A 47,789-nucleotide genomic window follows, 5' to 3' on the forward strand; every position below is an offset into this window, starting at 1 on the left:
GCCCACGACGCCCGCGTCTGGCTGGCCGCGTGGCGGCGCAGCCACCCCGATGACGCTGACAACCCCGGCTGTTCGCCCTCAGCGGTGGACCCTTGACGCACCCACGGGGCATGGTCGGTAGGTTGGGGCGCATGTGGCAGATCATGGATCTCATCAACGCGCACAAGAAGGTCATGGTGTCCGCCGAGGACGCCCTGCCCGGTCGCGACTCCTACCCGTACGAGCTCGCGCGCGAGCACGTCGTGCTGTCCACCGACATGCTCGGCGCCGACGCCCCGGGCGATGCCGAGGAGATCATCCTCGCCGGCGGATGCTTCTGGGGAATCGAACGCGTCGCCTGGCAGATCGACGGCGTGCACTCCACCGCCGCCGGGTACGCCGGCGGGCACACCCCGCACCCCACCTACGAGGAGGTGTGCAGCGCCCGCACCGGTCACACCGAAGCGGTGATCGTCCGCTACACCGGCGGCGACGCCACGCTGAAGCGCATCCTCGAACAGTTCTGGCAGCAGCACGATCCCACCACTGAGAATCGGCAGGGCAACGACGTCGGCACCGAATACCGGTCCGCGATCTACTGGACGAGCCCTGCCCAGGAGCAGACCGTGCGCGCCTCCCTCACCATCTACCAGCAGGCGCTCACCGCTGCGGGCGCGGGGAGGATCACCACGGAGCTGTCAGCGCTCACGGACACCGGCGCCGGCGAGTTCTTCTACGCTGAACCGGTCCACCAGCAGTACCTGGCGAAGAACCCGCTCGGCTACTGCAACCACGGGTTCAACGGGGTCGCCTGCGCGCTCGCCTGAGCGCGCCTCAGCGCACCCGCTTGTGCCCCGTGACGCGGAACAGCCACTCGAACGGCGCCGGCACCGCTGCCGCGACGGGCGCGAACAGCGACCAGCGCCACGGCGCGAACGAGTCGCGGCCGGGCCGAGTGCGGACGGCCCGCAGCGTCGTCTCCGCCACCTCCTCCGGCGTCATGGTGCCGACCAGCGCCTCCACCTTCGGCACCCGGTCCACGGAGTCGGGGTTGGCGTCGAAGTAGTCGGAGTGGACGCGCGTGGGCGTCAGCGACCCCACCCGCACACCCGTGCCGTGCAGGTCCTGCCGCAGCGCCGCGGTGAAGCCGCGGATCGCCCCGCGGGCGGCGGCGTAGCCGACGGCGCCCGGCCACGCCGTGATCGCGACCGGTGAGTTGATCTGGAACACCACGCCGCGGCCGCGCGCGATCATCGGTTCGATGAGTCCGCGGGTCATGTGGAACGCCGCGAAGTACGGCAGGTCCATCTGGGCGTGCGCCTCCTCCACGCTGGTCTCCTCAATGGAGAGGAAGCGGCCGGCGCCGGCGTTGTTGATGAGGACATCGGGGGTGCCGTGGTCGTGGAGGATGGCGCGGCACACGTCGGCGGTGGCGCCGGCGTCGGCGAGGTCCACCGCGTAGGAGTCGACGTCGCCGGAGCGGCCGGTGTCGCGGCCGATCTCGGCGACGAGGGTGTCGAGGCGGTCGGCGCGGCGGGCCAGGAGGACCACGCGAGCGCCCTCGGCGGCGAAGCGTCGGGCGATCGCCTCCCCGATGCCGGCGGAGGCACCGGTGACGACGACGAGGGGGCGGTACGGCAGAGTGCGCGAGGAATGGCGCGGGGCAGTGGTGGTCATGCCTCCAGCGTAGGGGCCGACGGGTGCCGAACCGTGGGATGGGTGGTCCACATCATGAACGAGGTGGAGATCACACCAGGGTCTCCCTAGCGTAGACGCGCACGCCGCCGGGAGAGTCCCGCCGCGGCGGGCCGCGGAAGGACCAGCTATGTCAGCCGTTCCCAGCAGAGACCACCGACCCGGGATGAAGCGACGCCGATACTCCCGCCTCGCCCCCGACCATCACACGGACCCCGCCGCAGTCAGGAGGGCCACCGCCGCCTCCGCACTCGGCAACGCCACCGAATGGTACGACTACGGCGTCTACGCCGTGGCCACCAGCTACATCGCCGCCCACTTCTTCGAACCGTTCGAGAACGCCCGCCTGCTCACCCTCGCCACATTCGCGATCTCCTTCCTCGCCCGCCCCATCGGCGGCCTGGTCTGGGGACCGCTCGGCGACCGGCTCGGCCGCAAGAAGGTGCTGGCGCTGACGATCATCATGATGTCGCTGGCGACCGTCGCGATCGGCCTGATGCCCGCGTACGACACCATCGGCATCTGGGCCCCGATCGGGCTGGTGCTGCTGCGGCTCATCCAGGGATTCTCCACCGGCGGTGAGTACGGCGGCGCCGCCACCTTCATGTCGGAGTACGCGCCGGACAACCGCCGCGGCTTCTTCGGCTCGTTCCTCGAGTTCGGCACACTCGGCGGCTTCGCCCTCGGCACCGCCATCATGCTCGGACTCGAAACGTTCACCACCCCGGAGTTCATGTCCTCCTGGGGCTGGCGCCTGCCGTTCCTGGTAGCGGCGCCGCTGGGCTTCATCGGCCTGTATCTGCGGACCAAGCTGGACGAATCGCCCGTGTTCGAGGAGGCGCAGGAGGCCCCTGCCGCGGACGGCCCCGCGCAGGACGCCCCCGGCCTCTTCGCCCTCATCGGCCGCCACTGGCGCGCCATGCTCGTGATGACGGGCCTGGTCACCGCGCTGAACATCGTCAACTACACCCTGCTGGCGTACATGCCGACCTACCTGGAGCAGCAGATCAACCTGCCGGCGCAGGAGGGCCTGCTGATCGTGCTGGTCGGTGAGGTGATAATGATGGCGTGCATTCCGTTCGCGGGCGCCGCCTCGGACCGGTTCGGCCGCAAACGCTCCTGGTACTTCTCCATGGGCGGGCTCGCGCTGCTGGCGGTGCCGATGTTCTACCTGATGGGGCAGAGCTTCATCCTCGCCATGGTGGGCTTCGCCGTGCTGGGCCTGCTGTACATCCCGCAGCTCGCGACCATCACCGCGACCTTCCCCGCCATGTTCCCCACGAAGGCGCGGTTCGCCGGGTTCGCCATCACCTACAACGTCGCCACGTCCCTGTTCGGCGGCACCGCGGCGTACGTCAACGACTTCGCCATCGCGGAGACCGGCAACCTGCTGGTGCCGGCGTTCTACATGGTGCTCGCCTGCGTGGTGGGCCTGGTGGCGGTGTTCTTCATGCCGGAGACGGCGGGCGCGTCGCTGCGCGGTGACGATGTCCCGGGCTCCGTCGGCTCCGCTGTGGCGGCCGGCTCCCCCGCCGAGCGCGCCCTGGAGCTGGAGAACCAGCCGGACCAGCGCACCATGACCGCCGAGCAGAAGGCCGTGGTGGTGGACGATGTGACCGCAGCGATCGTGGAGGACGGCTCGGACCCGTACTGGCGCGACCACTAGGGCCATTAGGATCGGGCCGTGGCCACGGACATCCTCACCTGCACCGATCGCATCAGCCGCGCTGTCGCAGCCGACGACCTCGCTGAAGTCTCCGCCCTCACCGATCCGCTGTCGCCGGCGGAGGTGACGCGGGTCCTCGAGCGCCTCCCGCCGAAGACGCGGGCGGTGACGTTCCGGCTGCTGCGAAAGGACCGCGCGTCGATCGTGTTCGATTCGCTGGACCCGGCGCTGCGCGCGGAGATCGTGACCGGGATGCGCAGCACCGATGTCACGCAGCTGTTCGAGGAACTCGACCCGGACGACCGCGTGTGGCTGCTGGAGGAGATGCCGGCCTCGGTCGCGACCAAGCTGCTGCACGGCCTCTCCCCCGAAGAGCGCCGCGTCACCGACGCGATCCTCGGGTATGCGCCGGGCACCGCGGGGCGCCGCATGAGCCCGGAGTTCGTGTCCACGCACCCGGAGCTGACGGTTGCGCAGACCATGCTGCGGATCACCGCGCGGCTCCAGGACGCGGAGACGGTGTATCTGCTGCCCGTGCTCGATGACGGCCGACGGGTGCAGGGCGTCGTCTCGATGCGGGCCCTGCTGGGTGCGCCGTCGGACACCCTGATCGGTGAGCTGATGCGGGAGGCGATCACGGTGCCGGCGGGCCTCGATGAGGAGTCGGCAGCGCGGCGCATCGCCACGCAGGGCATCCTCGCGGCGCCCGTGGTGGACCTGGAGAACCGCGTGGTCGGCATCATGACGCTCGATGATGCGGCCCGCATTGTGGAGCGCGCGGAGGATGAGGACACGGCCCGTCAGGGCGGCACGGAGCCGCTGGACCGACCGTACCTGTCCACCCCGATCCGGGCCCTGGTGCGCACCCGCATCGTGTGGCTGCTGGTGCTGGCGGTCGGCGCGACGCTGACGGTGCAGGTGCTGGAGGTGTTCGAGTCCACGATCGAGCAGGTGACGGTGCTGGCGCTGTTCGTACCGCTGCTGATCGGCATCGGCGGCAACATGGGCAATCAGGCCGCCACCACGGTGACGCGCGCCCTCGCCCTGGACGATGTGGAGCCGCGTGACGTTCTGCGGGTGTTCTCCCGTGAGCTGCGCACCGGCCTGCTGTTGGGCGTGCTGCTCGGCGCCCTCGGGTTCGTCATCGCGGGCCTGTTCTACAGCACGATGATCGGCCTGGTGATCGGCCTGACCCTAGTGGCGCTGTGCTCGGTGGCGGCGTCCGTCGGCGGTGTCATGCCGATCATTGCGCGGGCGCTGAAGGTGGACCCGGCGGTGTTCTCCAACCCGTTCATCTCCACCTTCGTGGACGCCTCCGGCCTCGTCATCTACTTCGTGATCGCGAAGGTCGTGCTGGGGCTGTAGGTCAGAGGGGCAGCCGACGGGTGAGGAACTCCAGCATCTGCCACCACGCGTCCCGGGACGCCTGCTCGTGGTGGAACATCGGGTGCGGGTTGTCGAAGGCATGCCCGGCGCCCTCATGCAGGTGGAATTCGACCTGGTCGCGGATCCCGTCGGCGGTGACGGCCTCCCGGATGCGCTCCACCTGGTCCATCGGGATGAAGGTGTCGGCGGTGCCGAACACGTGCAGGCTGGGGATGTCGACCTCGGCGGCGAGGTCCAGCAGGTCCGGCAGCGCGGAGCCGTAGAACGCGATCAGGGCGGCGGGGGCGGCGCCGTCGCGCGCGGACTGGGCGGCGACGGTGAACGCGAGTCCGCCCCCGTAGCAGAAGCCCATCACGGCGACCTCGTCATGGCGGACTCCGTCGGTGCCGCGCAGCGCGTGGAAGGTGTGGACGCCGTCGGCGACGGCGCGTCCCCAGTCGAGCTCACCGGTGCGCTCCATCGCCTCCGGCAGAGCGGCCTCCATCCCGATGCTCTCGTCGATCGCGGTGATCGGCGGGTCGAGCCGGGCGAACAGCTGCGGCACGAGCACGGCGTACCCGGCGGCGGCGAGGTCCGAGGCGCGGTCGAGGACGTACTCGGACAGGCCGAAGATCTCCTGCAGCAGCACGATGCCGGGGGCGTCACCGGTCCCGTCGGGGCGGAAGAGGCGACCGGGCAGGGCCTCGATATCGGTGGGGATCTCGACGGCTTCGACGGTGACGGAGCGGCGCTGGGACATGCGGTTATGGTACCGATGCGCGCCTGAGCGGGCGGACGTCTACGATGTCAGCAATCCCCGACGTCCCTGACCGCCCCACTGCACCCTCTGCGAGATCGATCGATGCCCGAAGCCCCAGCTGTCCGCACCACCGAGTTGTCCAAGGCGTTCGTGTCCGGACCGACCACCACGTGGGCGGTGGAGGACGTCTCCATCGACCTGGAGCCCGGGTCGTTCACCTGCATCGTCGGTCCCTCCGGTGGCGGAAAGTCGACGCTGCTGCGCCTCGTCGGCGGCCTGGAGGAGGCGACCACCGGGACGGTGGAGACGATACCGTCGGCCTTCGTGTTCCAGGAGCACGGAGTGTTCCCGTGGATGACGGTGCGGGACAACGTCGCGTTCGGCCTGAAGATGGCCGGGATGCCGAAGGCGGAGCGGCGCCGCATCGCCGACGACTGGATCCAGCGGGTGCGGCTCGAGCAGTTCGCCACCGCCTACCCGCACCAGCTGTCCGGCGGGATGCGGCAGCGCGTCGCCATCGCGCGCGCGTTCGCGACCGGGTCCCCGCTGCTGCTGATGGATGAGCCGCTCGGCGCGCTCGACGCCCAGACCCGCATGCTGATGCAGGAGGAGCTGCTGGCCCTGTGGGAGGCGGAGCGCACCACCGTCCTGATGGTCACGCACGACATCGACGAAGCGATCCTGCTCAGCGACCGGATCCTCGTGATGTCGGCCCGCCCGGGGCGGGTGAAGGAGGACCTCGCGGTGCCGTTCGAGCGGCCCCGCCGCCATGACATCGAACGCTCCCCGGAGTACACCGAGATGCGTTCGCACATCTGGGAGTCGCTGCGTGACGACGCCCTCGCCGCGGAAGGAGCCGACCGATGAGCACCACACGCCGTGACCGCACCGAGGCGGCCGTCCGGGCCCAGCGGACGAAGGAGGCGCGCCTGCGCCGACGGGACCTGGCCCTCGCGATCGCGAGCCCCGTCCTCCTGCTCGTCCTGTGGGAGGTGTGCGCCCGCGCCCTCATCATCGACCCGCGGTTCTTCCCCGCCCCGACCCGGATCCTGCAGACCGGCATCGAGATGGCCGCCAGCGGCGAGCTGTGGTCGCACGCCGGGCCGACGCTCGCGCGTCTGCTGGTCGGCGGCGGTCTCGGCGCGGTCGCCGGTGTGGTGGTCGGCCTGCTGATGGGCTCCTCACGCGCACTGAACGCCGCCCTCGGTCCCCTGTTCGCTGCGCTGTACCCGCTGCCGAAGATTGCGATCTTTCCGATCCTGCTGATGATCTTCGGCCCCACGGAGGTGCCGAAGCTGCTGGCCGTGTTCATCACGACGTTCTTCATCCTTCAGATCAACACGGTCTCTGGTGTGTGGGCGATCGACCCGAAGCTGCACGAAGCGGGGCGCGCCTACGGCGCCCGCGGGTTCAACCGATTCCGCCACGTGATCCTGCCGGGCGCGCTGCCGTTCGTGTTCTCCGGTCTGCGCACCGCGACCGGCACCGCCGTGGTGGTGATCACCGCGGTGGAGTTCACCGGTGCGTCCACCACCGGTCTCGGCTATCTGATCTGGAACTCCTGGCAGCTGTTCATCCCGGAGAAGCTGTACGTGGGGCTGGTGGTGATCGGCGTGATCGGCGCCGCCCTCACCTTCGTCATCACCCGCTCCGAAACACTGCTGCTGCCCTGGCGCCGCCGCTGACCCGCCCCGCATCCACCTGCTGACCCGCTCTGAAAGGCCCCACCTGCCATGACTGCTCTGTCCCGCCGCTCTCTGCTCACCGCCACCGCCGCCGGCACCGCTGCCGCCGCCCTCGCCGCCTGCGGCCCCGCCGTCACCGGCAAGGGGAAGGGGGCCGACGGGTCCTCCACGATCCGCGTGGGGCACCTGCCGTCGTCCCTGTTCGCGCCCCTGTACGTGGCGGATGCGACGAAGAAGTTCGCCGACGCCGGCCTCACCCTCGAGCTGGTGCCGCTGAAGTCCGGCCAGGACGGTGTGCCGATGCTCGCGAACAACCAGCTGGACGTCATGTGCGCCGGGTTCTCCGCCGGCATGTTCAACGCCCTGCACTCAGGCGTGAAGTTCACCGTGGCCGGATCCATGGGCATCTCCCCCGGCGACATCGAGAACTCCCCCACCGCCCTGGAGGTGTCGCAGAAGCTGCTGGACTCCGGTGAGGTGAAGGACGTCAAGGACCTCAAGGGCCGCAAGATCGGTGTGGCCGGCGGGCCCGGCGCCACCGGCGGCTACCTGCTCGCGGCGATGCTGAAGGAGGCGGGCCTGACCCTGAACGACGTCGAGGCCGTCAACCTCGCCACCCCGGACCAGCAGCCGGCGCTGGAGAACGGCTCGATCGATGCGGCGACCCCGTCGGCCCCCTTCTCCTCGGCGATGGAGGAGGCCGGCATCGCCTCCCCCATCGCTGTTCCGGCGAAGGGCGTCACCGGCACCGGCGTGATGTTCTCCGAGGACTTCGCGGCCGGCGACACGGCGCAGAAGTTCTTCACCGCACTGACCGAGGGGGCGCAGCAGCTCTCGGCCGACGGCCCCCAGACCGACGAGGTGTACCAGATCCTCGCGGACGCCACCGGCCAGAAGATCGAGGTGTTGAAGGCCTCCCCGATGTACACCTACCTGCCGAACCTGGCGCCGCAGCCGGAGCAGCTGGAGGCGATGCAGGCGGTGTGGATGGAGGCGAAGCAGGTGTCCTACAGCGAGCCGCTCAAGGTCGCCGACTTCGTGGACGAGAAGTTCTCCGCCTCAGCGTGATTCGATGACGCGCGAGAGGATGACGGCGCTGCGGGTGTGGTCCACGCTCGGGAGGTCGCGGACCTTCTCCAGCGCCGTCTCCAGGTCGCTGACGCTGCGGGCGCGGAGTGTGACGAGGGCGTCCGCCTCGCCGGTGACGGTGGATGCTTCCACCACCTCCGGCACCTGAGAGAGGGCGCGGGCAAGGGCCTGAGGCGGGACGGTGCCGCGGCAGAACAGCTCCACCACTGCTTCGGTGGTGGTGGCGCTGCGTTCGGACCTGAGGGTGATGGTGAAGCCGGTGATGATGCCGCGTTCCACCAGGCGGTCCACGCGGCGCTTCGCGGCCGAGGCGGAGAGGCCGACGGCGTCACCGAGGTCGGCGTAGCCGATGCGGGAGTTGGCCTTGAGCTCACCGATCACACGAGCATCGATCTGATCCATGCGCATGATCGTAGCGCCGATGTCCGAAAAGACGCTCGGAACGTGCGTCGGATACGGAACAATTGCGCGCGGCCGCTGTCACAATGTGTCCTATGACAACAATCCTCATGTGCCGCCCCACCCACTTCGACGTCAGCTACCAGATCAACCCCTGGATGGACCCGAGCGCGGGAGCGAAGGCGGAGATCGCCGTCGCCGAATGGCAGAAGCTGTACGAGAAGTACCTCGAGCTCGGCTACGACATCGAGCTGATCGACCAGGTCGAGGGTCTGCCGGACATGGTGTACGCCGCCAACGGCGGGTTCACCCTCGACGGCAAGGCCTACGGAGCGAAGTTCGCCTTCCCCGAGCGCGTGGACGAGGGCCCCGCCTACATGGACTGGTTCGACGCCCACGGCTTCGAGGTCTTCGAGCCGAAGCACGTCAACGAGGGCGAAGGCGACATGCTGATGGCCGGCGAGACGATCCTCGCCGGCTGGGGCCTGCGCTCCACCATCGAATCCCATGACGAACTGCGCCGGATCTTCGACCGCGAGGTGCTGTCGCTGCGTCTGGTGGACCCGCGCTTCTACCACCTCGACACCGCCCTCACCGTGCTGGAGGGCGCCGAGGGGCAGGACGGGCCGAACGTCGCGTTCCTGCGGGAGGCGTTCGATGAGCCGTCCCTGAAGCTCCTTGATCAGCGCTTCCCGGACGCGATCCACGCCAGCGCCGCCGACGCCGAGGTGCTCGGCCTCAACATGTTCGGCACCGGCGGCGACCTCGTGGTCTCCGACCGCCTCACCGACCTGGACCGTCAGCTGGAGGACGCCGGCTACCGCACCCACGCCGTGGGCCTGCCGGAGCTGCTGAAGGGCGGCGGCTCCATCAAGTGCTGCACCCTGCTGCTGCGCCGCTGATCCCGTCGGCCCGCACCCGGCCCGCCCTGCTGGACGATTGCGCACTCAATCGGTCACGCACGGGCGGGTCGGCCGTGTCCGGTGTGATGCTCGCGTAACCAGCGGCCCGTTCTCCGGGTCCATGCACCCAAAGGCGGTATGTTCAAGGCACCCCCGCCGCAATGACGCGCACCCTGAGGAGCACCGCACCATGTCCACCGACACCCCAGGCGCCGGCCCCGAAGCCGACAAGCGCCGCATCCCGGTGTTCTTCCTGTCCGACTCCACCGGCCTCACCGCCGAAGCGATGGGCAACGCCCTGCTGGTGCAGTTCCCCGACCTGAAGTTCGACCGCACCACCATCCCCTTCATCTCCAACCCGGAGGAAGCGCACCAGATCGTCCAGGAGATCGACGACCTGGTTGAGGCCGGGGAGGGTCCACTGGTGTTCTCCACCGCCGTGGACCGCGACATCCGCAGCCAGCTGGTGGAGTGCCGCGCCCCCATCATCGACCTGTTCGAGACGCACATGGAGAAGGTGGAGAACGCCCTCGGCGTGTGCTCCTCCTCCCTGCGGTCCCAGCTGCACGGTGTGGGCAACATGGACTCCTACTACCGACGGATGCAGGCGATCGAGTTCGCGATCGAGCACGACGACGGCCAGTCCCTGCGCGCCCTGGAGAAGGCCGACGTCATCCTGGTGGCCCCGTCGCGCTGCGGCAAGACCCCGACCTCCATGTTCCTCGCCCTCCAGCACGGGCTGTTCGTCGCGAACTATCCGCTGGTCGATGAGGACTTCGAGACCGATCACCTGCCGCGTCCGCTGAAGGACCTCGGCCCGAAGCTGTTCGGTCTCATCTCCTCCCCCGAGCGCCTCGCCGCCGTGCGCGAAGAGCGCCGCCAGGGCTCCCGATATGCTTCGCTGCAGCAGGTCAACTTCGAGCTGTCCTCCGCGCGGCGACTGTTCCAGAAGAACAACATCCCCGTGGTAGATTCCTCGGCAAAATCCGTGGAGGAGATGTCCGCCATCATCCTGCAGCGGCTTGCGCACAGGACCCACCACTGAGAGCACCAAGAAAGACGAAGGAGTCATTTCTATGACGAACACCAACGTGCGCTGGTTCAGCGAACTCGGCATGTCGGACGTCGACCAGGTGGGCGGCAAGAACGCCTCCCTCGGCGAAATGGTGAAGAACCTCGCCGACCTCGGCGTGAACGTGCCCAACGGCTTCGCCACCACCGCGGACGCCTACCGCCGCTTCCTCGAAGAGACCGGCCTGGCCGGCCAGATCGACGAGCTCCTCGACGGCCTCGACACCGAGAACACCCGCCAGCTCACCGAACGCGGCGCCAAGATCCGCGACGCGATCATCACCCAGGACTTCCCGAAGGACCTCGAAGAGGACATCCGCACCGCCTACGACGAGCTCGCCGCGGGTTCCGGCGAGGAGGCGTCCTTCGCGGTGCGCTCCTCCGCCACCGCTGAGGACCTGCCCGACGCCTCCTTCGCCGGCCAGCAGGAGACCTTCCTCAACGTCCGCGGCATCGACGCGGTCCTCACCGCCATCCGCGAGGTGTTCGCCTCCCTCTACAACGACCGCGCCATCGCCTACCGCGTCCACCACGGCTTCGAGCACACCGACGTGCTCCTGTCCGCTGGTGTGCAGAAGATGGTCCGCTCCGACATCGGCGCCTCCGGCGTCATGTTCACCATGGACACGGAGTCCGGCTTCGACGACGCCGTGTTCATCACCTCCGCGTACGGCCTCGGTGAGGGCGTGGTGCAGGGCGCTGTGAACCCCGACGAGTTCTACGTCTACAAGCCGGCGCTCGAAGCGGGCCGCCCCGCGGTGCTGAAGCGCTCCGTCGGCGCGAAGGCGACCAAGATGATCTACACCGACGACGCCACGGTCGGGAAGACCACCGAGTTCGTCGACGTCGACAAGGCGGAGCGCCCGAAGCTGTCCCTCACCGACGCCGAGGTGGAGCAGCTCGCCCGCCACGCCGTCACCATTGAGAAGCACTACAAGCGCCCGATGGACATCGAGTGGGGCAAGGACGGGGCCGACGGCGGCCTCTACGTGCTGCAGGCCCGCCCGGAGACCGTGCAGTCCCGCGCCAAGGGCGGCGCCATCCAGCGCTTCAAGCTGAAGGACTCCGGAGAGGTGCTCATCGAGGGCCGCGCCATCGGCCAGAAGATCGGCGCCGGCAAGGTCGCGATCCTCAACTCCATCGACGAGATGCACGACTTCGAGCCCGGCCAGGTGCTCGTGGCGGACATGACCGACCCCGACTGGGAGCCGATTATGAAGCGCGCCTCCGCGATCGTCACCAACCGCGGCGGCCGCACCTGCCACGCGGCCATCATCGCCCGTGAGCTCGGCATCCCCGCCGTGGTCGGCACCGGCTCCGCCACCAGCGACCTGAAGGTCGGCGACGAGGTCACCGTCAGCGCCGCCGAGGGCGACACCGGCTACGTGTACAAGGGCATGCTCGACTTCGACGTCACCGAGACGTCCCTGGACGCCATGCCGGAGATCCCCACGAAGATCATGATGAACGTGGGCACCCCGGAGCAGGCGTTCTCCTTCTCCCGCATCCCCAACGCCGGTGTGGGCCTGGCCCGCCTGGAGTTCATCATCAACCGCCAGATCGGCATCCACCCGCGCGCCCTGCTGGAGTTCGACTCCCTGCCCGCGGACCTGAAGAAGCAGGTGGGCGGCCTCATCGAGGCGTACGACACCCCGCGCGACTTCTTCGTGCAGCGCGTCGCTGAGGGCGTCTCCACGATCGCGGCGGCGTTCGCGCCGAACCCCGTGATCGTGCGCATGAGCGACTTCAAGTCCAACGAGTACGCGAACCTCATCGCCGGCCCGCGCTACGAGCCGCACGAGGAGAACCCGATGCTGGGCTACCGCGGCGCCTCCCGCTACCTGTCGGAGGACTTCGCGGAGTGCTTCAAGATGGAGTGCGACGCCATCAAGTACGTGCGCGACGAGATGGGCCTGACCAACGTCAAGGTCATGATCCCGTTCGTCCGCACCCCCGAGGAGGCGAAGGCAGTCACCGACCTGCTCGCCGAGAACGGCCTGAAGCGCGGCGACAACGGCCTCGAGGTCATTATGATGTGCGAGGTCCCCTCGAACGCTGTGGTGCCGGAACTGTTCCTCGAGCACTTCGACGGCTACTCGATCGGCTCCAACGACATGACGCAGCTGACCCTCGGCCTCGACCGCGACTCCGGTCTCGTGGCCGACGCGTTCGACGAGCGCAACGCGGCCGTGAAGTTCATGCTGGAGCGCGCCATCCGCGCCTGCCGCGACGCCGGCAAGTACGTGGGAATCTGCGGCCAGGGCCCGTCGGACCACCCGGATCTCGCCGAGTGGCTGATGGAGCAGGGCATCGAGACGATGTCGCTGAACCCGGACACCGTGGTGGACACCTGGGTGGCGCTGTCGAAGGTCGGCAAGGAGGGCTGACCGCCCGCATCTGAACCGCGCAGCCGACCCTGCGCCTCAATGGGCCGCATCCTCTGGGGTGCGGCCCATTCGCATGTTCGGAAGGCCCGAGAAGTCCCGCTGCGATCCCGAAACGACGATTCGCCCACAGGCCCCCTGTCCACCCGGCGAAGCCCGTGCCAGAATGTCACGAAATGGTTGACTCTCCGCACTCTCACAGGTCCTCTGTGCGTCCGGCCGCCGCCCGCGACCGCCTCCTGGCGATGCTCCCCGCTCTGCTCGCCGCCCTGGCCTACACGGCCCTGTCGGTCCAGCAGTGGAGACGATTCGACTTCCCCAGCTGGGACCTCGGCATCTTCTCCTCCCTCGCGTCCGCCTACGCCCGCGGGTCCGCCCCGATCGTGCCGATCAAGGGCGATGACTTCAACCTCCTCGGCGACCACTTCCACCCGATCCTGATCCTCCTCGGCCCGGTGTGGGCGCTGTTCCCCTCACCACTCACGCTGATGGTGCTGCAGGCCCTGCTGCTGGCCGCCAGCGCCGTCCCCCTCACCCGCCTCGCGATCGACCGGCTCGGCCGCACGATCGGCCTGATGGCGGGTTTCGTGTACGTGTTCTCCTTCGGGCTGCAGTCCGCGCACATCGTGCAGTTCCACGAGATCGCGTTCGCGGTGCCGCTGCTCGCCCTCTCCCTCACCGCCTACCTCCGCCACCGGATGATGACCGCCGCGATCTGGGCGGGCCTGCTGGTGTTCGTGAAGGAGGACCTCGGCCTCACCGTCACGGTTCTCGGGCTCATCATCGCGGTGCGAGCCCTCATGGACGCACGCGAGCTGCAGGAGCGGTCCGCTGAAGCGGGCCGACGCGCCAACACCGTCAAGCGGCTCGCCCTCAGCTTCGGCTCGGACGCGGACATCGCCGCCCGCCGCGACTTCACCATCGGCGCCGGCCTGACCCTGTGGGGCGTCTTCTGGTTCCTGCTGTCCACGCTGCTGATCCTGCCGGCGCTGAACCCGCAGGGGCAGTTCGACTACACCGACAACATCGGCAGTGCCCTGGACGTGTTCGGACCCCCGATCAAGTGGGCCACCGTCGGCCTGCTGATCCTCGCCACCGGGGTGGTGGGGCTGCGCTCCCCGCTGGTGCTGCTGGCGCTGCCCACCCTGGCGTGGCGGATGACCGGGAACGTGGAGCACTACTGGGGCTGGACGTGGCACTACAGCGCCGTGCTGATGCCGATCGCGTTCGCCGCCCTGCTGGACGCGCTGCCGAAAATCGCGCGGTTCGCGGACCGCCTGCGCTCCTCCTCCCCCGCGTGGGCGCACCGCATCCCCCGGTGGGTCCTGCAGCCCAGGGCGGCGGCGTTCCCCCTGGGGCTCGCGGCCCTCGCCACGGTCATCACGGGCGCAGCCGGTCCCACCATGCCGGTGCTGCAGCTCGCGGAGCCCGACCGGTGGTCCGTCAGTGAGCAGGCGCAGCAGGCGCGCGAAGCGATGGCGGCTCTGCCGCCGGGCACACAGGTCGCCTCGGACATCTCCACGCTCGCGCCGCTGACCGTGGACCACCAGGTGCAGTGGCTGCACGGCCCGAACCAGCGCGCCCCGTACTGCGCCCTGGTGGACCAGTGGGTGCTGAACCAGTCCCCCGCCCAGCAGCAGGTGTGGCTGGAGGACCGCTGGAACACCGTCTTCGAGCAGCGGTTCAGCAATGACCGCTACTCAGTGTGGTGCCAGCAGTCAGCTCCTCAGGGGTGGGAGCGGCCCGCGCCTGCGTCCCGCCCACAGTCTGACCGGTGAGTGCCGCTCCGCCAGCAGCGCAGCGGTGATGCCGCGGGCGATCAGCTCGTTGACGGGGATGCGCTTGAGGCTGCTGGTGTCCTTCTCGAGGAACGGGTCGATGGCGCCGGCGGCGGTCCACATCGCCGCCATCAGCGCGAGCTGTGCATGGGAGTCCAGCAGGCTGTGCCCGAGGCCCGGAACGGACAGGAACCGGGCACCGGGGATCTGTTCGGCGGCGAGGCGGGACCGGGAGGCGGGGATCATCAGGTCCCGCTCCCCGGTGATGACGAGCGTGGGGGCGGTGATCGCGGTGCGCTCCCGTTCGAGGTCGAACGCCTCCCCCGCGAACGGCTCGTACTCCTTCGCGCGCAGCGCGGTGAGGGCCAGCGGGTCCAGGGGCTGCCCGTCGGCGAGGTGGCCGAAGCCGAGTTCGGTGGAGGCGATGCGGTCCACGAGGTCGCGCTCCAGCACGAACGGGGTGGACGGCAGCGCTTCGGTCGCCGCGAGCGCCTGGTACACGGACGTCCAGGTGAGGCGGCCGCGGCCGAGCACGAGGAGGTCCACGATGTCGCGCACGGAGCTGAGGCCGCCGTACTGGTGGACGGCGGCAATGACGGGCCCGGACTCCTCGACCGGGATGGTGCCGTCCTCGACGAGGCGGCGGATCACGCGGGCGACGGATTCGGTGCGGACGTTCTCCCCGTACCAGAACAGGGAGCGCAGGGCGTGCTGCTGGGCGGCTTCGTCGGCCACGGAGGTGAACGGGGAGTCCAGCACGAGGGAGTGCACCCGGTCGGGGTGGGCAAGGGCGAAGCGCTGCGCGAGGTAGCCGCCGTAGCTGGTGCCGTACAGGACGGCCTTCTCGATGCGGGCGTGGTCGAGCACGGCGAGCATGTCCTCGAGGACGGCGTTCACCCGCATCGCGTCCAGGGGGAGGTCGGTGCCGCGGGCGTCGGAGCGGGACATGCCGACTCCGCGGTGCTCCATCATGAGGATGTCCATGCCCTTGGAGGCGCCGAGGCGGCGCACCAGTTCGTAGGGGAACACGGAGGCGACGCCCGGGCCGCCGGGCAGGATCATGATCGGCGGGTAGCCGGATTCGTAGCCGGCGCGGACGTACCGCAGGGGGAACAGGTGGTCGCGGTCGTCGTCGACGGCGTCGCGGTACACCGTCATCACGTCGTTGCGGCTGGAGAGCCATTCGTCGGCGCTGGCGCGGTCCTGAGCGTCCATGGCCTCAGCTCTTCCTGCTGATCCCGATGGTCTCCCACAGGAACGTGTACATGAGGGCGTTCATGCGGGCGGTCTGGTCGGAGGTGGAGGCGCCGCCGTGCCCGCCCTCCACGTTCTCCCAGTAGCGCACGGGGGCGCCGAGGGATTCGAGGGCGGCGGTGAACTTGCGGGCGTGCCCCGGGTGGACGCGGTCGTCACGGGTGGAGGTCAGCACGAACGTCTCCGGGTAGTCCACGTCCTCGGAGAGCAGGTGGTACGGGGAGAAGGTGCGGATGAACTCCCAGTCGTCGGTGTCGGGATCGCCGTATTCGGCCATCCAGGATGCGCCGGCCAGCAGGTGGCTGTAGCGCTTCATGTCCAGCAGCGGCACCTGGATGACGACGGCGCCGAAGAGCTCGGGGTACTGGGTGAGCATGTTGCCGGTGAGGAGGCCGCCGTTGGAGCCGCCGCGGACGGCGAGCTGGTCACTGGTGGTGACGCCGCGGTCGATGAGGTCGCGGGCCACCGCAGCGAAGTCCTCGTAGGCGCGGTGGCGGTTCTCCTGCAGGGCGGCGCGGTGCCAGGCGGGCCCGTATTCGCCGCCGCCGCGGATGTTCGCGACCACGTACGTGCCGCCGCGCTGCAGCCAGGCGCGGCCGACGGCGGCGGCGTAGCCGGGGGTCATGGAGATCTCGAAGCCGCCGTAGCCGTACAGCAGGGTGGGCGTCGGGGCGGGGCCGACGGGTGCCTCGCCGTCCTCGGGGTCCGCATCGTCCGCGGCGGAGACCTCGAAGTAGGGGATGCGGGTGCCGTCCTCGGAGGTGGCGAAGTGCTGGGTGACCTGGAGCCCGTCGGCCTCGAAGCGAGCAGGCGTGGACTTGATGACTTCAAGGTCGCCGGGCCCCTCCCCTGTGGGCACGCCGGCGAGGTCGGCGAGCATGAGGGTGGTGGGGGTGATGAAGTCCTCGACCGTGACCCAGATGTCGTCGGAGACGTCGGAGTCGACGGCGGCGACGCTGATGGTGCCGCTGAGCTCGTTGAAGAGGTCTTCGCGGACCCAGGCGCCGTCCTCGTCGCGGTGGAGCACTTCGAGGCGGTGCTGCACGTCTTCGAGGATGGTGAGGATGAGGCAGCTGCGGGTCATGGTCAGGCCCTGCAGGGAGGAGGTGGCGGTCGGGGTGAACAGCGCGGTGGGGGTGAAGTCGCCGCGCAGGACGTCATCGGCGGGAGCCACCAGGAGGGAGCCCGACGGGTGCACCTCATCGCCCACTTCCCAGTCGGAGCGGAGGTCGAACACGGCGATGTCGCGCCAGGCGGAGAAGGTGGCATCGTCCGGTTTGTCGATGGCGCTGAGGCGTGGCGGCGCTTCTGTGCGGTCCACCGCGTAGGTGGTGTTGGAGTAGAAGGCGTGCATGGTGACCGCCCAGTCCCGTTCGTAGCCGGGTGTGGAGTCGTGGACGGCGGCGACGACCATGTCCGTGGGGTCGGCTTCGTGCACGAGCGCGGCGTCCTCGAGCGCCTGGCCGCGCTGCAGGAGCCGCACCTGGCGGGGGTAGCCGGAGGTGGTCATGGTGTCCTCACCGAAGTCGGTGGAGACCCATACGGTGTCCTCGTCGATCCAGGACATGGAGCCCTTCGCTGCGGGACGGTGGAACGGCTGCTGGTCCGCGGGCACGAAGTCGCGGGTGACGAGGTCGAACTCGCGGGTCTCGTCGGCGTCGCTGCCGCCGTCGGAGAGGGAGATGAGGGCGCGGCGCCACGGCTCACCGTCGGCGGGGCGCAGCAGCTGGGCGCCGTGGAACACCCAGGTGCGGTCCTCCTCGGCGCTGAGGGCGTCGAGATCGAGGAGGACCTCCCACTCGGGGTCGTCGCTGCGGAACTGCTCGAGGGTGGTGCGCCGCCACAGGCCGCGCTCGTGGTCGGCGTCGGTCCAGAAGTTGTAGAGGTGCTCGCCGCGCTTCACCACGGCGGGGATGCGGTCGGCGGCGTCGAGGATGTCGCGGATCTCGCCGTGCAGCTGCGCGGTGAGGGGGTTCTGGTCGAGCCCGGCTTCGGTAGCGCGGCTGCGGTCGGTGACCCAGGCGAGGGCGTCCTCACCGGTGACGTCTTCGAGCCACAGGTGCGGATCCTCGGTGCCGTCGGCGGAGGGCAGGGCGGGGCGGTTCGGGGCTGTCATGGCTGCTCCTTGGTGGTGCCGGTGCGGTGATCGGCGAATCGGGTGATGTCGCGGCCGGCGTCGGTCGCCTCCACGGAGTGCGTCCCCGTCGGCACGGTCTCAGACGACACGGCGGATGTCCTCGCCGCCCATCGGCGCCTCCCAGAACAGCTCCTCCAGGCGGGTGGCGCGGCGGAACGCCTCCATCGCGTCGTCGCGTTCAGCGGCGGTGGCGTCGGTGAGGGCGCGCTCCACGATCGCGATGGCCTGCCCGGTGATGGACTGGAACCCTTCGTCGCCGTAGGCGTGCGCCCAGGTTGCGTAGGGGTGGTCGGCGCCGGATTCCTTCACCACGGCGGCGGTGGCGGCGAGGCGGCGGCCGGCGTCGGCGAAGATCCAGTAGCAGGGAAGCACCGAGGTGGCCGCCACCGGATACGGATCGGTCGCGGCGGAGGCGACCAGGTACGAGCCGTACGCGAACGTGGGCAGGGCCTTCTGGACGTTCGTGAGGTCGAACTGCTGCAGCGTCCGATCGGTGGAGAGCGCCTTGTGCATCTCCTTCTCCTCGGCGATGGCGCCGACCGCGGACTTCGCCCAGAACCGCATCTCCTCGGCGATGGGAGCACGGGCGGCGATCAGCAGCATGGCGCGCTGGTAGTCGTCGAGGTAGTGGGTGTCCTGGCCGATGTAGTACGCGAACTTCTCGGGGTCGAGGGTCCCGTCGGCCAGCTGGGTGAGGAACGGCAGCTGTTCGATGCGGGCGCGGATGTCCGCGGTCTGCTCCCACATGCGGGCCGTGTGCTCCCCGGCGGGCTGCAGATGCTCGGTCGTCTCGGTGGTCACAGGCGATCGCTCCCGACGGTGATGAGGTGGTTGGTGGGACCGTGCCCGGTCTCGGGCTTCTTCGAGATCTCCCAGTCGATGGCGTGCTCGATGGCGGAGGCGAGGAATTCGCGGGCGGAGGCCATGACGGTCAGGTCGTCGCCGTGCTCGGTGGCGGCGAGTCGAGCGAACTGGGCGGCGATGGCACTGGAGAGGGTGCAGCCGGTGCCGTGGGTGTTGCGGGTGTCGAACATGACGCCGCGCAGCAGCTCGGTGCCGTGCTCGTGGACGAACACGTCGACCACTTCGGAGCCGCGTAGGTGGCCGCCCTTGACGAGGACGGTGCGGGCGCCGAGGCCGCGCAGGGCCTCGCCCTGGGTGTGCATCTCCTCCGCGGAGGTCGCCGGGTTCTGCTCCAGCAGGAACGCCGCTTCGGGGATGTTGGGGGTGACCACGTCGGCGAGCGGCAGCAGGCGGGTGGCGAGGACGCGAGCGGCCTCCTCGTCGAGCAGCAAGTCGCCGGAGGTGGCGACCATGACGGGGTCCAGCACGATCGTGCCGAAGTCCTCGCGGCGCGCTTCGATGACGTCGGCGACGGCGCTGGCGACATCGGTGTTGGCGAGCATGCCGATCTTGGTGGAGTCGATGATGACGTCGTCGAGGAGGGTGGTGAGCTGCTCCTTGACGAAGTCGGCGGACGGGACGTGGACGCCGGTGACGCCGTCGGTGTTCTGGGCGGTGAGCGCGGTGATCACCGCGGTGCCGTACACGCCGAGGGCGGAGAAGGTCTTGAGGTCGGCTTGGATGCCGGCACCGCCGGAGGGGTCGCTGCCGGCGATGGTGAGGGCGATGGGCGGGCGCATAGGTGTCACTCCAGGGGTTGGTTCATCACGAATTCACGGCGGACGAAGGTGGCGGCGAGGGCGGGGTCGTCGGACCCGGCGATGGCGGAGACCACGCAGGCGCCGTCCACCCCGGTGGCGGCGACGTCGGCGGCGGTGCGGGCGGTGATCCCGCCGATCGCGACGGCCTTCAGCCCGGCCTCGTGGGCGCGGGCCGCGAGCGCGGCGAGGCCGTCGGTGCCGAGCGGGGTGTCGGCGTCGGTCTTGGTGGGGGTCGCCCAGACGGGGCCGAGGCCCACCACGTCGCAGTGGCCGGCGGCGATCGCCGCCTCGAGGTGCTCGCGGCGGGAGCAGGACACGCCGATCATGGCGGCGGGGCCGACGGCCTCACGGACCGCGGCGGGGTCCTCATCGCCCTGGCCGACGTGCACGTGCAGGCCGAGCTCCGCGGCGATGCCGACGCGGTCGTTGACGAACACGTCGATGCGGCGGCCCACCTCCTCGCCCTTCTCACGGGCGGCAGCGGCGACAGCTGCGGCGAGGTCGCGGAAGGCGGCGTCATCGAGGTGCTTGTCGCGCACCTGGATGACGTGCGCGCCGCCGTCGATGGCGTCGCGCACCTGCTGCACGACCTGGTCGGGGCCGCCGGCGAGGGCGGTGTCGGTGATGAAGTAGAGCGCCCAGTCGGCACTGGCGGCCCGCTCGCGGGAGGGGCGGCGCTGCTCAGAGCTCACTGACGCTCACCTCGTCGATGAGGGCGGCGGAGTCGACGGTGGACAGGGCGTCCATCCAGCCGACGGCGAAGGAGCCGGGCTGCTGGTGGGTGCGGCCGGCGATGCGGCCGGCGGCGGAGCTGTGGGCGTGGGCGGCGCCGACGGCCGCTGCCCGCAGGCGGGCGCTGGGCCCCTCGCCGGCGACGGAGGCGAGGTAGGCGGCGACGAGGGCGCCGAGCGCGCAGCCGGTGCCGATGACGCGAGGCATCAGGTCGCTGCCGGAGTCGATGGCGAGGGTGCGGACCTCGCCGGTGCTGGCCCCGTCGGCCTCCTCGACCCACACGATGATGTCGCGGGCGCCGGAGACGGCGACCACGGCGCCCGTGCGGCGGGCGAGTTCAGCGGCGGCGGGGATCGCATCCTCACTGGAGTCCACGGAGTCGACACCGCGGCCGCCTTCCCCCATGCCGGCGAGCGCGGCGATCTCGGAGGCGTTGCCGCGGATGGCGGTGGGGCCGAGCTCCAGGAGGTCGGCGGCGAGGCCGGTGCGGACGGGGAGGAAGCCGACGGCGACCGGGTCGAGCACCCAGGGCACGCCGGCGTCGTTCGCGGCGCGGGCGGCGATCGGCATGGACTGCACCTGGTGCGGGGCGATGGTGCCGGTGTTGATGAGGACGCCCCCGGCGACGCCGGCGAACACTCCCGCCTCCTCCGGGTGGTCCACCATGGCGGGAGCGGCTCCGGCAGCGAGCAGCGCGTTCGCGGTGACGGTCTGCACGACCGTGTTGGTGAGGCAGTGGACGAGCGGGGCCGCCTGACGCATCGGGTCGAGGCGGGCTGACAGGTCCTGGGCGGCGAGGTGCTGGCTGGTGGGCATGGCGGTGGGCTGCGGTGCCTTTCACGGGGTGCGGACGCGGTCTCGGGCGCGGCTCGCCCGCGCTCCGTCCACACTACCCGGGGCGGTGCCCGTTGACTGGGTGTTCCGACGGGTGGGTCTGCCCGCCCCGCCGGCCCCGCTGTCATGGCAGAATCAGGACGAACCGATCGTCGATGAGGGGACACCATGAGCTCAACCGCCCGCCCGCAACCGCTGCTGGTCGGCGGTATCGCCTTCGCCATCGCCGCGGTCCTCGTCCTGACCATCGGCGGCCTCATCCTCGGCTTCCCCGGCCGGCCCGACCCGTCGCCGACGGCGTCGCCCACCTCCCCGTCGGCATCGCCGTCTTCGAGCGCTCCCCCGCCGACGACGGGCGAGGTGACCGCCCTGTACTGCTACCTGCGCAACGATTCGAACCCGAAGGTATCGCAGTCCGGCACGCTGTCCAGCCAGGACAGCACCGCAACCGTGCCGAGCGACTGGGGCGGCGCGTTCGATAGGAGTCTGATGCGCCCGCGCGGCCCGTTCATGGGGAGCATCAGCTACCGCGCCGGGTACGGCAAGCACAAGCAGTGGCCGTCGTTCGTGCAGCTCGGGCAGACCGCCTGGCAGCCCGGCATCGACTACCCCGGTGATGAGCAGGCCGCGGAACGCATGGTGGACTGCATGATCGCCTCCTCCCTGCCGCTGGACGACTATGCGCGCGGGCACTCGGTCACGGACCGCGCCACGGAGCCGGTCAGCCTCAACGGGGCCGACGGGTTCCGCTCCACCGCCACCATTGAGCTCACCGACTCCGACACGGGCGATCCGGTGACGCTGACGGTGGTGTCCACGGTGCTGAAGGGATCGAAGAAGAGCTACACGCTGCTGACCGTGGCGAACACGGCGGACAAGGACTCGGTGGCGGCCATGGAGCAGGCGCAGAAGACCTTCACGGCGAAGTGACGCTCACACCACGGCGGATGCGAGGCGGCAGATGTTGTCGATGACCTTGACCGCCCAGGAGCGGGACTCCCATTCCTCGACGGTGAGCTGACGGGAGTTCTGCCGGTACTCGTCCTCCACTGCGCGCAGCTTCGTGAGGAAGCCGTTGTCCCCCACCATCATGGAGGACTCCATCTGCAGCGAGAACGAGCGGATGTCCATGTTGGAGGAGCCGATCACGGCGACCGATTCGTCCACGGACACGTGCTTGGCGTGCAGGATGTACGGCTTGCGGTACATCCAGATCGTCACTCCCGCCTCCAGCAGCGCCGAATAGTAGGAGCGCTGGGCGTGGAACACGAGGAACTGGTCCCCGATCTCGGAGACGAACAGTTCGATCTCGACACCGCGGCGCGCCGCCACGATGAGGGCCTGCAGCATCGTCTCGTCCGGCACGAAGTACGGGGAGACAGCGACGATCTTCCGCTCCGCGTTGTAGAAGAGGTGGTTGAACAGCATCAGGTTGTTCTCGGCGACGTAGCCGGGACCGGACGGCACCACCTGGCATTCGTAGGTGCCGCATTCGTCGTCGATCCCGCCGGGGGGCATCAGCTCCGCCTCTGTGATCTGCTCACTGGCTTCGTAGAACCAGTCGGTGGCGAACAGGATGTTGATCTCCGCCACGATCGGTCCGCGGAAGCGCACCATGGTCTCCTGCCATTTGAGGCCGCGGCGGATGTTGCCGCGCTTGTTGTAGTGGCGGGCGATCATGTTCTGCGACCCCATCCAGCCGATGCGGCCGTCCACCACCACGAGCTTGCGGTGGTTGCGCAGGTCGGGGCGCTGCAGGGCGCCGTCGCGGAACGGACGGATCGGCATCATCGAGTAGTTCTCGATGTCGTGGTCGCGGAAGAACCGCTTCATCCTCCGGTAATGGGTGAAGTGAGTGACGGTTCCCCAGAAGTCGTAGAGGGCGCGCACGCGGACGCCGCGGGCACGGGCACGGGCGAGGGCGGCGATGAAGTCCTCGGTGACGTGATCGAGCACCATGATGTAGAAGAGCACGTGCACGGTGTCCTCGGCCCTGTCGATGTCCGCGGTCATGCGGCGGATCGACTCCTCGTAGTCGATCTCGAGGTCGGCGTCGTTGCCGCTGGTGAGGGGGAACGCGCCGAGTTCGCGGTTGAGGTCCACGGCGGACTGCAGCCAGGACGGCTGCTCCGGGTCGATGTGGGCGTCGGGGATGTCCTCGGCGCGTGCGCGGGCGAGGCGATTGAGGATCTTCTGCTTCGCGCGGCGCTTGCGCGGCAGCTGGGCGCGGCCCAGCAGCAGGAAGAGGGGGAAGCCCAGCATGGGGAACACCATGATGGTCATCAGCCAGGCCATGGCGGAGCCGGGGCGTCGGTTGCGCGGAACCACGATCAGCGCGGTGACGCGCAGGGCGGCGTCGATGATCAGCAGGATGACCGGGAGCGCATCGATCAGCCAGGTGACGGCCGGCTTCACGGCGGCGATCAGTTCGTTCACGGCGCGGGGCCTCTCAGCTCATGAGGACAGGGAACGGGGCCCGACGCACTGGCGCGCATCGGACCCCGTCGGCCGGCCTCCAATGGGGGATGGTCAGTCCCTGAGGATCGACAGAAGGCGGAGGATCTCCATGTACATCCACACCACGGTGAGGGCGAGGCCGAGGGCCACGCGCCACGCGATGGAACGCTCTGCACCGTTGTTGACGGCGATCTGGGCGGCCTCCAGGTCCAGCACCAGGCTGTAGGAGGCGAGCAGCACGGCGAACGCGCCGACCGCGAGCCCGAGCCACGAGAAGTCACCGTAGCGCAGGTTGGTCTGGGTGAAGATGATCAGAGCCAGGTTCACCAGGCTGAAGATCATGTACGCGCCCAACGCCACGAAGAAGATCTTCGTGAGCTTCGGGCTGGAGCGCAGCTTGCCCATGCGGAACAGCACGAGGATGGAGGCGACCACGGCGAGGGTGGCCAGGACCGCCTGGAAGACGATGCCGGGGTAGATCATCTCGAAGGTGGAGCTGATGCCGCCGAGCAGCAGGCCTTCGAACACGGCGTACGCCATGGTGAGCGGGGCGCTGCCGCGGCGCTTGAAGGAGCCCCAGATGCCGAAGATCAGGGAGCCGATGAGGCCGATGATGGTGGCGATGAACAGCAGGCCGCGCACAGCCATCTCGGCATCTTCCCCGGCGACGGCGCCGACGACCGCCGGGATCGCCATCACGACGGCGGCGATCAGCATGATGGTGCCGAGGGTGGCGGTCAGGGCGTTCATGATGTCGCGGTAGCTGACGCGGCCGGTGTCGTGTCCGGTCGCGGCGGGTTGCATGAACATCTGGTTGAGCTGCTCCGGCGAGCCCTGCTGGGGCTGGCCGTAGCCCTGCTGGGGCTGGCCGAAGGCCTGGTTGTACTGGGGCGCGGGGGCGTACTGCCCGCCGCCTTCGCGGAAGGCGGGATCCTTGCCGAACAGGATGTTCTTACCTGCCATGGTGAGGGAATCCAATCTGACGTGTGACGGATGATGGACTGAGTGTATCGAAGGGGGGACGACTCGAGCGTCAGACTACGGTCGGTGCTGCGGCCGGTTCGATGGGCCGCGAGGGGGACACGTCCCCATGCGGCCTCCGTCGGCGGTCGAGGGTGAGGCCGAGCGCGGTGATCGCCCAGCCGAACACGCCGAGCCCCGCCGCCAGGATGATCGGGGCGCGGAAGCCGAACCCGGCCGCCACCACGATGCCGCCCGCGGCGACTCCGAGTGAGTTCGCAATGTTGAACGCACCGTGGTGCAGAGCCGCCCCCAGCGTCACCGACTCCCCCGCGGAATCCATCAGCCACGCCTGCAGGCTCGGGTGGATGCAGGCGTTCAGCCCCATCAGCACCACGATGCCGACTGCGAGCCCGACCGGGAAGGACGCCAGCGGGATCAGCAGGAACAGGGACGCCACGAAGAAGGGGAACACCAGCAGCGGGGAGCGGCGGAACGACCAGTCGGCGAGGTGACCGCCCACGATGTTGCCGATCGTCATGCCGAGGCCCGCGCAGGCGAGGATGAGCGGGACGTGGGCCGGCTGCATGCCCGCGACCGAGGTGGAGATGTCCGCGATGTAGCCGAACACGGCGAACATCGACAAAAAGCCGACGGAGTCGATCACCAGCACCATCCACAGACGCTTGGAGCGGAAGGCGGAGAGCTCATCGCGGATGCTGCGGCCGCGCGGCGGGGCCTGCGGCGGCAGCGCGATCAGCAGCAGCACCACGGTGAGGGCGAAGATGCCCGCGACCAGCTGGTAGGCGGTGCGCCAGCCGAGGGACTGACCGAACGCGGTCAGCAGGGGAACACCGGCGAGGTTCGCCACCGTCAGGCCGGACAGGGCGAGCGCGATGCCCTTGCCCTGGTTGCCGGGTCCCATCACATCGGCGGCGAGCAGGGCCGCGACGCCGAAGAATGCGCCGTGCGGCAGGCCGGCGAGGAAGCGCGCGATGACGGTCAGTTCGAACGTGGGCATGCTCGCGGAGAGCAGGGTGCCGAAGAGCAGGCCGATGCCGAGGCCGATGATGAGCTTCGGCCGGGACATCGTCACGCTGAGCAGGGACAGCACCGGAGCGCCGATCACCACACCGGCGGCGTAGGCGCTGACCGCGATGCCGGCCTTCGCGGTGGCGGCGTCGGGGTTCTGGGCGTAGAAGGGGGCCAGGAGGCTGCGGGCGATGTCCGGCAGCAGGCCCATGGAGATGAACTCACTGGTGCCGATGCCGAACCCGCCGATGGCGATGGCGAACAGCGCGAAGCGGCGTCCGGCGGGGGTGAGGGTCGCGTAGGAGCGCGGCGGCATCGCCGTCACTTCGTGTAGTTGCGCTCGCCGAACACGGCGGAGCCCACGCGGATGATGGTGGCGCCCTCTTCGACGGCCTGCTCGAGATCATGGGTCATGCCCATGGAGAGCTCGCGCACGGCGGGGTCGGCGAGGTCCTCGCGCAGGATCCGCAGGTCCCGCAGGGAACGGCGGACTTCGTCCTCGTCACCGGTGTGGGAGCCGATGGTCATCAGGCCCTCCACGGTGAGGGTGCCGCCATCGCGGCAACGGTCGATCGCGTCCTTCAGCACGGCGGCATCGGGCGCGAAGCCGGCCTTGGTGTCCTCACCGGAAGTGTTGACCTGCAGCAGGATGCGCTGGGTGACGCCGTCGTTGTCGGCGCGGCGCTCGAGTGCGTCGATGAGGCCGGGGCGATCAACGGAGTGGATGAGGTCGGCGAAGCGGACGGCGTCGCGCGCCTTGTTGGTCTGGAGGCGGCCGATGAAGTGGCGGGTGAGGCCGAGGTCCTCCAGCTCGGCGTGCTTGGCGATCTCCTGGGCGCGGTTCTCCCCCACACCCACTCGCACGCCGCGCTCGGAGAAGATCTCGACAGCCGCGCGGATCTCATCAGCGGTGCGGGTCTTCGTGGCCAGGACGATGGCGATGTCCTCGGCGCTGCGGCCGGCGCGCTGCGCGGCCTGGGCGATGCGGTCGAGGACCTGGTCGATGGAGTCGGCGAGTTCGCTCATGACGGGGCTCTCCTTCACGTGTGACGAGTACCCCCACTGGGGTTCGAACCCAGACTGTGAAGATTTTAAGTCTCCTGCCTCTGCCAGTTGGGCTATGGGGGCCGGCGGCCCCGCCATCCTATGGGCGCCCCGTGCTGTTGTGGAGGTGGGAGCGGCCGCGCGGAGACGCATTCGTCACTGCGCGGACCACCCGGCGGCGCAGCAGAGCGCCGGCGAGCATGTCGGCGATACGCCGGCCATCCCCCTCAGTCGGTACGGACCACGCGGATGCCGAGCACCCGGTCGATGACGGAGCGCTGCAGACCCTCCGGGTCGAACAGCGCGGTGATGGGGATGATCAGCAGCAGCGGCGGCATCACGATCGGCAGCAGGAACCCCAGCGACAGGACGAGCCCGGCGAGGATCAGCAGCGTCGCCGCCGCCACCGGCAGGATCGCGCGGGCGAAGGACAGCACGAGGCCGATCGCGTCCCCGTCGGCCCGCTTCACCACCTGCAGCTTCATGATACGCTTGCCGGGAGTGCGGCCGGTCCCGGCGTGCAGAACGATGTCGTACAGCGCCCACACGACGGCGGTGAGCAGCAGGACCCCGGCGGACATCACGAGGAAGGCGACGAGCGAGTCCCACCCCGCCCACGGATCGTTCGGGTCCGGCGGGGGCGAGTTCTCCGCCTGCACCCACAGGGCCCCGACCATGATCACCACAGCGACTGCGGTCGGCACGAGTCGAAGCGCGATGTCGATGACGCGGGCGAGGAATCGGCGGCCCAGCAGCGCGCGGGATTCAGGACGGGTGGTCGCCGCCCACCGAGTCGGCAGTCCGACGGCGGGAGGCGCCGCAGTCACCGGGGTCCCGCGCGGTACCACCACGGTGCCGGCGAGGATGTCCCCGAGCTGCCGGCGGGACCGGGCAGCGACACCGAGGCCGGCCAGAGCGGCCGCGAGCGCGGGCCCCAGCAGCAGCGCCGGCAGCACGAACAGCAGGAACGGTGAGAGCCGCGCAGCGTTGTAGAGGATCAGGGCGGCGAGGATCATCGCCCAACTCACCACGGCGAACAGAACCATCGGCGCTTCGCGCAGCACTGCGCGCCACCAGGGGCAGCGGGAACCGTCGGCGGCACGGACCTCGAGGCGGGCGATGCGCTTGCCGGCGGTGGCGCCGGTCAGCGCGGTGAGGATCGGCAGGACGACCACTGCGAACAGGGCGGTCAGGGGCGCCCCGAGGACCACCCCAGCCAGGACCAGATCCACCCAGGTGCGGGGCCCGGAACCCGGGTGGTCCATCGCGGGCCCAGGTGCGAACAGCACCAGCTCCAGCAGCAGTGCCGCACCGACACCGATCACGGCGAGGATCGCGGTATCGATCGCGCGGGCGGCGGCGCGCGGCAGCGGACCGGCGGCGGCGCCGGGTTGGTCGGTGTGGGTGGGGCTCGGGTTCATGGCCTCAGCAGACCACACTGCGGCACGGAAGGGAATGGCCGCTGGGGTGGAGGAGTGCCCTGTTCCGTATCCTGGCCGCATGCCGCCCACTCTCGCCGATGCCCTGCGGTCCTTCACCGACGATGACCTGCTCGAACTGTTCACCTCCCGCGGTGACCTGACAGCGCAGCTGCCGCAGTCCCTGTCCCAGTTGGCGGCGCGCTCCTCCACGAAGGTCAGCGTGCGGCGCGCCCTGGACGGCCTGCACCGCCCGGCCCTGCAGCTGCTGCAGACCCTCGCTGTTCTTCCGCCACCGGTCACACTGGAGGCCGCGGCGCGGGCGCTGGGCTGTACGGCCGGCGAGGTGGGGCCGGTGATGGAGGGACTGCGGGTGCGTGCGCTCGTCATCAAGGGGGCCAACGGGTTCCGCCCCATCCGCACGGTCCTGGAACTCCTGCCGGAGAAGTCCGGTCTGGCACCCGGCGTGGTGCAGGCAGCCCAGCGGGGGCAGCGGATCGTGGCGGACTTCTGTCCGCAGCCGCCTCCCCTGCCGGACGCGACCGCTGAGCGCTTCCCCGGAGGCCGCGCGGCGCAGGCGGCGCAGCACGCCCTGGAGATGACCTCGCTGGTGGCAGGAATCGCCCGATGGGACGGCCTGCCGGGCGTGCTGCGCCGCGGTGGCGTCGCGCAGCGGGACCACCGACGGTTCGCCGCTGACGCCGGCGCAGCGCCCGAGGTGTGGTCCACCGCCATGCATGCGGCATGGTCGCTGGGACTCCTCGCGCACGACGGCGAGGACTGGCAGGCAACCGCGGAGCTCGCCGCGCACCTCGAGGCGGACGACGCCGACCAGTGGGCGCTCCTGGTGGACGCGTGGCTCTCGAGTTCACACATCCCGTCCCTCGCGGGCGAACCGGTGGACCCCTCCCCCACCGGGTCCGGTTCCCGGGCGGGCGGGCCGCGGGCGGCGCTGTCGGATGAGACGCGCCGCGCCGGTGCCCGCGAGCGCAGGCGCCTGCTTCTGCAGCACATTGCGGCCCAGGCGCGCGAGCGGGACGTGCGCGCATCGACGGACGCGGTCATGTACCTCGCCGCCTGGCTGTTCCCGCTCGTGCCGGCGCCGGGCGTGCAGCAGGAAGCGCGGTTCGCCCTCGCGGAAGCCGAGGCGTGGGGTCTGCTCGCCGACGGTGTGCCGACGGCGCTGCTCGAGTCGGTCCTCTCGGGAGAGCGGGCCGCGGAGGCGCTGCGGGCCCTGCTGCCGCCGCAGGTGGATCAGGTGATCCTCGACTCCGATATGACGATCACCGTGCCGGGCCGTCCCACGGCCGCGGTCCAGCGCCTGCTGGAGTGGGCGGAGAGCGACGGTCGCGGGCCCGCCGCCACGGGCCGCTTCACGCCGTCGTCCATCGCCGCCGCTCTGCGCACCGGCACCAGTGCCGACCACATGCTCCACGCGCTGCGCGACCGCGCGATCACCCCGGTGCCGCAGGCCCTGGAGTTCCTCATCACCGACGAAGCCCGAAAAGTGGGCCGCATCGAGGTGCGCTCCGCCCAGTCCGTCCTCACCGGTGAGGAGGCGCACCTGGACCGTCTGTTCGCCTCCGATGAGGCATCCATGCTGGGGCTCGTGCGCCTCGCGCCGACTGCTGCCCTCGCGACCGTTCGCCCCGCTCTCGCGGCGGATCTGGCGCGCCGCGCCGGCATGGTCGCCACCGGTGACACGGACGCGTCCGCTCCGCACCCGCGCAGTGCGCGCCGCGCCTCAGCACCGGCGGCGGGCCGTCCCGCTGTCCCCGCGGCCATGCTGATCAGCGCCGGGGAGGGGACTCAGGGGCCGACGGATCCCTCCCTGCGGCTGGAGCCCGCGGAGGCGGTGCGGCGGATCCGGGCCGCGGAGGAGAACCCGTCGGCCTCCCGCCACGGGGTGTCCGACCGCATCCGGGCGGCGATCGCCGACGGGGGCGAGCTGCGGCTCGGCATCGTCGACGGCCGCGGCGGCATCGTCGAGAAGCGGGCCCGTCCGCTGTCCCTGAACGCGGGCCGCCTGACAGCACGCGACGCGGCGGACGGAACGGAGTTCACCGTCCTCGTCCACCGCGTCACACTCGGCTGACCGGGCGGGGTCAGTCGCTGATCTTCGTCTCCGTGCGGTCCCCGGTCCACTCCACGTGGAAGGACCCGTCGGCATCCACGCGGCGGTAGGTGTGCGCGCCGAAGAAGTCGCGCTGCGCCTGCACGAGCGCTGCCGGGAGGCGTTCGGAGCGGACCGCGTCGTAGTACGACAGGGTCGAGGTGAACACCGGCACCGGGAAGCCGTTCGCTGCGGCGTACGCGACGACGCGGCGCCACGCCGGGATGCAGGAGGCGATCTCACCGCGGAAGTACTCGTCTGCAAGCAGCAGGTGGAGGTCGGGGTTGCGCTTGTACGCCTCGGTGATGTGATTGAGGAAGCGGGCGCGGATGATGCAGCCGCCGCGCCAGATCTTCGCCATGTCGCCGAGGTTGATGTCCCACTCGTAGTGCTCGGCACCGGCCGCGATCTCATCGAAGCCCTGCGAGTAGGACACGAGCTTCGCGGCGTACAGCGCCTTCTGCAGGTCCTCGATGAACTGCTGACGGTCGCGGTCCTCCACGGTCTGGTCCTGGGTTTCGGCGGGCAGCACACCGATCGCGGCTTCGCGCTGCTTCACGGAGCCGGAGGTGGAGCGGGCGAAGGTCGCCTCCGCAATGCCGGTGACCGGAACGCCGAAGTCCAGGGCGGTCTGCACAGTCCAGGCGCCGGTGCCCTTCTGGGCGGCGCGGTCCTGCACGATGTCCACGAACGGCTTGCCGGTGACGTTGTCCTTGTGCTTCAGCACCTCAGCGGTGATCTCGATGAGGAAGGACTCCAGTTCGCCCTTGTTCCACTCCTCGAAGACCTCACCGATCTCGGGGGCGCTCATGCCGAGGGCCTTGTTCATCATGTCGTACGCCTCGGAGATGACCTGCATATCGGCGTATTCGATGCCGTTGTGCACCATCTTCACGAAGTGGCCGGCACCGTCGGCCCCCACGTGGGTGCAGCAGGGGTCGCCGTCGACCTGCGCGGCGATCTTCTCGAACATCGGCCCCACCCGCTTGTACGACTCGACGGGGCCGCCGGGCATGATCGAGGGGCCGTTGAGGGCGCCCTCTTCCCCGCCGGAGACGCCGGCGCCGACGAAGTGGAGGCCGCGCTCGCGGAGGTCGGCTTCGCGGCGGCGGGTGTCGGTGAACAGGGCGTTGCCGCAGTCCACGATGATGTCGCCCTCGTCCATGCGGGAGGCGAGCTCCTCGATGACGGCGTCGGTGGCTGCGCCGGCCTGCACCATGATGATCGCCACGCGCGGCTTCTGCAGGGAGGCCACGAAGTCGTCCATCGACTCCGAGGGGAGGAACTGGCCGTCCTCGCTGTGGTTCTCGATGACCTTCTCGGTGCGCCCCACGGACCGGTTGTGGATGGCGACCTTGAAGCCGTTGCGGGCGAGGTTGCGGGCGAGGTTCGAGCCCATCACCGCCATCCCGGTGACGCCGATATCGGCGGAGTTCGCGGGTGCCGGGTCGAAAGTGGCCATGGACGACTTCTCCTTCATAGGGGGTGGGGAGGCGCGTCGACGCGCTGCGCCGTCCAGTCTAGAAGACCGCCGCTTCGGTCCCTGGGGCCGAAGGGTACCCGGACCCGTCGGTGCGGCTTTCGGCCCGGTCCGTGCCACACTTCTCATGTGGAGCGCGCGCCCACGCGGGTGCGCGCGGCCCCTCATCACATCCCAGAACAGAAGGACACGCATGACGTCGCCGACCGACGACTCCCGCTCCACCTCCTCCGCCAACGGCGCCCCCGAGTGGGGCCAGTACCCGTCGGCCCCGCAGCAGCAGGGCGCTGCGCCCTCCTGGGCGGCCGACGGCGGCTCCTCCGCTCCGTCCGCTCCGTTCAGCGCCCCGCAGTCGGCGCCGCAGCCGGCCGCCGGCCCCTCAACCGGCCCCTCGGGCTACGGCACCGCCCCGATGAGCAGTTCCGATGACCTCGGTGCGAAGATCAGCCGCACGTTCTCCTGGATGGCGGATGCCTTCGGCCGCAACTGGGTGGCGTTCATCGTGCCGTCTCTGGTGTATTCGATCATTCCGGTCATCGGCGGCGTCATCCTGCTCTTCGGGATGGGCCTCGCGGGCGCCGTGTCGGCCGGCGCCTCCAGCTCCGAATCCGGCGGCGCGGTGTTCGGTGTCACCATGATTGTGTCCATGCTCGTGTTCATGGTGGCGATGTTCGCGGTTTCGGCGCTGTGGATGTCCGGCATGGCGAACGTGGCTGCGATGTCCGCACGCGGGGAGAAGGCGTCGGTCGCTCAGGGATTCGTGGGCGCCCGCCTGCTCCTGCCCATCCTGCTGACCCTCGTGCTCGGCATGGTGTCCTGGATCATCCCGGTGATCGGCCCGATCGCCGTGGCTGTGCTGACCACGTTCGTGCTGCCGTTGGTGGCGCTGGAGGGACTGTCCACCGGTGAGGCGTTCAGTCGCTCCGCGTCGCTGGTGATCGCGAACCTGGGCCTGGTGATCCTGGTGACGCTGATCGTGACGATCGCGATGAGCATTCTGGCGTGGCTGATCCTCCCGGCGCTGGCCTCGGTGATCGCGGGTGTGCTGCTGCAGTTCGGTCTGTACATGGTGGCGGTGGGCCGCGACCGTGAGGCACCCCGCCTCAGCTGACCCCTCTGGGGTGCGCTCCTTCTAGACTGGCCGGGTGACTGCCACCGGCGCCCTGATCGTCCAGCCCGATAGGAGCATCCTGCTCGATGTCGGGCACCCGTCGGCCGATGAGGCCCGCGCGGCGATCGCTCCGTTCGCGGAGCTGGAGCGCACCCCCGAACACATCCACACCTATCGCCTCACGGATCTGGGGCTGTGGAACGCGCGCGCCGCGGGCTTCGACGCCGCCACGGTGATCGATTCGCTCGCGGCGCATGCGCGTTTTCCGGTGGCGCACACGCTGCTGGAGAGCATTGCGGACACGATGGACCGCTACGGGCGGCTGCGCCTGCAGTCCTCGCCCATCCACGGCCTGATCCTGGAGGCCGCCGATCCCGAGTCGATGCAGAAGGTGCTGCGGTCGAAGCGCACCGATGGAATGCTCGGCGAACGCATCGATGACACCACCGTGGTGGTGCACCCCAGTGCTCGCGGCTCCCTGAAGCAGGCCTTGGTGCGGATCGGCCTGCCGGCGGAGGACTTCGCCGGGTTCATCGACGGTGAAGCCCACCCGATCGCGCTGACGGCGTCGGCTGAGCAGGGGGCCGACGGAGCCTCCGCGTGGCAGCTGCGGGACTATCAGCAGGAGGCGGTCGACGCGTTCGAGTCCGGCGGCTCGGGTGTGGTGGTCCTCCCGTGCGGTTCGGGGAAGACCGTGGTGGGCGCCGCCTCGATGGCGCGCACGGGCCGCACCACGCTGATCCTCGTGACGAACACGGTCTCGGCGCACCAGTGGAAGCAGGAGCTGCTGCGCCGCACCACGCTGAGAGAGGATGAGATCGGCGAGTATTCGGGACGGCGCAAGCAGATCCGTCCGGTCACGATCGCCACCTATCAGGTGCTGACGGCGAAGCGGAAGGGCGTGATGCCGCACCTGGAGCTGATGAGCGCCCGCGACTGGGGCCTGGTGCTGTACGACGAAGTGCATCTGCTGCCGGCGCCGGTGTTCCGTGTGACGGCGGACCTGCAGGCGCGTCGGCGGCTCGGGCTGACGGCGACTCTGGTGCGGGAGGACGGCCGGGAGTCCGATGTGTTCTCGCTGATCGGCCCGAAGCGGTTCGATGCCCCGTGGAAGCGGCTGGAGTCGCAGGGATGGATCGCTCCTGCCGAGATGGTCGAGGTCCGCGTGGACATGCCTGCCGCGGATCTGCGGGTGCTGCGGGCCGCGGAGCCGGCGGTGCGGCATCGGATGGCTGCGGTGCACGCGGCGAAGGTGCCGGTGGTTCAGCGGATCGTGGATCGACATGCGGGAGAGCCGCTGCTGGTGATCGGGCAGTACGTGGATCAGTTGGAGGAGATCGCAGAGGCGATCGGTGCGCCGGTGATGACGGGCAGGACCGCACCTGCTCGACGGGAGGAGCTGTTCGCTCAGTTCCGTTCGGGTGAGGTCCCCCGCCTGGTGGTGTCGAAGATTGCGAACTTCTCGGTGGACCTGCCGGACGCGTCGGTGGCGGTGCAGGTTTCGGGAGCCTTCGGGTCCCGCCAGGAGGAGGCGCAGCGGCTGGGGAGGCTGCTGCGGCCGAAGCCCGACGGGCGGCGGGCGCACTTCTACTCCCTGGTCATGCGGGACACCGGCGAGGAGGAGTTCGCTCGTCATCGTCAGCGGTTCCTCTCCGAACAGGGGTATGCGTACCGGATAGTTGATCATTCCGAGATAGAGGAGTCCGGCTGATCTAAGCTGGATGAGTCCGGCGCGGAGGTCGCCTCTCTGCGCGCCTTCCCCCCCCCCGACCCCTTCTGCGAGGTGCACTCTGATGTCCCGACCTGACGACGCCCGCTCCCAGTACGATCACGACGGCGCCATTGCCCGCGGTGAGGTCCACGCGCAGAACCGGACCGCGCCTGCGGCTGGCGGCGCCTCCGATCACGCCGGCCACGCGGCCGGAGAGCCCCGCCCCGGCCGCGAGCCGGAGGTGCGCCAGGACAGCCCCGCGCGCCGGACACCCGATCCTGCCGCGTTCGAGCCCGTGGAGGACACCCGGAACCCGCAGATGACGGCTCGGCTGATCATCGGCCTGGCGGTGGGCGGCATCATCCTGGCTGCTCTTCTCGCGTTCGTCCTGCAGAATCCTGATGCTCAGTCCTTCGCGTTCCTGAGCTGGCATTTCACGCTCGCGAGCGGGGTGGCGATGCTGCTGGCGGCCGTGCTCGGCGGCCTGGTCGTGGCGGCGATTGCGAGCATCCTCTTGGCGCAGCAGGCGTGGCGCCTGCGCAAGATGCGCAAGTCCAACGACCGGATGCGCTCGGCAATGCGCGAGGCCCAGCGGCTGTGAGCTGACCACCGCATCCACCAGACCAGAAGGCCTCCCCCGGCATGGGGGGCGGCCTTCTGCATGTCGTGAAGGACGACAGTGGGTCGATGAGGTGCACAATGCCGGGTTTCCCCCGTTTGTCCCAGCGTCCGGACAGTAACTATGAACACACGGGTCGACGGCACCCGGGCCCGGAAGATCGTCACAAACGCACAACATCCGCCTTCGGCCCTCACCCTGACACTGTTATCACGCGCAAGTCTCAAACTTTTCGCACCGACCAACCGGGACGATGGCCCCTTCGCCGGCTGTCCGCTTGGTTACTACCTGGAAGGGTAGGGCTTAACCGACCGATCGCCCTGGTCCCGAGGTCACGGTTTGGCTACCCGCGGTCTCGACGGGGGCCTCCCTGCGCGATTCGGCGCATGCTCCCTTCGATGAAGATGGAGTTTCCATGGTTTTTGACGCTTTCCGTAACCGGAGTGCCAGCGCCGCGACTGCAGGTCGTACTCCCCTGATGCGACGCGCAGTCGCCGCAGCCGGCACTACTGCTCTCCTCGTGGGCACTTTCGGCGCAACCGCAACCGTCGCGGTTGCTGCTCCGACCAGCCAGCAGGCCGCGGCTCTCGCACCGGCCGCCGCGCCGACTGACCAGCCCGGCAGCTCGCAGGCCAACGCCATCCCGGCCGACGCGATCGCCAACGGCTACATCGACAGCGGAACCGACATGACGAACGCGAAGAACACCCTGTCGGGTCGCGCGTTCATCTCGGACAAGGGCACCCCGGAGACCTCCGGGAACCGCCTCTCGGCTGTTCCGGAGGGCACCGAGGTCTACCTGCAGTGGATCGACAAGGACGGCGCTGTCTCCCCGTGGTACTCCGCCAAGACCTCCAACGCACTGTCCAGCAGCGACGCCAATCAGGCAGGCCCCGGCGCTTACGCCTTCGACCTCCGCGAGGGCTGGACCGACGCGAAGGGCAAGAAGCACACGTACAACGCGACTGCCGGTCAGTACTACAAGCTGGTCATCCCGGACAGCACCAACCCGGCCACCGGCAACACCATCACCATGCTGCGCCAGGCCGGCGGCTTCTTCCCCGGCTCGTTCGTCAACTCCGTGACTGACAGCAACCTGGGCCAGTTCCCGCTCACCGGCACGAACATGCAGCGCACCGCCGTCTTCATGACGGAGCAGGGCGGCACCTACATGCACCGCCCCGAGGCCGAGTGGATCACGGACTCCGAGGGTCCGCTGCCGAACCCTTGGACCAGCTTGAGAGCAAAGAATTCGGTGTCCGGTCAGGTATGGCTGGAGACCGGTGCCGGTGACCGCGCCAACTCGGCAACCGGTCCGAACAACAACAGCAAGGATCCCGAGGCCGCTGGCTACACGGTTGTGATGTCGTCGCTGACCTCCGAGGGCGCTCAGGCCTACGAGGCTCAGGTGGAGTCGCTCGACGAGTCCCAGCGCGCTGCTGCCGCGGCCGAGCTTCTGAAGGCCCACCCGGAGTACATCTCCGCGACTGTGCAGGGCAAGACCGACGAGAACGGCAAGTACACCCTGCGGTTCCCGGACGGCACGCTGAACGACCAGTACCTGTACATGCAGGTCTTCGATCCGCAGGGCGAGCTCGTCAACGGCTACTCCGGCTACACCTCCCCCGAGTTCCGCAAGCCGAATGCCAACCTGTCGTTCACCCCGCAGACGGCCCCGGCACAGAACCTCGTGCAGAGGCCGATGTGGTACAACGTCAACTACGCCATCGTGGCTCGGACTCAAGTTGACCTGCAGATCACCAACTACGACGTGTCGGACAACCCGGCTCGCCCGGGTGACACCGCGGAGCTCGACTTCACCGGTGTCATGCCGCCGCTCGCCTCCAAGATCGAGTGGGTTGACTCCAACGGCGAGGTCGTCAAGACCTGCGACCCGGTGACCTCCGAGGCTGAGGCTGAGGCCTGCACCTTCGAGGTGCCCGCCGATGCTCCGGACGGCATGGTGTACACCGCTCGCCTCGTCTCCGGCGACAACATCATCGCGGCCGACTCCTTCATCGTCGATCTGACTCCCATCACCGACAACCTGACACCGGCCTACGAGGACACCTCGGTCGAGGAGGGCAAGGGCGGCACCGTGCCGACCCCGACCTACACCGACGCCGATGGCAACCCGGCCACCGCACCTGAGGGCACCACGTACGCACCGAACGGCGACCTGCCCGAGGGCTTCACCGTGAACGAGGACGGTTCCATCACCATCGATCCGTCCGTCCCGGCCGGTGACTACACCATCCCGGTGCTCGTCACCTACCCGGACGGCTCCACGGACACCGTCGATGCCAAGGTCACCGTGACCGAGGCTCCGGTGGAGGCTCCGGACTGGAACGACGGCGAGGGCAAGCCGGGCGAGACCGTGACCATCCCGAACGAGGGTGGCCCGGTTCCGGACGGCTCCACCGTTGAGACCGAAGGCCCCGGCAAGGGCAGCATCGACGACAACGGCAACCTCGTTGTCGACATCAACGATGACGCCAAGCCCGGTGACAAGATCACCGTCGTGGTCAAGGACAAGGACGGCAACGTGATCGACGAGATCACGGTCACCGTCGGCGAAAAGCCCGCCGACAAGCCGGACTGGAAGGACGGCGAGGGCAAGCCGGGCGACACCGTGACTATCCCGAACGAGGGTGGCCCGGTTCCGGACGGCTCCACCGTTGAGACCGAAGGCCCCGGCAAGGGCAGCATCGACGACAACGGCAACCTCGTTGTCGACATCGACGATGACGCCAAGCCCGGTGACAAGATCACCGTCGTGGTCAAGGACAAGGACGGCAACGTGATCGACGAGATCACGGTCACCGTCGGCGAAAAGCCGGGTAACGGTGGAGATGGTGGCGATGGCGGCGACGGCGGCGACGGCGGCGACGGCGGCTCCGGTGGTAACGGCGGCGACGGCGGCAACGGCGGCGACGGCGGCGACGGCGGCGACGGCGGCAACGGTGGCGACGCCGGTAACGGCGGCAGCACCCAGCCGGGCAACGGCGGCAGCAACGCCCCGAGCCAGGGCCAGGACCAGAGCCACGCTCCGAGCGGCGACCTGGCACGCACCGGTGCCCAGGTCGGCGGCCTCCTCGCGGCAGCAGCAGCGTTCGTCGCTGCGGGTACCGCCATGGTGACCCGCCGCCGCAAGGGCGACCGCTGATCCCAGCAGTGACAGCCGGTCACTGACCGGTTGACCAACAAGCGGGGCGCAGATCCACAGAGTCTGCGCCCCGCTTCGTCATACCCGCCCATACCCCACTCAGCCCGTATCTCACAGAGTGCATTCAGGCCCTTCTCACTTTGACGGCTCAGTATGGATTCATGACCACTGAGGCTGAACACGACTACGAAGCCAAGCTCCTCGTCGTCGACGACGAACCGAACATCCGCGACCTGCTCGCCACGTCCCTCCGCTTCGCGGGCTTCGACGTCCACGCCGCATCCAACGGCTCCGAAGCCGTCCGCATCGCCACCGAAGAGGAACCGGACCTGATCGTCCTGGACGTCATGCTCCCGGACATGGACGGCTTCACCGTCACCCGCCGCCTTCGCGACAAGGGCCACCACTTCCCCATCCTGTTCCTCACCGCCCGCGATGAGACCAAGGACAAGGTCGCCGGCCTCACCGTCGGCGGCGACGACTACGTCACCAAGCCCTTCAGCCTGGAAGAAGTCGTGGCCCGCATCCGCGCCGTGCTGCGCCGCACCCACCTCGGTGTGTCCGAGCCGTCCGAGAGCGCACTCGTCGTCGGCGACCTCCGGCTCGACGAGGACTCCCACGAAGTCACCCGCGCCGACTCCCCCATCGACCTCTCCCCCACCGAGTTCAAGCTCCTGCGCTACCTCATGCTGAACGCCGGCCGAGTCGTCTCCAAAGCGCAGATCCTCGACCACGTCTGGGACTACGACTGGTCCGGCGAAGTCGGCATCGTCGAGTCCTACATCTCCTACCTGCGCCGCAAGATCGACGTGGTGGGCGAACCCATGATCCACACCAAGCGAGGCATCGGATACGTTCTGCGTCCCGCAGACCCCCGTTCCTGACGTACGCTGACCCCCATGAAGCTCGGCACCATCCGCCCGGGTCAGCGCAGCAAACGACCCGTGTCCCTCTGGACACGGGTCGTTACACTCATCGCGTCCGTCCTCGTCCTCGGCACTCTCGTCACCGGATCCCTGTCCCTGTTCCTGCTGAACCGGACCCTGATCCAATCCATCGACGAGGACCTGCGGCGCAGCGTCGGCCCCACCGTCTCCCTCGCTACCGCCACCATCAACGACCAGAACGCGGACCCGAACGAACTCGCGTACGCACCCGTCGACTTCGTGGTCGAGTTCCGCTCCGCCGACGGCGACCAGCAGCAGAAAGTGGTGCGCAACCGCACCAACCAGAACGCCGACATCCGCTTCCCACACCTCAGCCGTGACGAAGTGCAGGCGCTGAACCGAGAACCGTTCACCGTGCTCGACAGTGAGCAGCAGCGGTGGCGAGTGCTCGCCATCGCCTCCGACCAGCCCGACGGATACTCCGCATTCGTCGCCCTGCCGATGACGTCCGTAGACTCCACCATGAACGAAATGGCGCTGATCATCGTGCTGGTCGGCACCTCCGTGGTCCTGACCGGTGTGGGCATCGGCGGGTGGGTGTCGCACCGTGCACTGGAACCGCTGCGGGACGTGGAGTCCACAGCACGCGAAATCGCCGCCGGCAGCCTGTCGCGCCGCGTGCCCGTCTCCACCACCAGCCAGGAAGTGCACACCCTCGCCGTGGTGCTGAACGAAATGCTGGTGCGCCTCGAAGGATCGTTCCAGGCGCAGGCGAAGTCCGAATCGAAGGCGATCTCCTCCGAATCGAAGATGCGGCGGTTCGTGGGCGATGCCTCCCATGAGCTGCGCACCCCGCTGGCGGCGATCCGCGGCTTCGGCGAGCTGTACCGCATGGGCGCCCTGCGCACCGACGACGACGTCGCCTCCGCCATGAAGCGGATCGAAGACGAAGCGCAGCGCATGGGCTCCCTCGTGGAGAACCTGCTGCGCCTCGCCCGCCTCGACGAACAGCAGACGTTCGACCTGCTGCCGATGGACATCACTCCGCTCATCCACGACGCCACCCAGGACCTCCGCGCCCTCGACCCCACCCGCGACGTCCAGATCACCGACCTCACCGGGGCGCCCCTCGACATCGAGGAGATCCAACCGACGGGTGTCCTCGGTGACGAAGCCGGGCTGCGCCAGGTGATCCTCAACCTCGTAGGCAACACGAACCGCCACACCCCCAAGGGCACCCCCGTGGAGATCGCCCTCGGCCACAACCGCAAAGGCAATGTGCTGCTGGAGGTCCGCGACCACGGCGACGGGATCCCGCAGGAGGCCCGCGAGCGCGTCTTCGAACGGTTCTTCCGCACCGACGAGTCACGCCAGCGGCAGTCCGAGCAGGGCGGCGGCGCCGGCCTCGGCCTCGCGATCGCAGCGACGATCATGGAGCACCACCACGGGATGATCTCCATCCACCAGACCGACGGCGGCGGCGCCACGTTCCGTGTCGAGATCCCGTCGGCCGACCTCGATGACGACGGCGCCTCTCCCGCCGACAGCGGCGACTCCACCGGGTCCGCCTGACCCGGCACGGGCGGGTCACTGATCAGGCCAGTCGACCGCCTGCCCGATGAACCGGTCCCGTCCCCGTGTTCGGGCGAGCTCATTCAAACGAGCGAGGAGTGCGTGTGCGGCGCGGCGGCCCGCGTCATCATGCGCCTGGATCCGCGGTGATGCGAGCGCGCTGCTGCCCTCATCGCGGGTGAGGCGGAACGCCCCCGCGAGAGCGGGCATCGGGTCCACATGGCCGCGCATGCCCCAGATGAAGTCCCGCGGCACGCGGTCACCCGTGCCCGCATCGAGGCCGAGCGCCGCGGCATCGGCGAGGGTGCGCTCGCGCCTCGCACCCGCGCGCGCATGAGCGGGGACGCGCAGCCCCGAATCGATCAGGCGGCGAGTCAGCTCCCGCGAATCCACGAAGCGCACCCCGGTCTGCTCCAGGCGGTCGCGGGCATCGACCGGCCAGTCGTAGTGGTCGAGGTCGAACGACCGCGGGAACAGGCCGGCACGCTCCGCTGCGTCATGCAGTTCGTCCAGGGACGCGTCGGAGACGAGATGGCCCCACCAGGTGCCGTGCTTCGGCCAGCGAGGAGTGTCCGCGAACACTGCCATGGTGCGGTCCCGTCGGCCCCGGTCAGCCCAGCGGCGCCAACTGGTGCAGGCGCAGCGTGGGTTCGCCGTCGCCGCTGCTCTCCCACACCGCGGTGCCTCGCATGGCCGTGCCGCCGGTCGCGGTGACCTCGAAGGTGAGGAGGGTGGCGGTGCCGACCTGCTCCTCGATGACGTCGGTGATGGTCGGGTCAGTGCCGAGGGTGTCGGTGAGGTGCTCATCCCAGGCGTCGGCGGTGAGGACGCTGCCGTCCGTACCCAGCAGGATCGCGGCCGGGTGCACGGCGGCGACGCGCTGCCCGGCGCTGCGCGGAGTGATCAGCATGCGCTGAGCGCCGCGGACATCCACCGTGGTGAAGCAGGCGTCCGCGGGGGCGTCGGGGTCGTCGGTGAACGCTGAGAACAGGTCAGCAGGAGCGGCATCCGTCGGCCCGCCGGCGGGGGCGGCCGACGGATGCGGAGCGCCGACGGGCGCAGCGGTTGCGGTGGGCACTGCGCTGGGCAGGCCCGGGCCCTCCTTCACGGCGGTGCGCTTCTGGATCGCGGTGGCGGCGCCGTTCGCGCGGGCATCCGCCGCTTCGTTCAGGCGGTGCCCCGAATGTCCCTTCACCCACTCGAACTGCACATCGCGGCCCTGCATCGCGGCGTCGAGGGCGCGCATGATCTCCACGTTCTTCACCGGTTTGCCGTCGGCCTTCTTCCAGCCCTTCCGCTTCCAGCCCGGCATCCACGTCGTGATCGAATCGATCACGTACTTCGAATCGCACAGCACCCGCAGCGGCTCCTCAGCGCGGCCCGCATCCGCGGTCGCCTCCAGCAGGCGCAGCACCGCTGTCAGCTCACCGATGTTGTTCGTGCCGTGGTCGATGCCGCCCGCCGCCCAGGCGGAGTCGTCGATGTACCAGGCCCATCCGGTGGGTCCGGGGTTGCCGAGTGCGGATCCGTCCGCCGCCGCGATGATGCTCATAGCTTCCTACAATAGCCACGTGACAACCCCAAGCACCCCACCAGAATCCACCGCCCCCGCCGAACCGGCGCCCAGCCGCGGAAGCGTGGACCTCACCCGGTACGCGTGGCTGGCGATCTTCGCCGCCATCGCCACCATCGCGCTGAAGGCCGCGGCGTGGGCGATGACCGGATCCGTCGGCCTGCTGTCCGACGCCGCCGAATCCGGCGTCAACCTCGTCGCCGCCGTGGTCGCACTCGTGGCGCTGCGGGTCGCCGCCCAGGGAGCCACCCAGCGGTTCCTGTACGGCCGCGCCAAAGCCGAATACTTCTCCGCCGCCGCCGAGGGCGCCATGATCTTCGTGGCCGCCGCCGTGATCCTCGTGATGAGCGCGGACCGCTTCATCCATCCGCGGCCACTGGAGCACGTCGGCATCGGCCTGCTGGTGCTGGTCGCCGCCTCCGTCCTCAACGGTGTGGTCGCCGTGGTGCTGATGCGCGCCGGTCGCCGCCACCGCTCCATCACCCTCGTCGCCGACGGCAAGCACCTGCTGACCGACGTCTGGACCTCCGTCGGCGTCCTCGTGGGAGTGGGGCTGGTCGCCGTCACCGGCTGGCACCGGCTCGACGCCGTCATCGCGTTCCTCGTGGGCGTCCACATCATCGTCACCGGCATCTCGCTGATGAGCGAATCGATCTCCGGACTCCTCGACAAAGCGCTCGACGACGAGGACAACGACGCCATCACCCGGATCCTGCGCTCGCACACCTCCCGCGACGTCACCTTCCACGGCCTGAAGACCCGCGAAGCCGGCCAGGAGAAGCACATGAACGTGCACATCCAGGTGCCCGACACCTGGACCGTGAAACGGGCCCACACCTACGCGCACGAACTGGATGAGGAACTGATGCGCGCCGTGCCCGGCCTGCACGCCGAGCTGCACGTGGAGCCGATCTCCGACCCCGCCAGCTACGATGACATCCCGAGCGCCGAGATCCCCATCTACCCGGACTCGAGCATCGGCCGCACCAGCCCCGACCGACACCGGCAGGACACCCCGCCGGCACAGTAAGGAGACCCGTGGTCACCCGCCCCGCCCTGTCCGTGCTCGACCTCGTCCCCGTCGCCGACGGGTCCACCATGCGCGAGGCCATCGACATCTCCATGCAGGCCGCCCAGCAGGCCGACGACCAGGGGTACGAGCGCTACTGGTTCGCCGAACACCACAACACGCAGAACCTCGCCTCCAACGCCACCGCCCTGCTCATCTCCCGCGCCGCAGAGCGCACCGAGCGGATCCGGGTGGGCTCCGGCGGCATCATGCTGCCGAACCACGCGCCGCTGGCCGTGGCCGAACAGTTCGGCACCCTCATCCAGTTCCACGGGGACCGCATCGACCTCGGGCTCGGCCGCGCTCCCGGCACCGACCCGATGACCGCGCAGCTGCTCGCCCGCACCAGCGCCCAGCCCGAAGCGTTCATGAGCGGCATCGCCGACATCCAGGCGTGGTCCGGGCCGCGCACCACCGCGAACTCCCGGATCGGCGCGTATGTCGCCGAAGGCACCCACATCCCGATGTGGGTGCTCGGCTCCTCCATGAACGGCGCCGCCATGGCCGCCCAGCTGGGCCTGCCGTTCTCCGTGGCGTCCCACTTCGCGCCGTTCCAGTTCCAGCAGGCGCTCGACCTCTACCGCCGCGAATTCGACCCCACCGCCGCCACCGCCCAGATCGAGCAGCCCCGCACCATGGTCGGCGTCAACGTGGTCGTGTGCGACACCGACGACGAGGCACAGTTCCAGTTCTCCGTGCTGCAGCAGATGTTCGCCGGCATCATCAAGGGAGCGCGCGGGCCGCTGCCCCGCCCCGCCCGCATCGAGGACGTGCTCGAGCCGCACATCCTCGACTCGGTGAACCAGTCCCTGTCCATCTCGGCAGTGGGCTCCCCCTCGACCGTGGTCGCGAAGCTGGAGGAGCTGGCCGCCGTCACGGGGGCCGACGAGTTCATCACCGTGTCCTACTTCCACGACCCGCAGAAGCGGTTCGACTCCCAGCGGATGCTCGCCGAGGCGTGGCACGGGTGAACCCGTCGGCCGCCCTCACCGGCCGCTCTCGGGCCGCTTCGGGTTTGAATCGGGCGCGGCACCTGACTAACCTGGCGAATCACAGTCATGTGTCCCCGATCACAGGAAGCTGATTCATTGTGAGTTCCGCCGCCCCCACCCCCTCCGCACAGCACCGGACGGGAGGCGGAAGCACCCCCAGCAGCGAACCGCCCACCGTCACCGGCGGCTTCGACCCCAATGAGAAGGCCGTCCTCAAACGCGAGTTCAAACCCCAATGGGTGTTCGCCATCGCCCTCGGCTCCGCCATCGGCTGGGGCTCCTTCATCCTCCCCGTGGACTGGCTGAAGGACGGCGGCACCGCCGGCGCCCTCATCGGCATGGCCACCGGCGCCGTCCTCATCAGCATCATCGCCCTGTCGTACGGGATCGTCATCAAGAAGTTCCCCGTCACCGGAGGCGAACTCGCGTACTCCTATGTCGCGATGGGCCGCAGGCACTCATTCGTGGCCGGCTGGTTCCTCACCCTCGGCTACATCTCCATCGTGGCGCTCAACGCCTCCGCGCTCGCCCTCGTGGTCCGCAACGTCGCCCCCTCCCTCATGGAGCAGGGCAGACTGTGGGAGGTCGCCGGGTGGCCGATCTACCTGCCCGAAGTGGCCGTCTCCATCACCGCGCTGCTCGTGTTCACGTTCTTCAACGCCCGCGGCACCGCCCTGTCCGGCCGCGTCCAGTACATCGCCTGCATCGTCATGCTCGCGTGCGTGAGCCTGCTGCTGCTCCTCTCCGTCATCGCCTACATCCGCAAGCCCGTACCGCTGTTCCACGCCTTCCCCAGCGACACCGCGCCCTGGGCGGCGATCATGCTGATGGTCGCGATCGCCCCGTTCGCGTTCGTCGGCTTCGACAACGTCCCCCAGCTCGCCGGCGAGTTCGACTTCTCCCCCTCCAAGGCGCTGAAGCTGATCCTGTTCGCCATCGGCGCCGCCGCCTTCATCTACCTGGCGATGCTGATGGCCGCATCCATCGCGATCAGCGAAGCCGGGCACACCTTCGAAGGGCACTCCTGGGCCACGGCCGATGCGATCCGGGTCGCCATCGGACCCGTCGGCCCCGTGCTCATGGTGGTCGGGGTGACGATGGGCGTGATCACCGGGCTCAACGGGTTCATGTTGTCCGCCTCCCGCGTGCTGCTCGCCATGGCGGACGCCCGCATGGTGCCCGGCCAGCTCGGCTACATCTCCCACCGCGCCGGCACCCCGGTGGTGGCGCTCCTGTTCGTGCTCGCGTTCTGCGTGGTCACCCCGTTCTTCGGCCGTGAAGCCCTCAACTGGGTGGTGGACATGACCTCCGCCGGGGTTTCGGTCGCCTACTTCTACACCTGCCTGTGCGCCTTCAAGGCGATGCGGCGGACCGCTGCTGAGGCGCGCGACGGGGTCGTCCTCACCGAACCGCGCACCAGCCCCGGCTGGATCGCGTTCAAGTCCGGTGTGGCTGTGCTCGGCTGCGTGCTGTCGGTGGTGTTCCTCGCGCTGCTGTTCATCCCCGGCTCCCCCGGGCAGCTCGATACGCCGCCGCTGATCGCGCTGGCGATCTGGGTGGCGATCGGGTTCGTGTTCTATCTGTCCCGCCGCAGGGCGCTGAACGCCACGACCGAGGAGGAGATGGACCGGCTCGTGCTCGGCGAGCACGCCCACGCGAAGCTCTGAGCGGCGGGGCCGCACGGCGGGGCGGCGATTCGTTGCCCTTTTCGGGATTATCTGCGCGAAAAACCCCGAATGCGCACATCAATCGCGCTCCACGGCCATGAGACAGGGCGCGCCCCGCAGCCGCTACAGGGCGCGCCCCGCTGCCGTCACCATCCCCGCTCAGCGAGTCGGTGCGGCACCGGCAGGTCCGCCACGTTGATGCCGACCATCGCATCGCCCAGACCGCGGGAGACGTCCGCGATCACGGCCGGGTCCTCGAAGTTCTCCACCGCCCGCACCACGGCCTTCGCGCGCTGCTCGGGGTTGCCGGACTTGAAGATGCCGGAGCCCACGAACACGCCGTCGGCACCGAGCTGACGCATCATGGCCGCGTCGGCCGGGGTGGCAACGCCACCGGCGGTGAACAGCGGCACGGGGAGGCGGCCGTTGTCCGCAACGTACTCGACCAGCGCGATCGGCGCCTGCAGTTCCTTCGCGGCGACGAACAGCTCCTCGCGGTTCGCGGCGGCGGTGGCGCGCAGCTGCGCGATCTCGTGGAGGATGCGGCGGATGTGGCGGGTCGCCTCGGACACGTCACCGGTGCCGGCCTCGCCCTTGGAGCGGATCATGGCCGCGCCCTCGGCGATGCGGCGCAGCGCCTCTCCGAGGTTGGTGGCGCCGCACACGAACGGGACGTCGAACGCGCGCTTGTCGATGTGGTGCTCGTAGTCGGCGGGGCTGAGCACCTCGGACTCGTCCACGTAGTCGGCGCCGAGCTGCTGCAGGACCTGGGCCTCAACGAAGTGGCCGATGCGGGCCTTCGCCATGACGGGAATGTCGACTGCTTCGATGATGGAGTCGATGAGGTCCGGGTCGGACATGCGGGCCACGCCGCCCTGTGCGCGGATGTCCGCGGGGACGCGCTCGAGGGCCATGACGGCAACGGCGCCGGCGTCGGCGGCGATGCGGGCCTGGTCAGCGGTGACCACGTCCATGATGACGCCGCCCATCAGCTTCTCGTTGGTGGCGCGGGTCGTCTCGGACAGGGTGATGATCTGGTTCTTCTCGGTCATGCCGACCAGTCTCATCCGCCCACTGGTCCGAAACCAGATCCAGCATCCGTGGATCCGAGTGGACCAGTGGGCGCGGCGGCGGCATCATTCTGGTATGGCCGAACGCTCCACCGCTGACCTCGCCCTCACCCTCACCCGCGCGGGCCGTACTCCCCTGCCCGTCCAGGTGGCCGACGGGATCCGCGCCCTCATCATGTCCGGCGCCCTCGCCCCGGGCGACGCTCTGCCCTCCACGCGGTTCCTCGCGCAGCGCCTCAGCGTGTCCCGCGGAACGATCGTGGCGGCGTTCGACCAGCTCATCAGCGAAGGCGCCCTGCTCGCCTCCCAGGGCCGGCCCACCACGGTGCATCCGTCGCTGCCGGCGCACCTGCTGCAGCAGGTCAGCGCCGCGGCGCCGGACCCCACCGCGGCCAGCACCCGTCGGCCGGCCTCCCCCGGAGCCTCCACCGCCGCCGCGCCCGGCCGTCCCGAC

Annotated in this window: 41 protein-coding genes and 1 tRNA gene (1 of these 42 cut by a window edge); 23 read left to right on the forward strand and 19 right to left on the reverse strand. The window is 69.5% G+C overall.

The genetic code is table 11. From position 1 onward, the window contains the following. Positions 1–96: the end of an HNH endonuclease signature motif containing protein gene (locus MHY20_RS00540; RefSeq protein WP_239373790.1), read on the forward strand. The gene continues 1,410 nt to the left of window position 1, outside the view; the window shows 96 of its 1,506 coding nt (coding positions 1,411–1,506); its start codon lies off the left edge, out of view; the stop codon is at positions 94–96. Positions 97–131: 35 nt separating this feature from the next. Continuing rightward, positions 132–806 carry a peptide-methionine (S)-S-oxide reductase MsrA gene (gene msrA / locus MHY20_RS00545; protein ID WP_239373791.1) on the forward strand — a complete coding sequence of 225 codons (675 nt, stop codon included), beginning with the start codon at positions 132–134 and terminating at the stop codon, positions 804–806. A 7-nt stretch (positions 807–813) separates the two neighbouring features. Here msrA and MHY20_RS00550 read toward each other — a convergent pair whose 3' ends face one another. Further along, entirely contained in the window at positions 814–1,656 is an 843-nt protein-coding gene (locus MHY20_RS00550; protein ID WP_239373793.1) for an SDR family NAD(P)-dependent oxidoreductase, read from the reverse strand. A 184-nt stretch (positions 1,657–1,840) separates the two neighbouring features. Between MHY20_RS00550 and MHY20_RS00555 the strand changes: the two genes are divergently transcribed. Both MHY20_RS00555 and mgtE read left to right on the forward strand, forming a co-directional pair. After that, positions 1,841–3,340 (forward strand): MFS transporter, encoded by a 1,500-nt coding sequence (locus MHY20_RS00555; protein WP_239373795.1) that lies wholly within the window; start codon positions 1,841–1,843, stop codon positions 3,338–3,340. A gap of 18 nt (positions 3,341–3,358) precedes the next feature. Continuing rightward, positions 3,359–4,705: a magnesium transporter gene (gene mgtE / locus MHY20_RS00560; protein WP_183377107.1), complete on the forward strand. Its 1,347-nt coding sequence runs from the start codon at positions 3,359–3,361 to the stop codon at positions 4,703–4,705. A gap of 1 nt (position 4,706) precedes the next feature. Here mgtE and MHY20_RS00565 read toward each other — a convergent pair whose 3' ends face one another. Continuing rightward, positions 4,707–5,465: a dienelactone hydrolase family protein gene (locus tag MHY20_RS00565; RefSeq protein WP_239373797.1), complete on the reverse strand. Its 759-nt coding sequence runs from the start codon at positions 5,463–5,465 to the stop codon at positions 4,707–4,709. A 102-nt stretch (positions 5,466–5,567) separates the two neighbouring features. Between MHY20_RS00565 and MHY20_RS00570 the strand changes: the two genes are divergently transcribed. The 3 genes from MHY20_RS00570 to MHY20_RS00580 are packed head-to-tail and all read left to right on the forward strand — an operon-like array spanning position 5,568 to position 8,218. Continuing rightward, positions 5,568–6,332: an ABC transporter ATP-binding protein gene (locus MHY20_RS00570; RefSeq protein ID WP_239373799.1), complete on the forward strand. Its 765-nt coding sequence runs from the start codon at positions 5,568–5,570 to the stop codon at positions 6,330–6,332. Then, entirely contained in the window at positions 6,329–7,150 is an 822-nt protein-coding gene (locus MHY20_RS00575; protein ID WP_183377104.1) for an ABC transporter permease, read from the forward strand. Before MHY20_RS00570 ends, MHY20_RS00575 begins: the two co-directional genes overlap by 4 nt. A 48-nt stretch (positions 7,151–7,198) precedes the next feature. Further along, complete coding sequence (locus tag MHY20_RS00580) at positions 7,199–8,218, forward strand: ABC transporter substrate-binding protein (protein WP_239373801.1); 1,020 nt, start codon at positions 7,199–7,201, stop codon at positions 8,216–8,218. Here the strand turns inward: MHY20_RS00580 and MHY20_RS00585 are convergent. Continuing rightward, positions 8,210–8,641 carry an Lrp/AsnC family transcriptional regulator gene (locus MHY20_RS00585; protein WP_239373804.1) on the reverse strand — a complete coding sequence of 144 codons (432 nt, stop codon included), beginning with the start codon at positions 8,639–8,641 and terminating at the stop codon, positions 8,210–8,212. The genes MHY20_RS00580 and MHY20_RS00585 overlap by 9 nt on opposite strands. Positions 8,642–8,724: 83 nt before the next feature. Here MHY20_RS00585 and ddaH point away from each other — a divergent pair, with 83 nt between their 5' ends. The 4 genes from ddaH (at position 8,725) to MHY20_RS00605 (ending at position 14,773) form a co-directional block, all read left to right on the forward strand. After that, on the forward strand, positions 8,725–9,540 hold the full coding sequence (gene ddaH, locus MHY20_RS00590) for a dimethylargininase (RefSeq protein WP_343217717.1): 816 nt from the start codon (positions 8,725–8,727) through the stop codon (positions 9,538–9,540). Positions 9,541–9,730: 190 nt separating this feature from the next. Then, entirely contained in the window at positions 9,731–10,585 is an 855-nt protein-coding gene (locus MHY20_RS00595) for a pyruvate, water dikinase regulatory protein (protein WP_183377101.1), read from the forward strand. Positions 10,586–10,616: 31 nt separating this feature from the next. After that, entirely contained in the window at positions 10,617–12,998 is a 2,382-nt protein-coding gene (gene ppsA, locus MHY20_RS00600) for a phosphoenolpyruvate synthase (protein ID WP_183377100.1), read from the forward strand. A 206-nt stretch (positions 12,999–13,204) separates the two neighbouring features. Next, positions 13,205–14,773: a DUF2079 domain-containing protein gene (locus MHY20_RS00605; protein WP_239373808.1), complete on the forward strand. Its 1,569-nt coding sequence runs from the start codon at positions 13,205–13,207 to the stop codon at positions 14,771–14,773. Here MHY20_RS00605 and MHY20_RS00610 read toward each other — a convergent pair. From MHY20_RS00610 to thiM, 6 genes are all read right to left on the reverse strand, one after another. After that, a complete protein-coding gene (locus MHY20_RS00610) occupies positions 14,714–15,988 on the reverse strand; it encodes an alpha/beta fold hydrolase (RefSeq protein WP_239373810.1) in 1,275 nt (424 codons plus the stop codon). The genes MHY20_RS00605 and MHY20_RS00610 overlap by 60 nt on opposite strands. 4 nt (positions 15,989–15,992) lie before the next feature. Next, positions 15,993–18,143: a prolyl oligopeptidase family serine peptidase gene (locus MHY20_RS00615; protein WP_239373812.1), complete on the reverse strand. Its 2,151-nt coding sequence runs from the start codon at positions 18,141–18,143 to the stop codon at positions 15,993–15,995. A gap of 99 nt (positions 18,144–18,242) precedes the next feature. Continuing rightward, the gene (locus MHY20_RS00620) at positions 18,243–18,965 is read right to left on the reverse strand and encodes a TenA family protein (protein WP_239373814.1); all 723 of its coding nucleotides are present in this window, start codon (positions 18,963–18,965) and stop codon (positions 18,243–18,245) included. After that, on the reverse strand, positions 18,962–19,807 hold the full coding sequence (gene thiD / locus MHY20_RS00625) for a bifunctional hydroxymethylpyrimidine kinase/phosphomethylpyrimidine kinase (RefSeq protein ID WP_239373816.1): 846 nt from the start codon (positions 19,805–19,807) through the stop codon (positions 18,962–18,964). The genes MHY20_RS00620 and thiD overlap by 4 nt, the downstream gene beginning before the upstream one ends. A gap of 5 nt (positions 19,808–19,812) precedes the next feature. Further along, the gene (gene thiE / locus MHY20_RS00630) at positions 19,813–20,520 is read right to left on the reverse strand and encodes a thiamine phosphate synthase (RefSeq protein ID WP_239373818.1); all 708 of its coding nucleotides are present in this window, start codon (positions 20,518–20,520) and stop codon (positions 19,813–19,815) included. After that, positions 20,510–21,376 (reverse strand): hydroxyethylthiazole kinase, encoded by an 867-nt coding sequence (gene thiM / locus MHY20_RS00635; RefSeq protein WP_239373820.1) that lies wholly within the window; start codon positions 21,374–21,376, stop codon positions 20,510–20,512. Before thiM ends, thiE begins: the two co-directional genes overlap by 11 nt. A gap of 186 nt (positions 21,377–21,562) precedes the next feature. On the opposite strand from thiM, the gene MHY20_RS00640 reads away from it, so the two are divergent. Next, positions 21,563–22,324, forward strand: coding sequence for a hypothetical protein (locus tag MHY20_RS00640; RefSeq protein ID WP_239373822.1), 762 nt, complete (start codon positions 21,563–21,565; stop codon positions 22,322–22,324). A gap of 3 nt (positions 22,325–22,327) precedes the next feature. Here MHY20_RS00640 and cls read toward each other — a convergent pair whose 3' ends face one another. From cls to MHY20_RS00670, 6 genes are all read right to left on the reverse strand, one after another. Beyond that, a complete protein-coding gene (cls, locus tag MHY20_RS00645; RefSeq protein WP_239373824.1) occupies positions 22,328–23,830 on the reverse strand; it encodes a cardiolipin synthase in 1,503 nt (500 codons plus the stop codon). Positions 23,831–23,923: 93 nt separating this feature from the next. Then, positions 23,924–24,814 carry a Bax inhibitor-1/YccA family protein gene (locus MHY20_RS00650; protein WP_239373827.1) on the reverse strand — a complete coding sequence of 297 codons (891 nt, stop codon included), beginning with the start codon at positions 24,812–24,814 and terminating at the stop codon, positions 23,924–23,926. Between the two features lie 70 nt (positions 24,815–24,884). Further along, positions 24,885–26,159 (reverse strand): MFS transporter, encoded by a 1,275-nt coding sequence (locus MHY20_RS00655; protein WP_239373829.1) that lies wholly within the window; start codon positions 26,157–26,159, stop codon positions 24,885–24,887. A 5-nt stretch (positions 26,160–26,164) separates the two neighbouring features. Continuing rightward, positions 26,165–26,869, reverse strand: coding sequence for a YggS family pyridoxal phosphate-dependent enzyme (locus MHY20_RS00660; protein WP_239373831.1), 705 nt, complete (start codon positions 26,867–26,869; stop codon positions 26,165–26,167). A 28-nt stretch (positions 26,870–26,897) separates the two neighbouring features. After that, a tRNA-Leu gene (locus MHY20_RS00665) sits at positions 26,898–26,971 on the reverse strand. A gap of 143 nt (positions 26,972–27,114) precedes the next feature. Further along, positions 27,115–28,308, reverse strand: a complete 1,194-nt coding sequence (locus MHY20_RS00670; protein ID WP_239373833.1) for an RDD family protein — start codon at positions 28,306–28,308, stop codon at positions 27,115–27,117. A 79-nt stretch (positions 28,309–28,387) separates the two neighbouring features. Here MHY20_RS00670 and MHY20_RS00675 point away from each other — a divergent pair, with 79 nt between their 5' ends. Beyond that, entirely contained in the window at positions 28,388–30,400 is a 2,013-nt protein-coding gene (locus MHY20_RS00675) for a helicase-associated domain-containing protein (RefSeq protein WP_239373835.1), read from the forward strand. Positions 30,401–30,410: 10 nt separating this feature from the next. Here the strand turns inward: MHY20_RS00675 and gndA are convergent, their stop codons facing one another. Further along, the gene (gndA, locus tag MHY20_RS00680; RefSeq protein WP_239373837.1) at positions 30,411–31,880 is read right to left on the reverse strand and encodes an NADP-dependent phosphogluconate dehydrogenase; all 1,470 of its coding nucleotides are present in this window, start codon (positions 31,878–31,880) and stop codon (positions 30,411–30,413) included. A gap of 211 nt (positions 31,881–32,091) precedes the next feature. On the opposite strand from gndA, the gene MHY20_RS00685 reads away from it, so the two are divergent. From MHY20_RS00685 to MHY20_RS00710, 6 genes are all read left to right on the forward strand, one after another. Next, positions 32,092–33,009, forward strand: coding sequence for a hypothetical protein (locus MHY20_RS00685; RefSeq protein WP_239373839.1), 918 nt, complete (start codon positions 32,092–32,094; stop codon positions 33,007–33,009). 34 nt (positions 33,010–33,043) lie between these two features. Continuing rightward, positions 33,044–34,720, forward strand: coding sequence for a DNA repair helicase XPB (locus MHY20_RS00690; protein WP_183377251.1), 1,677 nt, complete (start codon positions 33,044–33,046; stop codon positions 34,718–34,720). A gap of 82 nt (positions 34,721–34,802) precedes the next feature. Further along, complete coding sequence (locus MHY20_RS00695) at positions 34,803–35,321, forward strand: hypothetical protein (protein ID WP_239373841.1); 519 nt, start codon at positions 34,803–34,805, stop codon at positions 35,319–35,321. Between the two features lie 496 nt (positions 35,322–35,817). After that, positions 35,818–38,505, forward strand: coding sequence for a YPDG domain-containing protein (locus tag MHY20_RS00700; RefSeq protein ID WP_239373843.1), 2,688 nt, complete (start codon positions 35,818–35,820; stop codon positions 38,503–38,505). Positions 38,506–38,666: 161 nt separating this feature from the next. Next, complete coding sequence (locus MHY20_RS00705; RefSeq protein ID WP_183377254.1) at positions 38,667–39,389, forward strand: response regulator transcription factor; 723 nt, start codon at positions 38,667–38,669, stop codon at positions 39,387–39,389. A gap of 15 nt (positions 39,390–39,404) precedes the next feature. Further along, the gene (locus tag MHY20_RS00710) at positions 39,405–40,964 is read left to right on the forward strand and encodes a HAMP domain-containing sensor histidine kinase (RefSeq protein ID WP_239373846.1); all 1,560 of its coding nucleotides are present in this window, start codon (positions 39,405–39,407) and stop codon (positions 40,962–40,964) included. A 15-nt stretch (positions 40,965–40,979) separates the two neighbouring features. On the opposite strand, the gene MHY20_RS00715 is transcribed toward MHY20_RS00710, so the two are convergent. Continuing rightward, entirely contained in the window at positions 40,980–41,552 is a 573-nt protein-coding gene (locus tag MHY20_RS00715; protein ID WP_239373848.1) for a DUF4031 domain-containing protein, read from the reverse strand. A gap of 22 nt (positions 41,553–41,574) precedes the next feature. Further along, positions 41,575–42,516 carry a ribonuclease H gene (locus MHY20_RS00720; RefSeq protein ID WP_239373850.1) on the reverse strand — a complete coding sequence of 314 codons (942 nt, stop codon included), beginning with the start codon at positions 42,514–42,516 and terminating at the stop codon, positions 41,575–41,577. Positions 42,517–42,601: 85 nt separating this feature from the next. On the opposite strand from MHY20_RS00720, the gene MHY20_RS00725 reads away from it, so the two are divergent. From MHY20_RS00725 to MHY20_RS00735, 3 genes are all read left to right on the forward strand, one after another. Continuing rightward, complete coding sequence (locus tag MHY20_RS00725) at positions 42,602–43,567, forward strand: cation diffusion facilitator family transporter (RefSeq protein WP_239373862.1); 966 nt, start codon at positions 42,602–42,604, stop codon at positions 43,565–43,567. An 8-nt stretch (positions 43,568–43,575) separates the two neighbouring features. Beyond that, on the forward strand, positions 43,576–44,577 hold the full coding sequence (locus tag MHY20_RS00730) for an LLM class flavin-dependent oxidoreductase (RefSeq protein ID WP_239373852.1): 1,002 nt from the start codon (positions 43,576–43,578) through the stop codon (positions 44,575–44,577). A gap of 119 nt (positions 44,578–44,696) precedes the next feature. Next, positions 44,697–46,265, forward strand: a complete 1,569-nt coding sequence (locus MHY20_RS00735; protein ID WP_239373854.1) for an APC family permease — start codon at positions 44,697–44,699, stop codon at positions 46,263–46,265. A gap of 146 nt (positions 46,266–46,411) precedes the next feature. Here MHY20_RS00735 and pdxS read toward each other — a convergent pair whose 3' ends face one another. Continuing rightward, on the reverse strand, positions 46,412–47,317 hold the full coding sequence (pdxS, locus tag MHY20_RS00740; protein WP_259923298.1) for a pyridoxal 5'-phosphate synthase lyase subunit PdxS: 906 nt from the start codon (positions 47,315–47,317) through the stop codon (positions 46,412–46,414). A 94-nt stretch (positions 47,318–47,411) separates the two neighbouring features. Here pdxS and MHY20_RS00745 point away from each other — a divergent pair. Then, on the forward strand, positions 47,412–47,789 hold a 378-nt coding region (locus MHY20_RS00745; RefSeq protein WP_239373856.1), incomplete at its 3' end, for a GntR family transcriptional regulator.

The sequence above is a fragment of the Helcobacillus sp. ACRRO genome (genome assembly GCF_022347125.1).
Classification (GTDB): Bacteria; Actinomycetota; Actinomycetes; order Actinomycetales; family Dermabacteraceae; genus Helcobacillus; species Helcobacillus massiliensis.

Excerpts from the sequence above, each read along its gene's own strand:
- msrA (WP_239373791.1), top strand. The coding sequence starts at position 132 with ATGTGGCAGATCATGGATCTCATCAACGCGCACAAGAAGGTCATGGTG.
- MHY20_RS00550 (WP_239373793.1), bottom strand. The coding sequence starts at position 1,656 with ATGACCACCACTGCCCCGCGCCATTCCTCGCGCACTCTGCCGTACCGC.
- MHY20_RS00555 (WP_239373795.1), top strand. The coding sequence starts at position 1,841 with ATGAAGCGACGCCGATACTCCCGCCTCGCCCCCGACCATCACACGGAC.
- MHY20_RS00565 (WP_239373797.1), bottom strand. The coding sequence starts at position 5,465 with ATGTCCCAGCGCCGCTCCGTCACCGTCGAAGCCGTCGAGATCCCCACC.
- MHY20_RS00570 (WP_239373799.1), top strand. The coding sequence starts at position 5,568 with ATGCCCGAAGCCCCAGCTGTCCGCACCACCGAGTTGTCCAAGGCGTTC.
- MHY20_RS00575 (WP_183377104.1), top strand. The coding sequence starts at position 6,329 with ATGAGCACCACACGCCGTGACCGCACCGAGGCGGCCGTCCGGGCCCAG.
- MHY20_RS00580 (WP_239373801.1), top strand. The coding sequence starts at position 7,199 with ATGACTGCTCTGTCCCGCCGCTCTCTGCTCACCGCCACCGCCGCCGGC.
- MHY20_RS00585 (WP_239373804.1), bottom strand. The coding sequence starts at position 8,641 with ATGGATCAGATCGATGCTCGTGTGATCGGTGAGCTCAAGGCCAACTCC.
- ddaH (WP_343217717.1), top strand. The coding sequence starts at position 8,725 with ATGTGTCCTATGACAACAATCCTCATGTGCCGCCCCACCCACTTCGAC.
- MHY20_RS00595 (WP_183377101.1), top strand. The coding sequence starts at position 9,731 with ATGTCCACCGACACCCCAGGCGCCGGCCCCGAAGCCGACAAGCGCCGC.
- ppsA (WP_183377100.1), top strand. The coding sequence starts at position 10,617 with ATGACGAACACCAACGTGCGCTGGTTCAGCGAACTCGGCATGTCGGAC.
- MHY20_RS00610 (WP_239373810.1), bottom strand. The coding sequence starts at position 15,988 with ATGGACGCTCAGGACCGCGCCAGCGCCGACGAATGGCTCTCCAGCCGC.
- MHY20_RS00615 (WP_239373812.1), bottom strand. The coding sequence starts at position 18,143 with ATGACAGCCCCGAACCGCCCCGCCCTGCCCTCCGCCGACGGCACCGAG.
- thiD (WP_239373816.1), bottom strand. The coding sequence starts at position 19,807 with ATGCGCCCGCCCATCGCCCTCACCATCGCCGGCAGCGACCCCTCCGGC.
- thiM (WP_239373820.1), bottom strand. The coding sequence starts at position 21,376 with ATGCCCACCAGCCAGCACCTCGCCGCCCAGGACCTGTCAGCCCGCCTC.
- MHY20_RS00640 (WP_239373822.1), top strand. The coding sequence starts at position 21,563 with ATGAGCTCAACCGCCCGCCCGCAACCGCTGCTGGTCGGCGGTATCGCC.
- MHY20_RS00650 (WP_239373827.1), bottom strand. The coding sequence starts at position 24,814 with ATGGCAGGTAAGAACATCCTGTTCGGCAAGGATCCCGCCTTCCGCGAA.
- MHY20_RS00655 (WP_239373829.1), bottom strand. The coding sequence starts at position 26,159 with ATGCCGCCGCGCTCCTACGCGACCCTCACCCCCGCCGGACGCCGCTTC.
- MHY20_RS00660 (WP_239373831.1), bottom strand. The coding sequence starts at position 26,869 with ATGAGCGAACTCGCCGACTCCATCGACCAGGTCCTCGACCGCATCGCC.
- MHY20_RS00670 (WP_239373833.1), bottom strand. The coding sequence starts at position 28,308 with ATGAACCCGAGCCCCACCCACACCGACCAACCCGGCGCCGCCGCCGGT.
- MHY20_RS00675 (WP_239373835.1), top strand. The coding sequence starts at position 28,388 with ATGCCGCCCACTCTCGCCGATGCCCTGCGGTCCTTCACCGACGATGAC.
- gndA (WP_239373837.1), bottom strand. The coding sequence starts at position 31,880 with ATGGCCACTTTCGACCCGGCACCCGCGAACTCCGCCGATATCGGCGTC.
- MHY20_RS00685 (WP_239373839.1), top strand. The coding sequence starts at position 32,092 with ATGACGTCGCCGACCGACGACTCCCGCTCCACCTCCTCCGCCAACGGC.
- MHY20_RS00695 (WP_239373841.1), top strand. The coding sequence starts at position 34,803 with ATGTCCCGACCTGACGACGCCCGCTCCCAGTACGATCACGACGGCGCC.
- MHY20_RS00700 (WP_239373843.1), top strand. The coding sequence starts at position 35,818 with ATGCGACGCGCAGTCGCCGCAGCCGGCACTACTGCTCTCCTCGTGGGC.
- MHY20_RS00705 (WP_183377254.1), top strand. The coding sequence starts at position 38,667 with ATGACCACTGAGGCTGAACACGACTACGAAGCCAAGCTCCTCGTCGTC.
- MHY20_RS00710 (WP_239373846.1), top strand. The coding sequence starts at position 39,405 with ATGAAGCTCGGCACCATCCGCCCGGGTCAGCGCAGCAAACGACCCGTG.
- MHY20_RS00715 (WP_239373848.1), bottom strand. The coding sequence starts at position 41,552 with ATGGCAGTGTTCGCGGACACTCCTCGCTGGCCGAAGCACGGCACCTGG.
- MHY20_RS00720 (WP_239373850.1), bottom strand. The coding sequence starts at position 42,516 with ATGAGCATCATCGCGGCGGCGGACGGATCCGCACTCGGCAACCCCGGA.
- pdxS (WP_259923298.1), bottom strand. The coding sequence starts at position 47,317 with ATGACCGAGAAGAACCAGATCATCACCCTGTCCGAGACGACCCGCGCC.